At 66.4% G+C, this 57,671-nt stretch carries 47 protein-coding genes, 1 tRNA gene and 1 riboswitch (2 of these 49 cut by a window edge); of the genes, 20 read left to right on the top strand and 28 right to left on the bottom strand.

The genetic code is table 11. From position 1 onward, the window contains the following. Window positions 1-1,445, top strand: partial view of a YcaO-like family protein gene (locus tag GWI72_RS07370; protein ID WP_161708246.1) — the 3' portion only. The gene continues 1 nt to the left of window position 1, outside the view; only the last 1,445 of its 1,446 coding nucleotides appear in the window; its start codon straddles the left edge of the window (only 2 of its three bases are visible, at window positions 1-2); the stop codon is at window positions 1,443-1,445. Between the two features lie 402 nt (window positions 1,446-1,847). Continuing rightward, complete coding sequence (locus GWI72_RS07365; protein WP_161708245.1) at window positions 1,848-2,972, top strand: Tim44 domain-containing protein; 1,125 nt, start codon at window positions 1,848-1,850, stop codon at window positions 2,970-2,972. Between the two features lie 138 nt (window positions 2,973-3,110). Here the strand turns inward: GWI72_RS07365 and GWI72_RS07360 are convergent, their stop codons facing one another. Then, a complete protein-coding gene (locus tag GWI72_RS07360; protein ID WP_161708244.1) occupies window positions 3,111-3,662 on the bottom strand; it encodes a CAP domain-containing protein in 552 nt (183 codons plus the stop codon). A 627-nt stretch (window positions 3,663-4,289) separates the two neighbouring features. Between GWI72_RS07360 and GWI72_RS07355 the strand changes: the two genes are divergently transcribed. The 4 genes from GWI72_RS07355 to GWI72_RS07340 are packed head-to-tail and all read left to right on the top strand — an operon-like array spanning window position 4,290 to window position 8,011. Further along, entirely contained in the window at window positions 4,290-5,969 is a 1,680-nt protein-coding gene (locus GWI72_RS07355) for an ArnT family glycosyltransferase (RefSeq protein ID WP_161708243.1), read from the top strand. After that, window positions 5,966-6,880 (top strand): phosphatase PAP2 family protein, encoded by a 915-nt coding sequence (locus GWI72_RS07350; protein WP_161673367.1) that lies wholly within the window; start codon window positions 5,966-5,968, stop codon window positions 6,878-6,880. The genes GWI72_RS07355 and GWI72_RS07350 overlap by 4 nt, the downstream gene beginning before the upstream one ends. A gap of 8 nt (window positions 6,881-6,888) precedes the next feature. After that, window positions 6,889-7,653, top strand: coding sequence for a glycosyltransferase family 2 protein (locus tag GWI72_RS07345; protein ID WP_161673365.1), 765 nt, complete (start codon window positions 6,889-6,891; stop codon window positions 7,651-7,653). A 43-nt stretch (window positions 7,654-7,696) separates the two neighbouring features. Beyond that, entirely contained in the window at window positions 7,697-8,011 is a 315-nt protein-coding gene (locus tag GWI72_RS07340; protein WP_161673363.1) for a lipid-A-disaccharide synthase N-terminal domain-containing protein, read from the top strand. Window positions 8,012-8,104: 93 nt separating this feature from the next. Here GWI72_RS07340 and metC read toward each other — a convergent pair whose 3' ends face one another. Then, window positions 8,105-9,283, bottom strand: coding sequence for a cystathionine beta-lyase (gene metC, locus GWI72_RS07335; RefSeq protein WP_161673361.1), 1,179 nt, complete (start codon window positions 9,281-9,283; stop codon window positions 8,105-8,107). 282 nt (window positions 9,284-9,565) lie between these two features. Between metC and GWI72_RS07330 the strand changes: the two genes are divergently transcribed. The 5 genes from GWI72_RS07330 (at window position 9,566) to GWI72_RS07310 (ending at window position 14,977) form a co-directional block, all read left to right on the top strand. Continuing rightward, window positions 9,566-10,582, top strand: coding sequence for an amino acid ABC transporter substrate-binding protein (locus GWI72_RS07330; protein WP_161673359.1), 1,017 nt, complete (start codon window positions 9,566-9,568; stop codon window positions 10,580-10,582). A gap of 238 nt (window positions 10,583-10,820) precedes the next feature. Then, window positions 10,821-12,035 (top strand): amino acid ABC transporter permease, encoded by a 1,215-nt coding sequence (locus GWI72_RS07325; RefSeq protein WP_161673357.1) that lies wholly within the window; start codon window positions 10,821-10,823, stop codon window positions 12,033-12,035. Between the two features lie 2 nt (window positions 12,036-12,037). After that, the gene (locus tag GWI72_RS07320; protein ID WP_390806034.1) at window positions 12,038-13,204 is read left to right on the top strand and encodes an amino acid ABC transporter permease; all 1,167 of its coding nucleotides are present in this window, start codon (window positions 12,038-12,040) and stop codon (window positions 13,202-13,204) included. Between the two features lie 69 nt (window positions 13,205-13,273). Then, entirely contained in the window at window positions 13,274-14,077 is an 804-nt protein-coding gene (locus GWI72_RS07315) for an amino acid ABC transporter ATP-binding protein (protein ID WP_161673354.1), read from the top strand. A gap of 351 nt (window positions 14,078-14,428) precedes the next feature. Further along, window positions 14,429-14,977, top strand: coding sequence for an META domain-containing protein (locus GWI72_RS07310; protein ID WP_209000068.1), 549 nt, complete (start codon window positions 14,429-14,431; stop codon window positions 14,975-14,977). A gap of 20 nt (window positions 14,978-14,997) precedes the next feature. Here GWI72_RS07310 and sseA read toward each other — a convergent pair whose 3' ends face one another. From sseA to GWI72_RS20310, 6 genes are all read right to left on the bottom strand, one after another. Further along, a complete protein-coding gene (sseA, locus tag GWI72_RS07305; RefSeq protein WP_161708242.1) occupies window positions 14,998-15,837 on the bottom strand; it encodes a 3-mercaptopyruvate sulfurtransferase in 840 nt (279 codons plus the stop codon). A gap of 119 nt (window positions 15,838-15,956) precedes the next feature. Next, window positions 15,957-16,670 (bottom strand): alanyl-tRNA editing protein, encoded by a 714-nt coding sequence (locus tag GWI72_RS07300; RefSeq protein WP_161673350.1) that lies wholly within the window; start codon window positions 16,668-16,670, stop codon window positions 15,957-15,959. Window positions 16,671-16,780: 110 nt separating this feature from the next. Further along, on the bottom strand, window positions 16,781-17,425 hold the full coding sequence (locus GWI72_RS07295; protein WP_161673348.1) for a LysE family translocator: 645 nt from the start codon (window positions 17,423-17,425) through the stop codon (window positions 16,781-16,783). A 90-nt stretch (window positions 17,426-17,515) separates the two neighbouring features. Further along, window positions 17,516-19,018, bottom strand: a complete 1,503-nt coding sequence (gene cls / locus GWI72_RS07290) for a cardiolipin synthase (protein WP_161673346.1) — start codon at window positions 19,016-19,018, stop codon at window positions 17,516-17,518. Window positions 19,019-19,029: 11 nt separating this feature from the next. Next, window positions 19,030-20,064: a cysteine synthase A gene (locus GWI72_RS07285; protein WP_161673344.1), complete on the bottom strand. Its 1,035-nt coding sequence runs from the start codon at window positions 20,062-20,064 to the stop codon at window positions 19,030-19,032. A 47-nt stretch (window positions 20,065-20,111) separates the two neighbouring features. Next, window positions 20,112-20,237 (bottom strand): hypothetical protein, encoded by a 126-nt coding sequence (locus GWI72_RS20310; protein WP_280116580.1) that lies wholly within the window; start codon window positions 20,235-20,237, stop codon window positions 20,112-20,114. 114 nt (window positions 20,238-20,351) lie between these two features. On the opposite strand from GWI72_RS20310, the gene GWI72_RS07280 reads away from it, so the two are divergent. Both GWI72_RS07280 and GWI72_RS07275 read left to right on the top strand, forming a co-directional pair. Beyond that, the gene (locus tag GWI72_RS07280; RefSeq protein ID WP_161673341.1) at window positions 20,352-20,999 is read left to right on the top strand and encodes a ChrR family anti-sigma-E factor; all 648 of its coding nucleotides are present in this window, start codon (window positions 20,352-20,354) and stop codon (window positions 20,997-20,999) included. 55 nt (window positions 21,000-21,054) lie between these two features. Then, a complete protein-coding gene (locus GWI72_RS07275; protein WP_161708241.1) occupies window positions 21,055-21,852 on the top strand; it encodes an SDR family NAD(P)-dependent oxidoreductase in 798 nt (265 codons plus the stop codon). A gap of 10 nt (window positions 21,853-21,862) precedes the next feature. On the opposite strand, the gene GWI72_RS07270 is transcribed toward GWI72_RS07275, so the two are convergent. The 8 genes from GWI72_RS07270 to GWI72_RS07235 form a co-directional block, all read right to left on the bottom strand. Further along, the gene (locus GWI72_RS07270; RefSeq protein WP_161708240.1) at window positions 21,863-23,227 is read right to left on the bottom strand and encodes a helix-turn-helix transcriptional regulator; all 1,365 of its coding nucleotides are present in this window, start codon (window positions 23,225-23,227) and stop codon (window positions 21,863-21,865) included. Window positions 23,228-23,477: 250 nt separating this feature from the next. Beyond that, window positions 23,478-24,392, bottom strand: coding sequence for a MipA/OmpV family protein (locus GWI72_RS20305; RefSeq protein ID WP_161708239.1), 915 nt, complete (start codon window positions 24,390-24,392; stop codon window positions 23,478-23,480). Between the two features lie 377 nt (window positions 24,393-24,769). Further along, on the bottom strand, window positions 24,770-25,567 hold the full coding sequence (locus GWI72_RS07260) for an amino acid ABC transporter permease (protein WP_161673334.1): 798 nt from the start codon (window positions 25,565-25,567) through the stop codon (window positions 24,770-24,772). A gap of 280 nt (window positions 25,568-25,847) precedes the next feature. Then, window positions 25,848-26,657 (bottom strand): transporter substrate-binding domain-containing protein, encoded by an 810-nt coding sequence (locus GWI72_RS07255; protein WP_161673332.1) that lies wholly within the window; start codon window positions 26,655-26,657, stop codon window positions 25,848-25,850. Window positions 26,658-27,196: 539 nt separating this feature from the next. Next, window positions 27,197-28,465: an SAM-dependent methyltransferase gene (locus GWI72_RS07250; RefSeq protein WP_244314217.1), complete on the bottom strand. Its 1,269-nt coding sequence runs from the start codon at window positions 28,463-28,465 to the stop codon at window positions 27,197-27,199. An 11-nt stretch (window positions 28,466-28,476) separates the two neighbouring features. Beyond that, the gene (locus GWI72_RS07245; protein ID WP_161708238.1) at window positions 28,477-29,364 is read right to left on the bottom strand and encodes a DUF1365 domain-containing protein; all 888 of its coding nucleotides are present in this window, start codon (window positions 29,362-29,364) and stop codon (window positions 28,477-28,479) included. A gap of 15 nt (window positions 29,365-29,379) precedes the next feature. Next, window positions 29,380-30,693 carry an NAD(P)/FAD-dependent oxidoreductase gene (locus GWI72_RS07240; protein ID WP_161673326.1) on the bottom strand — a complete coding sequence of 438 codons (1,314 nt, stop codon included), beginning with the start codon at window positions 30,691-30,693 and terminating at the stop codon, window positions 29,380-29,382. 233 nt (window positions 30,694-30,926) lie between these two features. After that, on the bottom strand, window positions 30,927-31,520 hold the full coding sequence (locus GWI72_RS07235; RefSeq protein ID WP_209000067.1) for a hypothetical protein: 594 nt from the start codon (window positions 31,518-31,520) through the stop codon (window positions 30,927-30,929). A gap of 984 nt (window positions 31,521-32,504) precedes the next feature. Between GWI72_RS07235 and hemA the strand changes: the two genes are divergently transcribed. Continuing rightward, window positions 32,505-33,722: a 5-aminolevulinate synthase gene (gene hemA, locus GWI72_RS07230; protein WP_161708237.1), complete on the top strand. Its 1,218-nt coding sequence runs from the start codon at window positions 32,505-32,507 to the stop codon at window positions 33,720-33,722. A gap of 590 nt (window positions 33,723-34,312) precedes the next feature. Continuing rightward, window positions 34,313-35,326, top strand: a complete 1,014-nt coding sequence (locus GWI72_RS07225; RefSeq protein WP_161708236.1) for an NAD-dependent epimerase/dehydratase family protein — start codon at window positions 34,313-34,315, stop codon at window positions 35,324-35,326. A gap of 87 nt (window positions 35,327-35,413) precedes the next feature. Here GWI72_RS07225 and GWI72_RS07220 read toward each other — a convergent pair whose 3' ends face one another. The 12 genes from GWI72_RS07220 to GWI72_RS07165 all read right to left on the bottom strand — a co-directional run bounded on the left by GWI72_RS07220 (window position 35,414) and on the right by GWI72_RS07165 (window position 50,134). Further along, the gene (locus tag GWI72_RS07220) at window positions 35,414-36,844 is read right to left on the bottom strand and encodes a mannose-1-phosphate guanylyltransferase/mannose-6-phosphate isomerase (protein WP_161708235.1); all 1,431 of its coding nucleotides are present in this window, start codon (window positions 36,842-36,844) and stop codon (window positions 35,414-35,416) included. Between the two features lie 182 nt (window positions 36,845-37,026). Further along, on the bottom strand, window positions 37,027-38,106 hold the full coding sequence (locus GWI72_RS07215) for an acyltransferase family protein (protein WP_161708234.1): 1,080 nt from the start codon (window positions 38,104-38,106) through the stop codon (window positions 37,027-37,029). 158 nt (window positions 38,107-38,264) lie between these two features. Beyond that, window positions 38,265-39,587, bottom strand: coding sequence for an O-antigen ligase family protein (locus GWI72_RS07210; RefSeq protein ID WP_161708233.1), 1,323 nt, complete (start codon window positions 39,585-39,587; stop codon window positions 38,265-38,267). Window positions 39,588-39,652: 65 nt separating this feature from the next. Continuing rightward, window positions 39,653-40,732, bottom strand: coding sequence for a polysaccharide pyruvyl transferase family protein (locus GWI72_RS07205; protein ID WP_161708232.1), 1,080 nt, complete (start codon window positions 40,730-40,732; stop codon window positions 39,653-39,655). A 36-nt stretch (window positions 40,733-40,768) separates the two neighbouring features. Continuing rightward, window positions 40,769-42,052 carry an MATE family efflux transporter gene (locus GWI72_RS07200; protein WP_161708231.1) on the bottom strand — a complete coding sequence of 428 codons (1,284 nt, stop codon included), beginning with the start codon at window positions 42,050-42,052 and terminating at the stop codon, window positions 40,769-40,771. Between the two features lie 31 nt (window positions 42,053-42,083). Continuing rightward, window positions 42,084-43,436, bottom strand: a complete 1,353-nt coding sequence (locus tag GWI72_RS07195; protein WP_161708230.1) for a TolB-like translocation protein — start codon at window positions 43,434-43,436, stop codon at window positions 42,084-42,086. A gap of 31 nt (window positions 43,437-43,467) precedes the next feature. After that, window positions 43,468-44,409 (bottom strand): glycosyltransferase family 2 protein, encoded by a 942-nt coding sequence (locus GWI72_RS07190; RefSeq protein ID WP_161708229.1) that lies wholly within the window; start codon window positions 44,407-44,409, stop codon window positions 43,468-43,470. Window positions 44,410-44,544: 135 nt separating this feature from the next. Next, entirely contained in the window at window positions 44,545-45,018 is a 474-nt protein-coding gene (locus tag GWI72_RS07185) for a glycosyltransferase (protein ID WP_161708228.1), read from the bottom strand. Beyond that, complete coding sequence (locus tag GWI72_RS07180) at window positions 45,015-45,461, bottom strand: glycosyltransferase family protein (protein WP_161708227.1); 447 nt, start codon at window positions 45,459-45,461, stop codon at window positions 45,015-45,017. Before GWI72_RS07180 ends, GWI72_RS07185 begins: the two co-directional genes overlap by 4 nt. A 209-nt stretch (window positions 45,462-45,670) precedes the next feature. Continuing rightward, on the bottom strand, window positions 45,671-47,014 hold the full coding sequence (locus tag GWI72_RS07175) for a UDP-glucose dehydrogenase family protein (RefSeq protein WP_161708226.1): 1,344 nt from the start codon (window positions 47,012-47,014) through the stop codon (window positions 45,671-45,673). A gap of 657 nt (window positions 47,015-47,671) precedes the next feature. Then, window positions 47,672-49,462 carry a tetratricopeptide repeat protein gene (locus GWI72_RS07170; protein WP_161708225.1) on the bottom strand — a complete coding sequence of 597 codons (1,791 nt, stop codon included), beginning with the start codon at window positions 49,460-49,462 and terminating at the stop codon, window positions 47,672-47,674. 596 nt (window positions 49,463-50,058) lie between these two features. Then, a tRNA-Asn gene (locus GWI72_RS07165) sits at window positions 50,059-50,134 on the bottom strand. Window positions 50,135-50,647: 513 nt separating this feature from the next. Beyond that, a riboswitch (cobalamin riboswitch) is annotated at window positions 50,648-50,868 on the top strand. Window positions 50,869-50,900: 32 nt separating this feature from the next. Here GWI72_RS07165 and GWI72_RS07160 point away from each other — a divergent pair. From GWI72_RS07160 to cobO, 5 genes are all read left to right on the top strand, one after another. Next, window positions 50,901-51,542, top strand: a complete 642-nt coding sequence (locus tag GWI72_RS07160) for a HupE/UreJ family protein (RefSeq protein ID WP_161708224.1) — start codon at window positions 50,901-50,903, stop codon at window positions 51,540-51,542. Window positions 51,543-51,560: 18 nt separating this feature from the next. After that, window positions 51,561-52,118, top strand: a complete 558-nt coding sequence (cobU, locus tag GWI72_RS07155) for a bifunctional adenosylcobinamide kinase/adenosylcobinamide-phosphate guanylyltransferase (RefSeq protein ID WP_244314216.1) — start codon at window positions 51,561-51,563, stop codon at window positions 52,116-52,118. Beyond that, complete coding sequence (gene cobW, locus GWI72_RS07150) at window positions 52,115-53,230, top strand: cobalamin biosynthesis protein CobW (protein ID WP_161673278.1); 1,116 nt, start codon at window positions 52,115-52,117, stop codon at window positions 53,228-53,230. The genes cobU and cobW overlap by 4 nt, the downstream gene beginning before the upstream one ends. Window positions 53,231-53,587: 357 nt before the next feature. Beyond that, window positions 53,588-57,367: a cobaltochelatase subunit CobN gene (gene cobN / locus GWI72_RS07145; RefSeq protein WP_161708223.1), complete on the top strand. Its 3,780-nt coding sequence runs from the start codon at window positions 53,588-53,590 to the stop codon at window positions 57,365-57,367. Between the two features lie 41 nt (window positions 57,368-57,408). Continuing rightward, window positions 57,409-57,671: the beginning of a cob(I)yrinic acid a,c-diamide adenosyltransferase gene (gene cobO / locus GWI72_RS07140; protein WP_161709120.1), read on the top strand. 349 nt of this gene lie beyond the right edge of the window; only the first 263 of its 612 coding nucleotides appear in the window; its start codon is at window positions 57,409-57,411; its stop codon lies beyond the right edge, outside the window.

Here is a 57,671-nt window from a genome sequence, read left to right as displayed (position 1 = left end):
TGCGGACCCTTGCCCGCGACCTTGCGGGGCGCCTGCCATCCACCGATCCGGACGGGCTGGCGAGGGATCTGGAGGGGGCGCTTTCGCCCTTCTCGCGCCTGCTGGAGCACTGGTCCGTGCAGGTGCGTCCGGTCCCCGCTCAGGCCGCGGGCATCGTCCTGATGTCCGCGATGCTGACACCCGATACGGCCCCCGAAACTGTCCCTGAAACTGTGCGGCACCCGGCCCGCGATCCTGCCGGCGGGACGGCGTCCGGCTGGAGGTCCGCTGCCGCCGCGACGCTCGCCAGCGTGGTGGCCGGAGGGCAGGGGGCCTCGCCTGTCGCCGCCCTGCAATCCTGCCTCGGCGAACTGGCAGAACGGCTTAGCCTGGTCTCGCGCGGGCCCGGCGATCCACGCGTCCGGTCCGGCGCGGATCTCGATGCCCATCTCGAGGCGGGCGATCTGATGGGCTTCAGCGCGGCGCAGGAGCAGGATCTTGCCCGGCGGCACCCGCGCCTTCTGGAGGCGATGCGGGGCGGGCGCATCGACTGGCGCAGCCTGTCGGACCGCTGGCTGGTCGCACAGCCCTGGGAGGGCAGCGCGCCCGTCGCCGTGCCGGCGCTCGGCCAGTTGCTCGGCGAGGGCCGCTGGGCCGGGCTCGCCGGTCTGCCGCTCGCCTCTTCCGTCGGGACCGCGGTCTGGACCGACCCGCAGACTGCCGCCGATCGGGCCCTTGCAGAAGCGGCCGAGCGCGATGCCGTTGGCCTGTGGTGGTACAACCGCCTGGGGATAACTCCAGTTGCACAGGGGGTCTGGCAGGGGGTTCTGCCTGAAATTTGTGCAAGCTGGTTCCGTGAGCGGAGGCGGGCGACCGAGGTCGCGCTGCTGCCGTCGCGCCTGTCGCAGCATGTGGTCATGGCCGTGTCCTGGCTGGGGGAGGGGCACGCAGATGTGGCCAGGACCAGGATCGTACCCGGGACGGGTGCCAGGACGGATGCCTTGACCGGTGCCAATGCCGTGGCCGGCTTTGCCGCCGGTGCCGACGCGGCCGCCGCCATTCGCTCCGCCATCGGCGAACTGATCCAGGCCGAGGCGATGCTCGAGCTGCGGCTGGCCGCCGCAGCTCGGGCGGGTCGGCCGGCGGGGACGCCGGACCTTGCACCGGTCATCGACCTGCGCCGGCTGCTGCAGAGGGACGGAGGCAGCCCGTCCCCCTTGCCGCGGCTGCCGCACCCCTTTCAGCCGGGCGCGCTGGCAGACAGCCTGCGGCGGCAGGGCATCAGGCTCTATCGTCTCGATCTGGCGTGCGACGACATCGGTCTCAGCTGCATGAAGGTGGTCAGTCCGGATCTGGTGGACTGGGTGCCACGATTCGGCCGGGCGCGGCTGCAGGCCGAGGCGCTTGCAGCCGGGCGAAAGCCACGTGACGAGGCAGATCTCGCCCGTCATCCCTTTCCGTTCTAGCTGGGCCGTTCCGGTTGGCCCGTTCCGCTTGACCCGTTCCGGTTGATCTGGGGCGGGCTTGCGCGCGGGCGGGCTTGACACCCGCCGGAAGCGGGCCTAGAAAAAAGATGAGACTGAAACTCCACTTTTGGAGCGGCGTTCTCACCGGCTCTCGCCGGTTCCCCTCCTTGGGGTCTCTGGAAACCTGACTTCGCGGCGGATCCCTCCCGGATCCGCCGTTTTTTCTGTCCGCCGCGATGCCGGTGGTCCCGCCGTGCCGGTCCTTAAGCGAGGGGCCGCGCCGGCCTGTCAGGTGCGCTGACCAGAAAAGCTCAGAAAATTTCGCGACGGTCGGTCTCCCCCCCTTTTCATGGCATCCGGGAAAACCCATATGCGCAGACAAAGCGCGTCAAACGCGCCCGAATGCAACCAGAGAAGGAAATCCCGTCCGTGACACGCCGTCTTGCCCGCACCTCAGCCGCAGCAATCCTGGGCCTCGCCGCTCTCATCATTGCCGCCGACTATGCCGAGGCCCGGCGCGCGGGCAGTGGCGGCGGCTTCGGCAGCCGCGGGTCACGCACCCACGAGGCTGCTCCGGCGACGCAGACCGCGCCGGCTCCGGCCGCCCCGATCGAGCGGTCGATGACGCCCAACACCGGCCCGGCCGCGCCGGCCATGAACCAGACCAACCGTCCGGGCGCCCAGGCGCAGACCCCGGCCGCAGCACAGAAGCCGGGCCTGTTCGGCAGCTTCGGCCGCTCCATGCTCGGTGGCCTTCTGGTCGGCGGCCTGATCGGCATGCTGCTCGGTCAGGGCTTCGGCGGCCTGGCCGGCTTCTTCGGCCTGCTGCTGCAGGTCGGTCTCATCGCGCTCATCGTGTTCGTCGTCATGCGCCTGATCGCCAGCCGGCGTCAGCAGGCCCCGGCGCCGGCCCATGCCTATTCGATGCCGGGTGCCAGCCCGACCCCGATGGGCGGCGGCCTTGGTCAGGGAGCCCCCGGCGCCATGGGGGGCATGGGCGGCATGTCGGGCCACGGCCCGGCTGGCGCTGGCCAGTCCGGCCAGTCCGGCCTGGCGGGCCTTGCCGGCGGTCTCTTCAGCGGCGGCCGTCCGGCGCAGCCGCAGCCGGTCGGGCAGCCGATCCAGCTTGACGGGTCTGACTTTGACCGTTTCGAGCAGATGCTGACCGAGGTGCAGGAAGCCTATGGCCGCGAGGACTTCGGTGCGCTGCGCCGTCTCGCCACGCCGGAAGCCATGTCCTACCTCGCGGAAGAGCTGGGTGAGCTGGCGACCGAGGGCCGCCGCAATTCGGTGACGGCCGTCAAGCTGCTGCAGGGCGACCTGGCCGAAGCCTGGACCGAGGACGGCACCGACTACGCCACCGTCGCCATGCGCTACGAAGCCATCGACGTCATGCTCGACCGCGACAGCGGTGCGGTCATCGAGGGCAACCCCGAGGTGCCGGGCGAGAGCATCGAACTCTGGACCTTCGCCCGCAAGCAGGGTGGCGAGTGGAAACTCTCGGCGATCCAGGGCGTTCAGGCCTGACAGGCGACCCGCAGGGCAGGGAGGCCGCATCAAGGGCCTCCCGCCGAAATGCCCGACGACACATCTGACAGCTCACCTCAGCCCGGCCTCGCGCCGGGCTTTTTTCTTTTCGCGTGGCGCCGAAGCGGGCGGCAGACGTCAGCGGTTGACGAGGATCGGCCGGCCGTCGGCCTCGGGACGGGCCAGCGTCATCACCCAGAAGTGGCGCCAGGTTCCGTCCGAGCGCCGCATCCGCGCAAGACCCATCCGCGTGACATAGGGATTGAGCAGGTTGCGGTCATGGCCGGCCGAGCCCTGCCAGCCGGCGAAGGCTGCCTCCTGCGACGCATAGCCGGCGCCAAGGTTCTCCGCACCGGCATAGTTGCGGTAGCCGGCAGCGTCGAGACGGCCGGACAGGCCTTCGGCGCTGTGCTGCCGGGTCTTCATGCTGTCGCGCTCGGCAATGTAGCGGGCCATGTCGGCGGAGACCCTCGTCAGCACGGGATCGAGGGCGACGGGGGGCAATCCCTTGCCGGCGCGATAGGCGTTGAGCCGGGCGAGCATGGCCGGCTCGTCGACGGCCACCGGCTCGATCACCGTGGCGGGGCCGAGCCGCGTCGGCTCCAGCGCGCCGCACCCGGCGAGGGCGAGAACGAGGCCAAGGGCGAGACCGGAGCCGAGACCGGTCACAATCTGGCGGCGTGTCTGCATGGGATGATCCTGCGCCTTGCATGAGTGATGCCGTCCCATAAGCCAGTTCCGCCTGCAGGCCAAGGCCTCGGCGCGCACACGCGGCGCCGGACCGCAGGCTGTGGCGAACGGAGGCCCGGCGATGACGGCCCCGCCGAAGTGGGGCGATCCGGTCACGCGGCGGCGAAAAGCGCGCGCGGGCCGCATCTCCCCGGTTTCCCTTTGCGCGCCGCTCCTGTAGGAAGCGCGCTGGAGCGGATGTGCCCGGTTCGGCAGGGGGAGCCGGTCGCGCGCGGCCGCCCGGTCTGCGCCAGGCAGCGGCCTTGCTCCGCGCCGCGCGACCAAAGGTTTCAGGCAGGCAGAAGAGACGCGATGAGCGACCAGCAAAGCCAAGGCTCCGGCCAGTCCCCAGTCCAGCCGGTTCCGGCACAGGCTCCTGCGAGTGAGGCAACGCCCTCCGCCGCTCCGGCCGGCGAGACGGCAGCTTCCTCGCCCGGCCAGGCGGCCGGGCCTGTCCCGCACACGGCAGACCTTGCCACATCCGGTCCGGACACATCCGGTCCGGGCACTTCTGGTCCGGACACTTCGGGTCCGGACAGGGCCAGCCGCGACGCCGCAGCCGCTGCGCCCGCCGCGGCCGCCGGCAGCATGGGCCCGAAGCCGTGGTGGCTGCGCCTCTTTGCCCATGACGCCATCGCGCCCCTGCTGCTGCTTCTGGCCGCCCTCGTGCTCTTCGTGCCCGGCCAGTGGACCGTGCCGCCGCTCGACCGCGACGAGCCGCGCTTCACGCAGGCCTCCAAGCAGATGCTCGAGACGGGCAACTTCGTCGACATCCGCCTGCAGGACGAGCCGCGCTACAAGAAGCCCATCGGCATCTACTGGCTGCAGGTCCTCTCGGCCAAGGCCACCGGTTACGGAGCGGAAGCCCCGCTCTGGGTCTATCGTCTGCCCTCGCTCCTCGCCGGCCTCTCCGTGGTGCTGCTCACCTACTGGACCGCGCGGGCCTTTGCCGCCCCGCCCGTTGCCCTGGTCGCGGGCCTTCTGGTCGCTGCAGCCCTGATCGTCGGGGTGGAGGCGCGTCTCGGCAAGACCGACGCCACGCTCTTTGCAATGACCGTGCTGGCGCAAGGGGCGCTTGCCCGCCTGTTCCTCGCCGACAACCGCGAGCCGCGCTGGGGTCTGGCGCTGGTGTTCTGGACGGCACTGGCCGGCGGTGTGCTGATCAAGGGCCCGGTGATCCTGATGGTCGTCGGCCTGACGGTGGCCGCGCTGATGCTGCTGACCCGCCGGCTTGCCTGGTTCCGGGCGGCCGCCCCCCTGTTCGGCCTGCCCTGGATGCTGCTGCTCATCCTGCCGTGGTTCGTGGCGATCTGGATTGCCACCGACGGCAGCTTCTTCCAGGAAGCCGTCGGCCGTGATCTTCTCGGCAAGGTGGCCGAAGGACAGGAAAGCCATGGCGCGCCGCCGCTGACGCATCTGGCGGCGATGCTGGCCGTGTTCTGGCCGTTGCCTGCCTTCCTCCTGCTCGCGGCCCCCCGCATCTGGGCGAGCCGGCACAGCAAGCTCGTGCTCTTCGCCGCCGCCTGGTTCGTGCCCTCCTGGATCGTGTTCGAGCTGGTGGCAACCAAGCTGCCGCATTACACCATGCCGCTGCTGCCGGCGCTGGCCATCGCTGCCGCGGCCGCCCTGGTGGACGGCGCCGGCGAGACGGCAGGCCGCGGCCTGCGCTACGCCGCCGCCGGTCTCCTGCTGCTGCTGCCGGTCGCCATTCTCGGCGCCGTCATCGTCGCGCCGATCACGCTCGGCGTCTGGCCCTCGCCCCCGGGTGTCGTGCTCTGCGGCTTTGCGCTCGTCCTCGCCGGCTGGGCGGCCTCGTGCCTGCTGAAGGGCGCGGCGCTCCAGGCGCTGCCGCGGGCAATCGCGGCGATGATGGTGATGACAGGCGGTGTCTGGGGCTTCTCCGGCCCGGCGCTCGAGACGATCTGGGTCAGCCCGCGTCTGGCGGCGGCCATCGACCAGACGGCCACCTGCCCGACGCCGGAGGTGGCGTCGAGCGGCTTCAGCGAGCCCAGCTTCGTGTTCCTGCAGGGCACCGAGACCCGCCTGGTGCCGGGCGAGGCGGCCGCAACTTTCCTCAAGGAAAGCCCGAGCGTGCCCGACGCTTGCCGCATTGCCGTGGTCGAGAAGCGTCAGGAAGAAGCCTTCCTGGCTGCCGCTGCCTCGCTTGGACTTGTGCCGGACCTGCGGGGCAGGGTAGAGGGCGTCAACATCAACGGGGGTCGCAAGCTCGACCTCGGTCTTTACGTGGCAGGGTCTGCAGCGCAATGACGGACAGTTCCGAGACGGAAGGGACGGGCTGGAAGGCCCGCCTCGCAGGCATCAAGGCTCGCTTTCTGGCCAATGCGGCCCGTGTCAAGGTAATCATCGGCAATCGTCATCCGCGGGCCGAGCGCCTGCATGATCCCCTGCCGGCCGGCCAGAGGCCGCAGGACTTCCTCGCGATCCTGCTGCTGACCGTGGGCATCGCCGTGGTGCTCGCCGACATCCCGACCTATCCCTGGCTGCGCTCCCTGCCGCCCGGCTACCGCGAGGCCTTCGCCTCGATCACCAACCTCGGCAAGGCCAACTGGATCCTGTGGTCGACCGGTCTGTTCTGCCTCGGCTATCTGGCCTTCCTCGACCTGGAGCGCCTGACGGGCCGGGTGCGGATGGCCATGGCGATGGTCTGGACCTATGCCGCCTTCATCTTCTACACCGTCGCCCTGACCGGCATCCTGGCGCTGATCTTCAAGTGGATCCTCGGCCGTGCGCGCCCGAAGCTCTACGAGCAGGTCGGACCGATCGAGTTCGATCCCTTCGTCTTCAACGGCGCCTACACGAGCTTCCCCTCCGGTCACTCGACCACGGTGGCGGCGCTGGCCACGGCGCTCGCCCTGATCTTCCCGAGCTGGCGCTGGCTGATCATCGTGGCCGCCTTCTGGGCCGCCTTCAGCCGCATCATGGTCGGCGCGCATTATCCTTCCGACGTCATTGCCGGCACGCTGCTCGGCATGACCGTCACGCTCTTCTGCGCGCGCTGGATGGCGCGCCGCAGGTTGGGCTTTACCTTGTCGGCCAATGGAAGCATCGTGCCGATCATTTGCCAGCGCTCGGCCGCGCGCAGCTTCCGGGCGCTCTGGCGGACCGTGACCGGACGTCGCTCGGCGCTGCGTCCGGCCAGGGACGCCGAGCAGGAATGACGACTGACATGAGTGACCTTTCCCCGCGCCTCCTGCCCGAGGTGACCGTCGTCGTCCCGGCCAAGGACGAGCGTGACAACCTGCCGATCCTGCTCGACGAGATCGCCGAGGCGCTGACCGGGCGTGTCTTCGAGGTGATCGTGGTCGACGACGGGTCGGGCGATGGCACCGACCAGGTGCTGGCCGACTATGCCGCCCGCCATCCCTGGCTGCGTCCGCTGCGCCACGCCCGCTCCTGCGGCCAGAGCGCGGCGGTGAGGACCGGCGTGCTCAACGCCCGGGGCGCGGTCGTTGCCACAATCGACGGCGACGGCGAGAACGATCCCGCCTACATCCCGGATCTGCTCGGGGCGCTCGAGGCCGGTGGGCCGTCGGTGGCGCTGGCCGCCGGGCAGCGGGTCGGGCGCAAGGCGAGCCGCGCCAAGCGCATTGCCTCGCGGCTGGCCAACCGGCTGCGCGGCGCGCTGCTGAAGGACAACACCCGCGACAGCGGCTGCGGCCTGAAGGCCCTGCGCCGCGACGTGTTCCTGCGTCTGCCCTATTTCGACAGCTGGCACCGCTTCCTGCCCGCGCTGGTCATCCGCGAGGGCTTCGGCGTCGTGCATGTCGATGTGCTTGATCGCCAGCGGCGCCATGGAACGTCGAAATACGGGATCTTCGACCGCGCCTTCATCGGTGCGCTGGACCTGTTCGGTGTCTGGTGGCTGCGCCGGCGGCGCAAGGCCATTCCGGCCGTCTCCGACATCGCTCCGGCCATCGACGCCGGAACCTGATCATCGCTTACTTCTCTTCTCACGGCCGGCCGGGACGACTGTCATGACTGCCTTGTACGAATGGCTCCACGACGTCTACGTCAAGCAATTCGATTTCTGGATCGTGCTGGGCTTCTTTGCCCAGTTCCTGTTTTCCATGCGCTTCATCGTCCAGTGGCTGGCCTCGGAGCGGGTCGGTCGCTCGATCGTGCCGGTGGCCTTCTGGTTCTTCTCCATCGGCGGCGGCGCGCTGCTGCTGGTCTATGCGATCCAGCGCGAGGACCCGGTGTTCATCGCCGGCCAGGCCCTCGGCCTCATCATCTATTTCCGCAACCTCTGGCTGATCTTCAAGGAAAAGCGGAACGACCCGACGATCTGAGCCCGGCCCCACAGGGTCGGGTCCGGGAGCCGGGCGGGGGCATCAAGCCCTGCGGGACACGGGTGGACCGGTGGCCCACCCGTCCGGGCGACGTCAGTTGCCGATGGCGGCAAAGCCGCGCGACAGGTCCTCGATGAGGTCGGCCGGATCCTCGAGACCGATGTTCAGCCGCACGCTTTCCCCCTCCGGCAGCGGGGTGCCGGCGCTGCGGACGCCGGCAAGCTTTACCGGGATCGCCAGGCTCTCGAAGCCACCCCACGAGTATCCGAGACCGAACAGCCGCAGCGCGTCGAGGAAGGCGCTGGCCTCGGCCTTGCTGACGTTCGGGGTAAAATCGAATCCGAACAGCCCGCTCGCGCCGGAAAAATCCCGCGCCCAGATCGCGTGACCGGGATCATCCTTCCACGCCGGATAGCGGATCCGGGCGATCTTCGGATGCTGGGCCAGCCAGTCCGCGATCGCCAGCGTCGTCTGCTGGTGCCGCTCCAGACGGATCCCCATGGTCCTGAGGCCGCGCAGGGCGAGATAGACATCGTCGGGCGCGATGTGCACGCCCATGGCGCCGTGCAGCTCCAGCAGGCCGGGCAGGGCGCGGGCACTGGCGGCGATCGTGCCGATGGTCACGTCGGAGTGGCCGACGATGTACTTCGTGCCGGCCTGGATCGACAGGTCGACGCCATGGGCGATCGGCTTGAAATAGAGCGGCGTCGCCCAGGTGTTGTCCATCAGGACAAAGGCACCGGTTTCTTTCGCTGCCGCTGCGATGGCCGGAATATCCTGCATCTCGAAGGTGAGCGAGCCGGGGGCCTCGGTGAAGACGGCGGCCGTGTTCGGGCGGAACAGGCTGCGGATTGCGCCGCCCAGATCCGGTCGGTAGTATTCCACCGTGATGCCATAGCGCGGCAGGACCGTGTCGCAGAAGTGCCGGGTCGGGCCATAGACCGTGTCCGCCACGAGGAAATGGTCCCCGGTCTTGAGACAGGACAGGCAGGCGAGGGAGACCGCATTGAGGCCGGAGGTTGCCAGCTTCACGCCGGCCGCGCCCTCGAGCGCCATGAGAGCTTCCTCAAGGGCATCCGTCGTCGGATTGCCCCGACGTGCGTAGTTGTACTTCTGTGCCCCCGGCGCCATGTGCGCGGTGTCCGGGAAAAGCACCGTCGAGGCATGCACGACCGGCGGGTTGACGAAGCCGTGAAAGTCCTCCGGGTGACGCCCGGCGTGGACGAGAATTGTGTCTGGCTTCTGCGCGGTTGGTGGCGTTTTCTTGCTCATGTTCACCGTCAAGGTTGCGATTCTGTCCGCTGGGGTGGAATCGGCAATGGAAATTTTCCTCAGACCAACCTGCAACCCCTTGACCCGTCCCGTCAAATGCCATCGAATGGCCACCATTGGATTGACGCGCAGTCATGTCCCCCGTCCGGCAGCCGGAAGTGCTGCCGTGCGGAACGGGGTCCGGTTACGATCGGACAGGGGGTTCCCCGGCGGGTGTGACGTGGATGCCGCGGCAAGACCGATGAAAAAGTACAGATGGGTAACAATAAAGGCTGCAAATCCATGAAAGCTAATCTCGTTCCGATTCTGCTCGGCGCCGCGATGGGCGTTGCCGCGACCGCCGCGTCCGCTGGCACCCTCGACGACGTGAAGGCCAAGGGCTTCATCCAGTGCGGCGTGAGCCAGGGTCTGCCGGGCTTCTCCAACCCGGACGCGCAGGGCAACTGGACCGGCCTTGATGTCGATGTCTGCCGCGCCGTGGCTGCCGCCGTGTTCGGGGATGCGAGCAAGGTCAAGTACTCCCCGCTGAACGCGAAGGAGCGGTTCACCGCCCTTCAGTCCGGCGAAATCGACATGCTGTCGCGCAACACCACCTGGACCGTGTCGCGTGACACCTCGCTCGGCCTGAACTTTGCCGGCGTGACCTACTACGACGGTCAGGGCTTCATGGTCCGCAAGTCGCTCGGCGTTGCCAGCGCGCTGGAACTGTCGGGCGCGTCCGTCTGCACCCAGACCGGCACCACCACCGAGCTGAACGTCGCCGACTACTTCCGCACCAACAACATGCCGTATGAAATCGTCGCCTTCGAGAAGGCCGACGAAGTGGTCAAGGCCTACGACGCCGGCCGCTGCGACGTGTTCACCACCGACGCCTCCGGCCTCTACGCCGAGCGTCTGAAGCTGACGAACCCGGGCGACCACATCGTCCTGCCGGAAGTGATCTCCAAGGAGCCGCTCGGCCCGGTGGTGCGTCATGGCGACGACCAGTGGTTCGACATCGTGAAGTGGTCGCTCTACGCGATGATCAACGCGGAAGAGCTCGGCATCACCTCGAAGAACGTCGACGAGATGCTGAAGTCCGAAAACCCGGAAGTTAAGCGTCTGCTCGGCGTCGAAGGCGCCTTCGGCGAAGGCCTCGGCGTGCCGAACGACTGGGTCGTCCAGATCGTCAAGAGCGTCGGCAACTACGGCGAAGCCTTTGACCGCAACATCGGCCCGGACACCCCGCTCGGCATCGCCCGCGGCCTGAACGCCCTGTGGTCGAAGGGTGGCCTGCAGTACGCGCCGCCGGTCCGCTAAGGACTGCTGACAGGTGAACCGGATCCCAGGATCCGGGTTCCGTCTCGCCGTCCCGGCCGGTTGCACCAACCGGTCGGGACGAGCGTCATAAGGGCACCGCACAAAGCAAGACAACATCGCGGCTGCCTCAAGGGGACACATGGCCGTTTCCGCGTCGACGGGGAAATGAAACGGTCGACTGCATGACGGGCGCGGACTTGAATCACGCGCCGGTGCGGCACTTGTTTGGCGAGGGAATATGACAATTCGGGATAACGACGGAGCGGCGTCCGAAGGACGGGTGTCGCTGGTCAACGACCCGCGTGTCCGTGGCATCTTCTTCCAGGTGCTGCTGGTGGCGATCCTTGCGGTCGTCGGCTGGACCATCGTGAGCAACACGATCCACAACCTGCAGCGCCAGAACATCGCCTCCGGATTCGGGTTTCTTGACAGAACCGCTGGCTTTGGCACGTCCCAGAGCCTGATCGACTACACGGAAGCCTCGACCTACGGCGATGCCCTCGTGGTCGGCTTCCTCAACACGCTGCTGGTGGCCGTGATCGGCATCATCCTGGCGACGCTGCTCGGCTTCGTCATGGGCGTGGCCCGCCTGTCGAAGAACTGGGTGATCGGCAAGCTGGCCTACTGGTACGTGGAGATCCTCCGCAACGTCCCGTTGCTGCTCCAGATCTTCTTCTGGTATTTCGCGGTGCTGCGCGCCGTACCGGACAAGCGCAGCAAGTGGTCCTTGTTTGACACCTTCCACCTCAACGTGGCCGGCCTGTGGCTGCCCAAGCCGGTCTATGCGCCGGGGGCCTCTGCGGTGGGCATCGCGATCATCGTGGCCATCGTCGCCTCGATCGTCATCCGCCGCTGGGCGCGCAAGCGCCAGGAAGCGACCGGCCAGCAGTTCCCGGTGTTCTTCACCGCGCTCGGCCTGATCGTCGGCCTCCCGGTGATCAGCTTCTTCGCCGCCGGCATGCCGATCTCGCTTGACCATCCGGTCTTCGTCGACAGCGGCCCGATCCTGCGCCAGGGCTTCACCCTCGGCACCGGCATGACGCTGATCCCCGAGTTCCTGGCCCTGACGCTCGCGCTGACGATCTACACCTCCGCCTTCATCGCGGAAATCGTCCGTGCCGGCATCCAGGCGGTCAACCACGGCCAGACCGAGGCCTCCTATGCGCTCGGGCTCCGGCCCGGTCCGGCGCTGCGTCTCGTCATCGTGCCGCAGGCGATGCGCGTGATCATTCCGCCGCTGACCAGCCAGTATCTCAACCTGACCAAGAACTCGTCGCTGGCCGTGGCCATCGGCTTCCCCGACCTTGTCTCGATGGGCGGCACGGTGCTCAACCAGACCGGCCAGGCCGTCGAGATCATCGCCGTCTGGATGACGATCTACCTGTCGCTCAGCCTGATCACGTCGGCCTTCATGAACTGGTACAACCAGAAAATGGCGCTGGTGGAGCGGTGAGGATGAACAAGATGGCTCAAACTTCTGTCTTCCAGGTCCGAACGGACGAAGCGCCCCGCCTGCCGGCTCCCGTCTCCACGTCGGGTGTCGTCGGCTGGATGCGCCAGAACCTGTTCTCCTCGATCGGCAACACGATCCTGACCTTCATCGGTCTCTACCTCGCCTGGCTCCTGATTGCCCCGCTCGTCCAGTTCGCGCTCATCGACGCGGTCTGGACCGGGGAGAACCGGGAAGCCTGCCTCGTGCCGGAGGGCTCCGGCCAGACGGTCGGCGCCTGCTGGGCCTTCGTGAAGGCCTATTTCCCGCAGTTCATCTACGGCCGCTATCCGGCCGACGAGACCTGGCGCGTGAACATCGTCTACGCGCTCTTTGCCCTGCTGCTGGTGCCGCTGGCCATCCCGAAGGTTCCCTTCAAGCGGATCAATGCGGTGCTGCTGCTGGTCGTCTTCCCGGTGGTTGCCTATTACCTGCTGACCGGTCTGGTGATCGGCGACACGGTCGTGCTGCCGATCGTCGAGACCCGCGTCTGGGGCGGCCTGCTCGTGACGCTGGTGATCGCCGTGACCGGCATCACGGCGTCGCTGCCGCTCGGCATCCTGCTGGCGCTTGGCCGGCGCTCGAAGATGCCGATCGTCAAGATGGTGTCGGTGATCTTCATCGAGTTCTGGCGCGGCGTGCCGCTCATCACCGTGCTGTTCATGTCGTCGGTGATGCTGCCGCTGTTCCTGCCCGACGGCATCACCTTCGACCGGCTCCTGCGCGTGCTGATCGGCGTGACCCTGTTCTCGGCCGCCTACATGGCGGAGGTCGTGCGCGGGGGACTGCAGGCAATTCCGAAGGGGCAGTATGAAGGGGCGATGGCGCTCGGCCTCGGCTTCTGGCAGATGATGCGTCTCATCATCCTGCCGCAGGCGCTGAAGCTGGTGATCCCCGGCATCGTCAACACCTTCATCGGCCTGTTCAAGGACACGACGCTGGTGCTGATCGTCGGCATGTTCGACCTGCTCGGCCAGATCCAGTCGGCCTTCTCGGACCCGACCTGGGCCACGCCGGTGACCGGTCACACGGGATACCTGTTTGCCGCGATCATCTTCTTCACCTTCTGCTTCGGCATGTCGCGCTACTCCATCTACATGGAGAACCGCCTGCATACCGGACACAAACGCTAGCTTCAGCCGACCGGCAGGCGCGGTCCGCCCGCGCCGCCCCTCGCACAAGTTGTATTCTGGAGTGAACCCATGACTGAGAACGCAGTCTCCGACACGGAAATCGCGGTTGACCGCAGCAAGATGACGGTGTCCGACACCGATGTGGCGGTCGAGATCGTCGGCATGAACAAGTGGTACGGCGACTTCCACGTGCTGCGCGACATCAACCTCAAGGTGATGCGCGGCGAGCGCATCGTCATCTGCGGGCCGTCCGGCTCGGGCAAGTCGACCATGATCCGCTGCATCAACCGCCTGGAAGAGCACCAGAAGGGCAAGATCGTCGTCGACGGCATCGAGCTGACCAACGACCTGAAGAAGATCGACGAGATCCGGCGCGAGGTTGGCATGTGCTTCCAGCACTTCAACCTGTTCCCGCACCTGACGATCCTCGAGAACTGCACCCTGGCGCCGATCTGGGTCCGCAAGATGCCGAAGAAGCAGGCGGAAGAGATCGCCATGCACTACCTGAAGCGGGTCAAGATCCCCGAGCAGGCGCACAAGTACCCGGGACAGCTGTCGGGCGGCCAGCAGCAGCGCGTGGCCATTGCCCGCGCGCTCTGCATGAACCCGAAGATCATGCTGTTCGATGAGCCGACCTCGGCGCTCGACCCGGAAATGATCAAGGAAGTGCTGGACGTCATGGTCAACCTCGCCGAGGAAGGCATGACGATGCTCTGCGTGACGCACGAGATGGGCTTTGCCCGCAAGGTCGCCAACCGCGTGATCTTCATGGACGCCGGTCAGATCGTCGAGCAGAACGAGCCGGAACCCTTCTTCCTCAACCCGCAGCACGAGCGGACCAAGCTGTTCCTGAGCCAGATCCTGCATCACTGACGGACCCTGCCGGCAGGGCGCGCCTGCGCGCCCCCGGTGCGCGATTTCGGTGAGCCTGGTTGGTGAGCCTTGTTGGTGAGCCATCGGGTCTGCCTTCTGCCAGATATCTGGCCGGGAGGCCCCGGTCAGGACAGTCCGGGAGACAAGGGGCGGGGAGGGAGACCTCCGCGCCCCTTTTTTGTCGGCGCGGCCAACGGGACCATCTTTATGGGTCCGGATTCACGCTACGTTATGGGCTTGTCTGCTACTGCGGGTTTCGATCTGGCGGACACAAGACCAGGAGGCCCCATCGTGCGTGTATTTGGCTTGCGTGTATTTGGCTCGCGTGAAACTGGCTTGCGTGAAGCTGGCTTGCGTGAATTTGGCATTCCCGGCGTGCAGCCGGCGGTCGCTCGGCAGTCCGGTCCCGTCTCCACCGCGCGCGGCAAGGCACTGGCACTCAGCCGGTGCGATGCGCGCTCCGACCGGCTCTCGCCGCTGGCGCGGCTCGTGGGCATGAGCCTGCCCATCGCGCTCGCCATCGTGATGAGCCTCTCCTTCAGCGCCAAGGCCGACGAACCGGCGCTGCCGTTCGACCTGGTCGGCAAGTGGCTGGCCGAAGACATCGGCGGCAAGGGCGTGATCGACACCGCCCAGACCATCCTGGAAATCGAGGAAGCCGGCACCGTGTCCGGCTCGACCGGCTGCAACACCGTGTTCGGTCAGGTGACCCAGGGCGCGGGCCTGCTGAAGATCGGTCCGCTCGCCCTGACCCGCAAGGCCTGCGCCCCGGCCGTGATGGACCAGGAGCGCAAGTTCGTCGACGCCATCAACGCCACGGTCGATTACCGAAGCGAGCGCGGCAAGCTGATCCTGCTCAATGCCAAGGCCGAAACCGTCGCCGTCCTGACCCTCATGTGAGCCGGGCGCCGCGTGCCCGGTCAGCCGGTCACGACCGGTGCATCGGGCAGTCCGCCCCATTCCGACCAGGAGCCGTCGTAAAGGCTGAGGTCCCTGTGACCAAGCAGCGTCAGCGCCAGCGTGACGACGGCAGCGGTGACTCCGGACCCGCAGGACGTCGTCACCGGACGCGCCAGATCAACGCCGGCCTCGGCGAAGACGGCTCTGAGCCCCGCCTCGTCCTTGACCGTGCCATCCGCATTGAGGAACCGCGCGATCGGCGTGTTGAGCGCGCCCGGCATGTGCCCGGAGCGAAGGCCCGGGCGCGGCTCCGGCGCCGTTCCGGCGAAGCGTTCGGCCGACCGCGCATCGACAACCTGGCGGACGCCGCTCTCGACGATCCGGCGCATGTCGGCAAGATCCGTGACCGCACCGTGGTTCAGCCGCGCGGTAAAGTGACGCTCGGGCCGCCGTACGGCCCCGTCCTCCACCGGACGCCCTTCCGCCTTCCACTTCGGCAGCCCGCCGTCGAGCACGAAGACGCGCGCCGCGCCCATGGTCTTCAGCATCCACCAGCCACGCGCGGCCGAAAACAGGCCAAGGCTGTCGTAGACCACCAGCGTCATGCCGTCGCCGATGCCGAGCTTGCGCATCATGGAGGAAAACACGTGCGGTGCCGGCAGCATGTGCGGCAGCGGATTGGTCTTGTCGCTGATGGCGTCGATGTCGAAGCGGACGGCGCCGGGAATGTGTTCCTGCAGGTATTCCGCATTGGCGTCGCGGCCCGATCCCGGCAGATGCAGGCTGGCGTCAAGGACGAGCACGTCCGGGGCCGTGAGATGGGCGGCAAGCCAGTCGGTGGAAACGAGCGGCGAGGTCATGTGGGTCTACTCCGGCAGCGGTAAGGGGGCGACCCCGGCAGGTTTAGAAACCTTGTCAGCCTGTCGGGTCGGGGTGGATCGGTTCTGCGGGCGGGCCGTGCGGTCCGCCATCGGGACGGTCAGTCGGCGAGCTGGATGCGGATACGGCGGTTCAGCTTGCCCTTCTTTTCGATCCGGGTGATGTCGACGCGGCCGACCTCCGTGGTGCGGCTGACATGGGTGCCGCCGCAGGGCTGCAGGTCGAAGTCCTCGCCGATCCGCACGAGGCGCACGCGACCGCTGCCGCGCGGGGGCGAGACGCTCATCGACTTGATCAGGCCGGGATTTGCGTCGAGTTCCGCATCGGTGATCCAGTCCGTGGACAGGGCCATGTCGCGGGCGACGGCCGCACGGATCTCCGCCTCGATGGCCTCGCGCTCCGGCGGCTCCGGCATGTCGAGGTCGATGCGGCTTTCGTCCGCACCGATCTGGCAGCCGGTGATCTTGGTCTTGAGCACGGCGCAGATGATGTGCAGGGCCGTGTGCATGCGCATGAGCCGGTAGCGACGGGCCCAGTCGAGATGGGCGACCACGAGGTCTCCGACGGCCGGCATCGGCGCACCGGCTGCGACCAGATGGCGGTGTCCGTCCTTGCCGTCGGCATAGATCGCGGCGGCGATCGGGATCTGGCTGCCGTCGGACCGCTCGAGGTATCCCGTGTCGCCCGGCTGCCCGCCGCTGGTGGCATAGAAGACCGTGCGGTCGAGCACGATGGCGCCGTCTGCCGTCACATCAACCACGCGGGCTTCGCAGCTGCGCAGATAGGCATCGTCTCGGAACAGGGGTTCCGTCATGAAATCCTCCCGGAGGTGAAAGGGGCGAGGCGGCGGGCCCGGCATGATTGGCAGGACGAGCCTAGCACGACCGGGCCGGGGTGCAACGTCGCCCGAAGGGCGGGGACAGATCAGAGCGCGGCGCGCGCGGTGAGAAGCTTGGCCGCGAACGCCCCCATGACGCCGGCAAACAGCCAGTCGAAGGCCCGGACCGCGCGCGGCGACGTCCGCAGGGCGCGGGAGATCGCGCCGGCGCCGGCCACCATGCCAATGCCGAAGGGCAGGGTGAGCAGCACGAAATACATGCCGAGGAAGAAGAGCTTGCCGGTGGCGGCCGGATCCCCCGCGCTGACGAACTGCGGCAGGAAGGTCACGAAGAACAGCACCACCTTGGGATTGAGCAGGTTGGTCAGCACGGCCTGGCCGAACAGCTTGCCGAGCGGCACGGGCGGTGCCTTGCCTTCCTCGATCGACAGTGCCGATCCGTGGCGCACAGCCTCGACGGCCAGCCAGACGAGATAGGCCGCGCCCACCACCTTCAGCACGAGGAATGCCGTCGGCGAGGTGGCCAGCAGTACGGAAATGCCCACGGCGGCGAGGACGGTGTGGACCACATTTCCCGCCACCGCTCCGGCAAAGCAGACCCAGCCTGCCAGCCGGCCGTGCATCAGCGTCTTGGACAACTGCAGCGTCATGTCCGGCCCCGGCGTGAAGATCAGCACGATGGCAGCGACGGTAAAACTCAGAAGGACGCCAGTCTCCGGCACGAAGGACATGGGCAACTCCGGCAAATCGGTTCGGACAAGGACTATACAGCCTGTCCGGCCGCCCCGCCACCGCCGGCCGCAAGGCCGCGCGCCCCGGGATCAGAGGATCGGCGACAGGAGCCGCGCGCTTTGCGCCAGGACGCGGAACAGGTAGGGCCGGTGATCGAGATCATCGGGCGCGGTTCGCCGGGCGCGGCGGAAGTCCGTCTCCAGCATGTCCGCGATCTGCCGGATGAAGGACGGGTGGGTGAACCACAAGGTGATCTCGAAGTTGATCCGGAACGAGCGGTTGTCGAAGTTCACGGTGCCGACCGACGCCAGATCGTCGTCGACCAGAACGACCTTCTGGTGCAGGAAGCCGTCGAGATAGCGGTAGACCCGGATGCCGTGGTTGACGAGATCGTCCGCATGGGCGTGGCTGGCCAGCCAGACGAGACGGTGGTCGGCCTTTTCCGGCAGCAGGACGCGCACATCCACGCCGCGCAGCGCCGCCGCATAGAGTGCGGTCTGGATCTCCGATCCCGGCACGAAATAGGGGCTGACGATCCAGAGGCGCTTGCGGGCCCGGGAAATCGCCTCGGTGAAGGCGATCGAACAATCCTCGAGCGGATCGGCCGGCCCGGTCGGCATCACCAGGACGGCCTCGTCGCCGACCCGGTCATAGGGGCCGGGGGCGACGATGTCGAGCGTGGTGCCGCTCGCCCAGTGCCAGTCCTCGGCAAAGGACAGCGTGCAGGCAAGGGCGGCCGGTCCGGAGACCTTCACATGGGTGTCGCGCCAGTGACCGAAGTCCGGGTCACGGCCAAGATACTCGTCACCCACGTTGTGTCCGCCGACCCAGGCGTGCCGGTTGTCCACCACGACGACCTTGCGGTGGTTGCGGTAGTTGATGCGCATCGGTCCGAGCAGGCGCAGGTAATGATGCGTCTCGTTGAAACCGGACACCTCGATGCCGCCGGCCCGGAGACGCCGCAGATAGGACTTGGGCAGGCTCTTGGAGCCGATCTCGTCATACAGGAAGTAGACGCGCACCCCGGCGCGCGCCTTCTCGATCAGGAGGTCGGCCAGCGTGCGCCCGAGCACGTCGTCGCGCACGATGAAGAACTGCACCAGCACCACGTGCTGCGCCTCCGCGATGCCCTGCAGGATCGAGGAAAACGTGGCCTCGCCGTCGATCAGGAGGGTGCAGGTGTTGCCCGACAGGAAGGGCAGGCTGGCGATCTTGGACAGGACCGGCCATTCGGTCGAGGCATCGGCATCCCCGATGCCAAGCTCGGCCGCGCGCAGGGTGCGCTCGAACCGGCCCATCTTCCGCTGCACGTCGGCATAGTCGTCGAACTGCTTCCAGCCGAAGACGAGATAAAGGAAGGCCGTCGGAAAGGGGAGGAAGAAGAGCGACAGCAGCCAGGCAATGGAGCCCTGCGCGGTGCGGCTGTTCATGATCTCGCGCACGGCGCAGATCGCCGCGATCCCGTAGAGGACAACGGTGATCGCGGCGATGAGCCCGAGATTGTTGAGCAGCACGTCAACGAGCGTCGCATCGCGGACGATGGTCCCGGTCAAGGTGCTGCCCGTCAGCGAAGCCTGGGTGACGCCCTGCATGGGCGACCCGGTCAGGCGAAGGGCGCTTCGATCGGCGCCCTGGGTTGGAGCCAGGAGGGAACCGGCAGGTTCCTGGACTGCAGGAATGCCGGATTGTAGAGCTTGGACTGGTAGCGCGAGCCGTGGTCGCACAGGATGGTGACAATCGTGTGCCCGCGGCCGAGGTCGCGCGCGAGACGCCGGGCCCCGGCAATGTTGATGGCGCTCGATCCGCCGAGCAGCAGGCCTTCGTGTTCGGCGAGATCGAAGACGAGCGGCAGCGCCTCCTCGTCGGGGATCATGTAGGCGCGATCCACCCGGGCGGTCTCGATGATCGGCGTCACGCGGCCAAGGCCGATGCCCTCGGACACCGAGCCCCCCGGCGACATCTCCGCCTTGCCGGTGGTGAACAGGGAATACATGCCCGCCCCGTGCGGGTCGGCGCAGCCGATGACGATGTCGGCCTTCTGTTCGCGCAGGAAGGCCGAGGTTCCGGCCAGCGTGCCGCCTGTGCCGACCGCGCAGATGAAGGCGTCGACCGTGCCGGCGGTGTCGCGCCAGATTTCCGGTCCGGTGCCAATGTAATGGGCCTTGCGGTTGTCGAGGTTGTTCCACTGGTCGGCAAACAGCACGCCGTTGGGCTCGCTCTCCGCCAGCCGCTCGGCGAGCCTGCGGGCGACATGCTGGTAGTTGTTCGGGTCGGAGAAGGGCTTCACCGGCACCTCGACGAGCTGGGCCCCGGCCAGCCGCAGCATGTCCTTCTTTTCCTGGCTCTGGCTGTCGGGCATGACGATGACGGTCCGGTAGCCGCGGGCGCTGGCGACAAGCGCAAGGCCGATGCCGGTGTTGCCGGCCGTGCCCTCGACGATCAGGCCACCGGGCTTCAGCGCGCCACGGGCCTCGGCCTCCAGAATCATCTGCTTGCCGGCGCGGTCCTTGACCGACTGGCCCGGGTTCATGAATTCGGCCTTGCCCAGGATCTCGCAGCCGGTTTCGTCCGACAGACGGTTGAGACGGATCAACGGCGTGTTGCCAATGGCATCGACGACGGAAGCGTAACGGGTCATGAAAGGGTCCGATCAAGCAGTGGGCGGTTGGCGTCCTGTTGCGGACGCTAATCGTCCTTGTCCGGCGGATCAAGTCGCGGGCCGGGGTGGCGGGAAAACCGGCTGAGGATCTTCGCCGTATTGGAAACGGCTTGTCCCAGTTTCTGCCGCGCGTCGGTCTTGTCGGGCGGCATCACCTTCTCTACCTTTCCACAAAACACACAAGAACGTGATCCGGTTTCCTGTGGCCTCCGTACCATCAGACAAAAAGCCGTACGCGATCAATAAAATGACTTTTGGGCACCCTGATGGAACAAACAACTGGTCTCGACGAACTGCTTGCGGGCTATGTGGCCGGAACCCTGGCCGAGCCGGCACGCGTCCTCGTCAGCGCACACCTGGAACTCTCTGACCGGAACCGGAGCTACGTTCGCCAGCTCGAGGCCCTTGGTGGTCTGGAGCTGGAGCACACCGCCCCGGTCACGATTTCCGGCCGCGACGAGAAGCTGGCTGCGATCTTCGGTCTGGGCGCTGTCGCCCCGGTCCGTCGTCAGCCGGAAGAATCCTTCGACCCGCGCCTGCCGACGAGCATTCGCCGGCTGCTCGGCCGTCCGACGCTGGACGGCATCGCGTGGCGCAGCCTGATGCCGGGCGTGAAGGAATACCGCATGGGCGAGATCGACGGCTGCGCGGCGAGCCTGCTGTGGATCCGGGCCGGCCGCGCGGTTCCCTCCCACACCCATGACGGCACCGAGCTGACCCTCGTTCTCCAGGGCGGCTTCTCCGATGCGGACGGGCATTATGTCCGCGGTGACATCGCGCTGGCCGATGATCACGTCGACCACAAGCCCGTGGCCGACGACGACGAGGACTGCATCTGCTTCGCCGTCACCGAGGGCCACCTCCGCCTGACCGGTCCGGTCGGGCGTCTGCTGCAGCCCTTCATCCGCGGCTGAGCAATCCGCCGTCCGGTCTCCTGCGTAAGCTCAAGGCTCAAGCAGGAGACCGAACTTGGCCACTTTCACCGCTTCCCCCTCCGACGGCCCCGCCTGGATCACCGGCGCCAGCTCCGGCATCGGCCGCGCGCTTGCCCTTGAACTGGCGCGGCAGGGATGGACCGTCGCCGTCACGGCCCGTTCGGCCGATGCGCTGGTCGGGCTGGCGGCCGAGGCGCGGGAAAGTGCCGGCCGCATTGTTCCGATGGCCGGTGACGTGACCGACGCGGCCGCCATGGCGGCGCTGGCCGGCCGCATCGAGACCGATCTCGGCCCGCTGGCGCTTCTGGTCGCCAATGCCGGCATCTACCTGCCGCAGGACGGGCTGGACGGCAGCGTCGAGGCCTATGCCCAGACCTTCGATGTCAACCTCAAGGGCACCGTCAACGTGCTTCTGCCGGCGATCGCCGCCATGAAGACCCGTCGCAAGGGGCAGATCGCCGTGGTCGCGTCCGTGGCCGGCTATTCCGGCCTGCCCACCTCGGCAGCCTATGGCGCCACCAAGGCGGGGCTGATCAACATGGTCGAAAGCCTGAAGTTTGATCTCGACCTTGCCGGCATCCGCATCCAGCTGGTCTCGCCCGGCTTCGTCGACACGCCAGCCACCGCCAGCAATCCCTTCCCGATGCCGCATCTCATGAAGGTCGAGGAGGCGGCGCTGGCCATTGCCGAGGGGCTGCGCAGCGACCGGTTCGAGATTGCCTTCCCGAAGGCCTTCGTGCGCCAGCTCAAGCTGCTGCGCCTGCTGCCCTACCGGCTCTATTTCCCGCTGGTGGCCCGGGCCACCGGCTGGGCACGCAAGCAGATGTCCTAGCCGAGGGCCATTACAGCGGCACCGGGCGGTCGGGGAAGGGGATGGCCGGGGGGATTGCCGGGTCGAGTACAGGAGCGGGGGCCCCGTCATCCCCGCGCGCGACGGCAGCCCGGTAGTCGGACGGCGTCTGCCCGGTCTCCTTCCGGAAGGCCGCATTGAAGGTGGATCGCGAGTTGAACCCGACATCCTCACCGATGTCGATGATGCGCGCACTGGTCCGGCTGAGCAGCTCGCAGGCCTCGCGGATGCGCCAGCGGTTCACGTATTCATAGAAGTTGCTGCCGATGTAGTCGTTGAGGACCTGCGACAGGTAGTTTTCCGAGACCTTGAGATGGTCCGACAGGTTGCGCAGGTTGAGGGCGTGATTCCGGTACAGCCGGTCCTGCGCCATGGTCCGCTCGATCTTGGCCGCGATTCGCTTCATCCGTTCACCGTCAAGCGCGGAGCGCTGGTAGCGCGGCTCGGCGCCGCCCCCGGCTGGAGCCGCGACGGCGAGGACGGCCGGCAGCACCGGGGTCTCGGTGGCGATGGCGGCTTCGAGCGCGGGGCTGCGTCGGGTCGGCACATAGATCGGCTGCTGCCACAGCGCCATGAAGCTCAGCGGATAGACCCAGGCGGCAAAGATCAGCAGGCTGACGAGCGGCGACGGGTGGAGGGCGTCGAACAGGAGATCATCCGCCAGAAGCACCAGATTGACGCCCCATGACAGACCCATGAGCGGGATGTTCCAGTGCAGCCAGCGCAGGCTGCTGCCTTCCAGATTGGAAAAGTAGTCGAGCTTCTGCCGCTCGTGCCGCGACAGCTCCCGGATCGCCAGGACCACATAGGCCGTCATGACCGGCAGGTAGGCCAGCAGCGTGAGGAGACGCTCCGCCGGCAGCGAGCCCTGGGTGACGAGGGTCGCGCCGAAGTCCTGCAGCGCCGGGTCGCCGCTCTGCCCCGGCAGCGCCAGGCCATAGAGCAGGAGCGTGACCGCCTGCAAGAGCGCATAGGGCGCCAGATGCAACAGATCGCCCCGGCCAAGCCGCAGCGGCTCCTTGCTGGCCAGAGCCCGGGCATAGAAGTAAAGGGCCGGCCCCTCGAGCAGGAGCAGCGGGGTCATGACCGCCACCAGATGGTTCGGCCCGGGCAGCGTCCAGACGCCGATGGCATACATGACATCGGTCATATCGGCGAGCGCGGTTGCAAGCACGATCCCGAGAAAGGCGGCGATGGCGAGCGAGTGATCCTTGCGCGGCTCGCGGCGTGTCAGCAGCAGAAGGATGACGAAGGCGAGATGCGCGGCCATGGCGAGCGCAAGGACGAACAGGTCGTTGGTGAACAGGATCGGATCTCCGCGAGGGCGCCCGGTCGCCGGACGGGCAAGGGCGCGCATGCGCAGGGGGATCTGCGCATGCGCGGGCCGGTCCCGTCAAGACGACATGGGGCGATCGTCCTGACCCTTGCCCGGGCGTGATGACCCGGGCAGGGGCAGGGACCGGAGAGACAGTGCCCGGCTGGGAGCGTCACCGCGTCCGGATGGGCAGGCCCGGACGAACCGGGCAGCGGCGGCGGCTCCGCCAGCGCGAGGCCAGGGGCAGGGGCTGGGGCTGGGGCAGGGGCCGGAGCGGGGTCCGGCCGTCGTCTCAGCCGCCGAAGCGGTAGGTGACGAAGGCGCCGACAGAAATCTGGTCCTTCGAGCCCCGGCCGCGCGCGACCATCGGCGACTTCGCCGCATCGCCGATCAGCCGGTCGTAGGATCCGGTCAGGGTGACGGCGGCCTGTTCGGTGAGGAGGACGGTCGCGTCGGCGGCAAGTCCGATGCTGGCGATGCCGCCGGAGGGGCGAAAGGCCTTGAGGCCGCTGCGACCGGCCTGGGCCGAACTGACGCCGAACACCGCGCGCATGTAGCTCTCGTCGAACCAGGTGGCCTTTGCCTCGGCCCCGAGCATCAGGCGGTGACCAAGCAGGGGCGGGGCCTTCACGCCGACCGTAAAGTCGCCGCTCCAGCCTTCGGCGGCCCGGATCTTCTCGTTGAGGCCGAAGCGGTTCAGGCTCTTGTCCCGGCTCTCCGACAGCTTCACGACCGAGCGCCGCAACTCCACCGCCGCTTCAAGCCAGGGCAGGGGCTCCCAGGCGATGAAACCGCCCGCATCGAGGGTCGGGGCGAGATCGCCAAGACCGGTCAGGGCCTTGCGATCATCCTTGGTGTCGCGTCCGGGCGTGAGGCGCAACACGGCGCCCGCGCGCAGGCCGGAGGCCGCGAAGGCATTGATCGTCAGGCCGGTCGGATCGAGCAGCAGCGTGTCGCGCCAGGTGACGGCGACATAGGGAAGGGGCGTGGCCTTCATCCTGCCGGAGCCGAGGAAGGCCGGAGCATAGAGGCCGCCGCCGCCGACCGTGACGGTCCAGTCCGGCGGGGGAGTGTCGGCGTCGGGGCCCGGGCCGTGGGCTTGCACCGTCACCGCTTCAGCCGGATCGGCCGCGAGCGAGGGCAGGGCGAGGACGCTTGATCCGAGGCCGAGGGCAAGGCCTGTCAGGACGGGGCGATGATGAAACACGTCGGGGTCTCCGCTTGGCGTCGGCGCCGGACGCGCCGATCGGGCCGCCGTGCCGGGCACAGCGGGTGCCGGAGGGAGTGCCGCAACCGGAGGAATTTCGCGACCGGCCGGACGGGACCGGACAGGATGGGCAGCAACCGCATGCGGGCCACACGGGCAGCCGGTGGCGGCAATGTCCGGGCGGGTGGAGCCGGACACGGTCTGCCGGCGCAGCCTCAGGCCGGATGCCGCCCTGATGTGCGGCATCCCGGCATCGGCACCCCGGCGTGGCCACCCCTGCGACGTTTTCGCAATGCTGACGCCGCACGCCTCAAAGTGACTCGCCCGCCGTTCAGGCTCGACCGGGTCCCGGCAAGTGAGGCCGCCGCGCGGTGGTCTCAGCCGTCACGCTGGCGCAGCCGCTGCTCGAGCCGCGACAGGGCCAGCGACAGCGTGACCGTCAGGGTCAGGTAGATGAGCGCTACCAGATTGTAGGTCTCGAAATAGCGGAAGTTGCCGGCCGCCGTCACCTTGCCGAGCTGGGTGATGTCGGTCACGCCGAGCACCGAGACCAGCGAGGAATCCTTGACCATGGCGATGAAGTCATTGCCGTAGGGCGGCAGGATGGTGCGGAAGGCCTGCGGCGCCACGATGAGGCGGAAGCGCAGCCAGCCGTTGAGCCCGAGCGCCTTGGCGGCCTCGATCTGGCCGGGCTCGACGGCCAGGATGCCGGCGCGGAACACCTCGGCCAGGAAGGCCGAATAGGCGAGGACCAGCGCCGCCACCGCACGCCACAGCAGCGAGATGTCACGGGTGCGGATCGGATCAAGCCCCAGCGGCGTCATCACCGCGTTCCATGCCTCGACCATCAGCGGCACGCCGGCAAAGGCCACGTAGAGCAGCAGCACGATGATCGGCACGCCGCGGATGACCTCAATGTAGAGCTTGACCGCCTGGCGCACCACGAGAAGGCGCGACAGCCCGCCGAGCGCCAGCAGCAACCCGAGGGCAGACGCACCCGCGAAGGCCGTGACAGTGACCAGCAGGGTGATGCCGATGCCCTGCGACAGCACGCCCAGCACCTGCGCATGGATGTCGCTGGTGAGGGTCTGGGCAAAGGCATAGGCCCCGGCGAGCGCCAGGATCACCAGCCACCACGGGAAATCGCTCTGGGGTGTCTTGCGGGAAGGGCCCATCGACGGAATGCTCCGCTCGGCCGGGCGGCAAGGCCGCCTCTGGGCCGTCAGGTCAGGGAGGACGGCAGGGCTGTCCGGGGTTTGGTCCTTGCAGGTCGGGCAGGGGAGGCCCCGCAGCAGTCACCGCGCAAGGGGCGGCCGGACCGCCCTCCTTGCCCCGGCCGCAGCGCGGAGCGGCAAGGCTGTCTTGCCGCCCCCCAAGGCCAGAACCGAGACTGCAACCGTAACCGGGGCCGGAACCGGGCCCGGAACCGAGGCCGGAACCGAGGCCGGAACCGGCTTACTGGCCCATCTTGTAGTCGATGAACCACTTCTTATCGAGCGCGGCGATGGTGCCGTCGGCCTTCATCGCGGCGATGGCGGCATTGATCGGGGCAACGAGATCCGAGCCCTTCTTGAAGATGAAGCCGAAATCCTCGGTGCCGAGCTTCTCGCCGATGATCTTCAGCGTGCCGTTCGAGGTGGAGACATAGCCCGGGCCGGCGGTGCCATCCGTCAGCACCAGGTCCACATCGCCGGCGCGCAGCGCCGCGACGCCGGCCCCGAAGGTCTCGAACTTCTTGATGCGCGGATTGGCCTCGTTGCCGTCGAGCACCTCGTAGACACCGACATAGAACGGGGTCGTGCCGGGCTGTGCGGCCATCAGCAGGTCCGGATTGGCGGCAAAGCTCTTGGCATCGGTGAAGCGGGTCTCGTCGGCACGCACCAGCATGATCATTTCCGAGCGCATGTAGGGGTCGGAAAAGTCCACCTTGTCCTTGCGGTCGTCACGGATGGTGATGCCGGTCATGCCGAGGTCATACTCGCCCGCAGACACCGCCGGGATCATCGCGTCCCAGCTGGTGTTCTGGTAGGTGACCTTGATGTTGAGGCGCTTGGCGATCTCGGCCATGGCGTCATATTCCCAGCCGACAGCCTGCCCCGACTTGTCGATGAACTGCAGCGGCGGATAGGCGTTTTCGGTCACCACGACGACCTCGCGCCCCTTGAGGTCCGGCAGGCCGGCGGCCTCTGCCTGCGGGGCGAGGGCCGGAAGGACGACGGCCGCGAGGCCGCAGGCGAGACTGGCAAGGGTGGGGACAAAACGCATGGATCATCTACTCCCGTGAGGTGCGGAATATCTGCAACTGTTAGCGGGCAAAGCGGCCATCAGCAAGCGCGCTGCAGCCGGAATCAGCGCCGTTTCCAGCGGTCTCGGACCGGGCCACGGCAGGGGCGGCCCACGCCTGCGGGTCACTCCGGCATGCCAGCGGCCAGAAAAGGAAAAGGGGCGCCCCGCGCCCTTCAGACTGCTGACAAACCTGCTCACAGTCATCCCGGCCCAGCTGAGCGTTAGCGAAGCGCCGAGCCGGGATCCAGATATCAGCCGCGCGAAGCGCGACACACCTGTCGGTCGCAAGTCGTATCGAGTTGACTTGGTTTTGGGCTCGCCTGCGCTCGCACAGACATGCTGGATTCCGGATCTGCGGTTCGCTGAACGCTCACCTTGTCCGGAATGACGGCAAACTGACGAAACTCCGAAGTTTGTCAGCAGTCTGAGGGGCGCGCCGCGCCCCCCCGCCCGATGGGTTCACCGGCCTGCCCGCAGGTCTGTTGACCAGCCTTGAGACAAGCCTGCCCCCCGTCCGCTCAGCCGGCCTTCACATAGACCATCTGGCGCACGTCGATGTTGCCGGCCCGGAAGCCCGCCTCGCAATAGTGGAAGTAGAACTCCCAGAGCCGCTTGAAGCGCTCGTCGAACCCGAGCGGCGAGATGCGCGGCCAGGCTTCGCGGAAGCGGTCGCGCCATTCCGCAAGGGTGCGGGCATAGTCCTGACCGAAGATCTTCTGCGCCTTCAGGTCGAGCCCGAGCTTGCGCCCGATGTCGGTGATGCGGCCCGGCGGCGGCAGCATGCCGCCGGGGAAGATGTAGCGCTGGATGAAGTCCGGCCGCCGCGCGTAGTCGGCGAACATGTGGTCCTGGATCGTGATGATCTGCAGGCCCGCCATGCCGCCCGGCTTGAGGCAGGCCGACAGCTTCTCGAAATAGGTCGGCCAGTACTCCTGCCCGACCGCCTCGAACATCTCAATCGACGCGATCCGGTCGTAGACGCCGCGCTCGTCGCGGTAGTCCTGGAACACCACCTCGACCCGGTCGTTCAGTCCGGCCTTGAACATCCGCTCGCGCGCATAGTCGAACTGCTCGCGCGAGATGGTGAGCGCCCGCACATGGGCTCCCACCTCACGGGCGGCGAATTCGGCAAAGCCGCCCCAGCCGCAACCGATCTCCAGAACCTTGTGGCCGGCGCGGATGTCGGCGGCCTCCGCCAGCGCGCGGTACTTCTGCGCCTGGGCCTCCTCGAGCGTTGCCGCCCGGCCCTCGTAGAGACCGGAGGAATAGGTCATCGAGGGGTCGAGCCACTCGCGGTAGAAGGCATTGCCGAGATCGTAATGGGCGGAAATGTTGCGCTGCGAGCCCTTGCGGGTGTTGCGGTTGAACCAGTGGCGCAGGGTCACGGCGAGGCGGAACAGCGGGCTGCCCTGCAGCCGCTCCATGGTCGCATCGCGGTTGACGCAGAACAGCTCGAGGAAGGTGGTCACGTCGGGGCTCGACCAGTAGCCCAGCATGAAGGCCTCGCCGACGCCGACATCGCCGCCTTCGACCGCCATGCGCACGAAGCGCCAGTCATGCACATGCAGCACGCCTTCCGGTCCCGGATGCTTGCCCTCGATCAGGAAGCAGCGGCCGTCGGGCGTGGTGATGGTCAGCCGGCCATACTCGAGCGCAAGCACGATGCGCATGCCCATGCGCACGAAGCGGGGCAGGCCGGCCAGGACGGTGCGGGCGTTGTCGGGCGTGACGCGGATCGGCTGGGCGAGCGGCATGGCGGTGGCGGGGAGCTTGGACACATAGGACATTGGAACCTCCATCAGGCATGCCCGAAGGGTTCGGGGCGGGACAGCTGCGCCGGGGCAGCCGGTTGGGAAAGGGGAGTGCCGGCGGGGCCGCCGGCGCTGGTCGCACCTGCGGGTGTCGGACGGGAATGGAAGCGGATGCCCTTGAGCCACAGCTTGAGGGCCTCGTAATGGATGCCCGCCATGACCTTCAGCGTCATCAGGGGAAAGCGCAGGCAGGCAGCGAGGATCGCCCGGCTCGTCGCCGGTTCGCCCTCGCCGTTGAACGTGGCCGAGAGCATCGGGCCGGCCGGGTCGGTCTCGAGGATGCGGATGCGCACCGAACGCCCCGGGGGCAGCAGGCGAAAGTGGTAATGCTGCTGCATGTCGAGGAAGGGCGAGACGTAGAAGGTCTTGACCTGATCCTGCCGGAGACCGGCGGCGCTGACCTGGCCATCCCGGACCGGCGCGACATAGGTGTGCAGATCGCCGAAGGTGTTGCGCACCTCGTAGACCACGGCTGCCAGCCGACCGTCCGCCTCATAGGCGTAGTAGACGGCAAGCGGGTTGAAGACATAGCCAAGGAGCCGCGGATAGGCGAGGAGCAGGACCCGCGCGGGCCGCGCCAGCCCGGCCTCGGCCAAAAGGCGGTCGACATGCGCGCGCAGGTCCGAGCCGTCGCGCGGACCGTGATCGCGCGCATGGAAGGAGAGCAGGTTGAAGCGCCCGACCGACAGCAGGGGCGACAGCCGGTCGGCGTCCGCCAGCCGGTCGAGGTCGAAGAGCAGCGAAAACACGGAATAGGTGAAGCGGTGCGGCACGGGCTTCATGCGCGCGTGCATCACCTTGCCGGTGTAAAGTGTCACCGGGCCGGCCGGAGGCGGACCGTTTTCCGCCATCGTGGTTTCAGCCTTGCGTGCCATGGCGATGCGACCGCCTTATTCTGCGGCCTCGGCCACACCGAGCGGCGGCGTGCCCCCGGCCTGTCCAAGCGTATCCCACGGCAAGACTGCCCCAAAGGCACGCGCCACCGCAAGGCCGGAGACAAGCCCGTCTTCATGGAAGCCGTGACCGTTCCAGGCACCGCAATACCAGGTGCCGTTGACGCCCTGGATGTCCTTGACCTGCCGCTGGGCCGCGAGCGCGGCGCCGTCGAACTGCGGATGGTCATAGGTGAAGCGGGCGAAGGTCAGGTCCTCGCGCGGGGGCACCGGCGGATTGAGGCTGACGAACAGCGGCCGCGTCGGATCGAGGTTCTGAAGCCGGTTCATCCAGTAGCTGACGCTGACCTCGGTGCCCGACTGCGCATCGCTGCGGGCCATGTAGTTCCAGGACGACCACACCCGCTTGCGCTTCGGCATCAGGGCGAGGTCGCGGTGCAGGTAGACGGCATTCGGCCGGTAGCGGATGGCGCCGAGGATCCGGCGCTCGTCGTCGCTCGGGTCCTCCAGCATGGCGAGCGTCTGGTCGGTGTGGCTCGCCAGGATGACCTGGTCGAACACGTCCTCGTGGCCGGAACTGTCGCGCACATGCACCTTGCCGCCGGCACGGCGCACGCCCACCACCGGCGAGCCGAGACGGACGTTGCCCTTCAGCGGGGCCAGCAGGCGCTGCACGTAGGTCCGGCTGCCGCCGGACACGGTGCGCCAGATGGGGCGGTCGAAGTTGATCAGCCGGTGGTTCTCGAAGAAGGCGATGAACGAATCTGCCGGGAAGGCCAGCATCTCGCTTGGCGGCGTCGACCAGATGGCAGCGCCCATCGGCACCAGGTAGTCGTCGATGAAGGCACGCGAGAAGCGGCGGAAGGCGAGATAGTCGCCGAGCGACTTGCCGGCCACAAGCCCGTCCGCCCGGTCGCGGGTGCAGATGCGGTTGAAGCGCAGGATCTCGCGCAGCATCCAGAGGAAGCGCGGCGAGACGAGGTTGGAGCGTTGCGCGAAGATGCTGTTGAGGTCCGAACCCGCCCACTCGCGGCGGCCGCCGTCTACCGACAGGGCGAAGCTCATGTCGCTGGCCTCGGTCTTCACGTCGAGGTGGGCGAACAGCGCCGTCAGGTTGGGATAGTTCAACTCATTGTAGACAATGAAACCGGTGTCGACCGTCATCGGCAGGCCGTCATAGTCGATGTCGACCGTGGCACTGTGGCCTCCGGGGCGCAGCCGCTTCTCGTACAGGATGACCTCATGCTGGTCGCACAGGGCGTAAGCGGCGCTGTTGCCGGAAATGCCGGAGCCGATGACTGCAATGCGCATGTAAGGTCCTTCTGAGCGGGCCGAACGTGCCCGGCCTGGGGGAGGCAGCGGGGAATGTCCTTGCGTTTTCGGATCTTACGCGGCGTGTTTCAGGCCGGATCAGGCAGATTGGCAAGTTTTGTCCACCATGCCCGAAGCCGGCGCGCGTGTCACGAAAAAGGCCGCAGCCGGGGAAGGCTGCGGCCGCGGACGGCACCATGCGGGAGGCTCGGGAGGGCAGGGCGTGCCGGCGCTCAGGCCTGCAGCGTCTCCACCAGCCAGGACCAGGCAACCCGGACCGTTTCCGCTGCTCCGGTGAACAAAGACACGATCGTCGCCCAGATCGCCTCGCCCACGCGGGCCACCTCGATCAGCTTCGGCTGCGTGTCGCGCGGGGTTTCCTCGATGAATTCGACCGCCGTCCGGTCACCCTTGTCGTCGACCACGCGCCGGGTCACGAGGCTGGATGCCTCGCTCGGCACACGGGACTGGTCGGCCTTGGCGACGGGCGTGTCCGCATCCAGCGCGGTGACCATGATGGCCCGCCCGTCCGGCAGAAGATGGGTCTCGTTGCGCCCGATCTCGGCGTTGTAGATGACTTCCCCCTCGGCATCGATCAGCTCGACCCACAGGGCGGAGCGACCGCCGAGGTCGACCTCGCCGACCCAGATGGACAGGTCCTCGCCGCCGGTCTCGACCGGAGCGGCGCTCGCCACCGTCACGGCAAGGTTGTCGTCCGGCAGCGTGTGGCGGATCTCGCGCAGCTCGGCCCGGGCCGCCGCAGCGCTCAGCAGAAGGGAAAGCGAGAGTGTTGCCGCCGCAGCGGCGATGTTGAGACGACCCGTCATTGTTGCCTCCCACGGCATGACATTCACGTCTGTGTGAGCCGGAAGGACTGGCGTCCGGAGCTTGTGCTGTCTGGGGCGTCCCGGTTCGTCTTCGCGAGCCTGCGCCCGGAGCGGTCGCAGATCCTCAGGATCCCGGACCACCCCCTTGCTCTCTGGGTCAGATCGGCTGCCGGTCGCCGCCCTGTTCCGGACGGCCCCTCAGCCGATCTCGCCATCACCCGACCTGGAACCATGATTACACCACAGTTCCTAACAAACATGTAGTCTACGTCACATTTTCGCCGTTGATTCTCTAAAGTTTTAACCATTTTTTCTTGTGGCCGCGCATCTCCGCGGCAGGATGCGCAAGAAAATCATCATCTTCCGCAAGGGCCTGTCGAAAATGACAGGCCGCATCCGGTCCGGTCATACTTTCGTGAGGATGCTTGTCGCCTTTGCTGCGGCACGCATCTCCTGCAGCAGAACGCGTGAGGGGCCGGGAGGTTCCCGCAGATGGCGCGGCCGCGTCCGCCGGTCGGTCGGCGGTGCGCAGGGCGAACGCGGGCCGGGCAGGGTCGGGGCGCCGCGTCTTCGGCCAGGATCCGGGCAAAGCCGCGCAAAGGGCGAGGCAGGCGGGCGGGAAAACGGTCGAGGAATGGGGCAGGGAGCGCCGGACCGCGTGCGGGCCGGCCCTGAAAACAATTCGGAAACCCGAAGTTAGAATAATGACAAGCTGCGGCGTTTTACACTATGTCTAGGTCACGACACATGAGATATCGATCCTGCCATGGCCTGCATCCGCCGGGTGCCGGCCGGCCTTCCCGGATGCGACCGGTCCTCCCTCCAGGGACCGTCAAAGGGTGCGGAAGGCCCGGTTTGATCGAAGTCATGGCCACCCGCCGCCGAGCTCCGTAAACCGGATGACGGACGGAAGGCTCGACAGGCAGGACTGCCTGTCTCCGCAAGGCATGACCGGGCGGGCCATGAATGAGAGGGAATGAGGGCATGGAATTCGACAGCTTCTTCGCCGAGGCGCTGGACGGTCTGCGCGAGGCCGGGAACTACCGCGTGTTTGCCGACCTCGAGCGGCATGCCGGCCAGTTTCCCCGCGCCACCCGCTTCCGCGAGGATGGCACGTCCCACGACGTGACCGTGTGGTGCTCCAACGACTATCTCGGCATGGGCCAGCATCCGGACGTGGTGCGCGCCATGAAGGAGGCGATCGACCGCTGCGGCGCGGGCGCCGGCGGCACCCGCAACATTTCCGGCACCAACCATTCGCATGTCGCGCTGGAGCAGGAGCTCGCCGACCTGCATGGCAAGGAAAGCGCCCTGATCTTCACCTCCGGCTACGTGTCCAACTGGGCCGCCCTCGGCACGCTGGCGGCCAAGATCCCGGGCTGCATCGTCTATTCCGACGCGCTGAACCATGCCTCGATGATCGAGGGCATCCGCCACAGCCGCGCCGAGCGCCGGGTCTGGAAGCACAACAGCCCCGAGGATCTCGACCGGCTGATGTCGGCCGATGACCCGTCCCGGCCGAAGCTGGTGGCCTTCGAGAGCGTCTATTCGATGGATGGCGACATCGCCCCGATCGCCGAGATCTGCGACGTTGCGGCCAAGCATGGCGCGCTGACCTATCTCGACGAGGTGCATGCCGTCGGTCTTTACGGTCCGCGCGGCGGCGGCATTGCCGAGCGCGAGGGGCTGATGCATCGGCTCGACGTGATCGAGGGCACGCTGGGCAAGGCCTTCGGCGTGATGGGCGGCTACATCACCGGCTCGCGCCAGCTCTGCGACTTCGTGCGCTCCTTCGCCTCCGGCTTCATCTTCACCACCGCGCTGCCGCCGGCCCTTGCCGCCGGTGCCACCGCCGCGATTCGCCACCTCAAGGCGAGCCCGGTCGAACGCCAGCAGCATCAGGAGCGCGTGGCCCGGGTCCGCCGGCTGCTCGACCGTCGCGGCATCCCGCACATGGACAACCCCAGCCACATCGTGCCGGTGATGGTCGGCAACGCCGCCAAGTGCAAGTGGATCTCCGACATCCTGCTGGAGACCTATGGCATCTATGTGCAGCCGATCAACTATCCGACCGTGCCGAAGGGGACGGAGCGGCTGCGCATCACGCCGACGCCGTTCCACAGCGACGCCGACATCGACCATCTGGTCGGCGCGCTGAACGATCTCTGGTCGCATTGCGCGCTCGCCCGCGCGGTTGCCTGACAACGGCAGCTGTCCGGCCGGACGCATTGCCCCCGCATGAGGGAGGGCTTGCAGCCGCCCGCCTGACGCCGTATGGCTGCCCTTGCGTCACGCGGGCTGGTCCGGATCTCGCCAGATCAGCTCCTGCCAGATCAACACCCCCCAGACCAACACCTAACGGGTGTCGGTCTGGCGGGACATCACCGTCTGTCTTCGTCCGGTCGTCTTTCAGGGCCTGATCTCGCCTCGCCGCAGCGCGGCCCTGCGGCTGCCTGTGCGGTTCGCGGCCCCTTGCCATTCCTCTGGCAGGCGCCGATGGAGACCACACGCCGGTTTCGGGACAGGAGGATGCGGGCCCATGCCCTGACGTGCCTGTCCCGGGCGTTCCGCCCGGCCGAACGGCAGGAGACACGGCTTGGATGTGGCCGGCGAGGGTGCTAAGCACGGTCTGCGGCGCAGTCCGGTCCCGAACGGGTTACGCCTGTCCGGGCCTTGAGGACCCGGGCCATGACGGCCGGGGCAGGGCGCGGATTGCACGGCTCCCGCACCAGCTGACACGCTCCCGACGACCCGCCTGACACGCGCCGGGGGCACGACGACGAGGCATTCTCTTGCGCAAGGCACTGGTCACCGGTTCGGCCGGCTTCATCGGCTATTTTCTCTGCAAGCGCCTGCTGGCAGACGGCTTCGAGGTCATCGGCCTTGATGCCATGACCGATTACTATGACGTGCGCCTGAAGGAGCGGCGGCACCAGATGCTGCTGCAGAGCGCGAACTTCCGCGCGGTGATCGACCGGGTGGAAACGCCGGGCTGTCTCCGGGATCTTCTTGCCCGCGAGACGCCGGATGTGGTCATCCACCTCGCGGCGCAGGCGGGGGTGCGCTATTCCATCGAGGCGCCGCGCTCCTATCTCGACAGCAACATCACCGGCACCTTCGAGCTTCTGGAGGCAGCGCGCGCCACGCCGCCGCAGCACCTCTTGATTGCCTCGACCTCGTCGGCCTATGGCGCCAACACCGACATGCCCTTCCGGGAGACCGCGAAGGCCGACCACCAGATGTCCTTCTACGCGGCGACGAAGAAGGCCTGCGAGGTGATGAGCCATTCCTATGCGCATCTTTACGGTGTGCCGACGACGCTGTTCCGCTTCTTCACCGTCTATGGCCCCTGGGGCCGTCCCGACATGGCCCTGTTCAAGTTCACCAAGGCGATCCTCGCCGGCCAGCCGATCGACGTCTACAATCACGGCGACATGCGCCGCGACTTCACCTATGTGGAGGACCTGGTCGAGGGCATCCGCCTGCTGATCGACGCGGTGCCGCAGCGCCCCGCAGGCGGGGAGGGAGTGCCGGAGGGCGACAGCCTGTCGCCGGTTGCGCCCTGGCGTCTCGTCAACATCGGCAATTCGGCCCCCGTGGCGCTGGATGCCTATATCGCCGCCATCGAGGCCGCCACGGGCCGCACGGCGATCCGCAACCTGTTGCCGATGCAGCCCGGCGACGTGCAGGCCACCTGGGCCGACACCAGCCTCCTCGAACACCTCACCGGCTTCCGTCCGGCGACGAGCGTGGAGGAGGGCGTGGCGCGGTTCGTGGCGTGGTACCGGGACTATTACCAGCGCTAGGTCAGCCCTCACAGGGCCCGCGACGGGGCTGATGCGCCGCACGGGCTTGACCAACGCCCGGTGAGACAAGCTCACCGAGAGTTGGTCTTACCCCTTCGCACCCTGGCCACGGGAATAGATGTCCTCGTAGCGGATGATGTCGTCTTCGCCGAGATAGGCGCCTGTCTGCACCTCGATCAGCACCATCGGCACCTTGCCCGGGTTTTCCATCCGGTGGATGGCGCCGAGCGGGATGTAGACCGACTGGTTTTCCGTCACCAGACGCACGTCGTCGTTCACGGTCACGCGCGCGGTGCCCGACACCACGATCCAGTGCTCGGAGCGGTGCACGTGGCTCTGCAGCGACAGCGCCGCGCCCGGATGCACGACGATCCGCTTGACCTGGAACCGGTCGGCGAGCGCCAGCGTCTCGAACCAGCCCCACGGCCGGTGATCGCGCGGGAAGGTCTCGGCCTGGCGCGCGCCCTTCTTCTTCAGCGCCTCGACGGCGAGCTTCACGTCCTGGGCGCGGGACTTGTCGGCCACCAGCACCGCGTCATTCATCGCCACCGCGATGACCTCCTTGAGGCCGATGCCGACGAGCTGCAGCCCATCGCTGTCGGAGCGCAGGAGCGTGCCGTCGCAGTCGATGGCTGTCGCCTCGCCGCCAAGGCTGTTGCCGCGCGCGTCCGGGCCCATTTCCTTGGCCACCATGTCCCAGCCGCCCAGATCCGACCAGCCGGCGCCGAAGGGCACAGCGGTGAGGTTGGAGGCGCGCTCCATCACCGCATAGTCGATGGAGATCGACGGCGCGCGGGCAAAGGCCGCCGGATCGAGCCGCAGGAAGCCGAGGTCGGACTTCGCGTCCGCGACCGCGCGGGTGACGGGCTCCATCAGGTCCGGCGCCAGCGCCTGGAAGGCGTCCAGGATGGTGGAGACCTTGAACAGGAAGATGCCGGCGTTCCACAAGTAAGAGCCGGCAGCGAGCATCGCCTCGGCCTTCTCGCGGTTCGGCTTCTCGACGAAGCGCTTCAGCGCAACAGGCTCGCCTTCGGCGGCTGCGGCCGACAGCTCCAGCCAGCCATAACCGGTCTCTGCATGGGTCGGGCGGATGCCGAAGGTGACGATCTGGCCTGCCTCGGCCGCCGGCACGCCGGCCGCCACGGCGGCGCGGAAGGCAGCCGGGTTCGGGACCACGTGGTCGGACGGGGCAACGAGCATCAACCCGTCCGGATCGGTCCTGGCAATATGGAGTGCAGCGGACAGCACGGCGGGCGCGGTGTTGCGCGCTTCCGGCTCGATCAGGATCGCGCCCGGGTCAATGCCCACGGCGGCCAGCTGTTCGGTGACGATGAAACGGTAATCTGAGCCGGTGATGACGACCGGCGGGGCAAAGCCGTCCGCCGACAGCCGCTTCGCCGAGCCCTGGAACAGGCTTTCCTCACCGATCAGCGGCGCAAACTGCTTCGGATAGCTCTTGCGCGACAAGGGCCAAAGCCGCGTGCCCGAGCCGCCAACCAGGAGAAGGGGAGTGATCATGAAACCTCAATACCCGATATCCGCGCCTGACCGCAGCCGACCTGCCCCAGACACCCGTGACAGGTCTTAGCCGCTTTGGCGGGTGCGGTCGAGGGGGATGCGTCCCTTCTCGACCGGCCGAAATCTGGATCGAGCGGTTGCTGCCGGGGCAAACCTGAGCCCGCCTGATCGCAGGCGGTGCGTCAGGCCCTGCCTGGTGTCACCGCAGCTGCAGCGCGTCGGCGCCTGAAGAACAGCATGATCGGCTTCTCGACCAGAAGATAGGCGAGGGATCCACCCACGACCGACCCGACGAAGCACACCACGAAAAAGGCTTCATACCCCAGCATCCCGAACAGCCCGAGCTTCTTTCCAATGATCGCCATCACGGAGATCACTGCCGAATGCACCAGATAGATCGAATAGGATGCGTCGCCGAGGAAGCGGAACAGAAGGGGCACCGACAGACGGCTGTGCTGTTCGTGCAGGGCCGTGCCTGCGACGATCAGCAAGAACGCGGGAATGAGCAGCAGATGCAGGTTGTGGTTCTGGGCTGCTGACAGGTCCCGGATGCGGCCGACATTGCTCGACAGCAAGACATAGGCGGCCAGCAACGCGATGCCGGCGAGCAGGACGGCGAGGCCATATCGCGCAGGCAGGCGCCGGTAGATCAGAAAAGCCGCAATACCGCCGATGAAGTAGAGGTTCCATTCCGACAGGAAGTAGCTGTCAGGACTGAACTTCAGAAAGAAGTTCAGTCCCAGTGCCACGAACCAAGCCGCGAACACGATGTAGCCAAGCCGCACGTTGATAAAGAATACGGCAAACAGCAGATAGAACATGACTTCATGCACGAGCGTCCAGGCCACTTTGATTGGCAGTGTGAGATCGCTGTTCAAGGGCAAAAGGACATAGGAGGAGAACAGGTTCAATGGCGACCACGAGAAATCCGGATACCCGAGCCCGATCGCCGAGGCGAGGATGAAGCCTGTCAGATACACCCAGTACGCGGGATACACCCGCTCGAAACGCTTGCGAACATAAGGCAGCAGACTTGACGTCGACCCGATGTCCCTTGCATGTGCAAGCGAAATGATGAAGCCACTCAGGACAAAGAAATAGGCGACACCGAGGAAGCCGTGTCTTGAGATCTCCTTGAAGACAACCTGACTTCCGTACTGTGGTTCCATGAAAATGATGTAGACGTGATACAGGGCTACATAGATCGCAGCAAGGCCGCGCTGTGCCTGGATTGTCTCGATTGATTTAGACTTTTGCGACATATGGTTTTCCTGAAAAGGGTCAGGTGTTTCGTCAAGGCTGCCGAATGATTGCCGGCCGGCAGGTTCACGGAAAACTCTGGTGGCCCGCAGTTGCACGACGCAGGTAGAACTGTCTGGGTGGCGCAGGTGTCATGTCCCCTCCCGAAGCAGCGAGGTCCTCATGCAAATCGGCCCGCAACTGATGCCTCCGCGGAGCCTGCGTGGCCTGACTGTCCTGCCGCATTTCCGTTCGCCAGCACTGCCGCAGGATCAGGGCGCGTTTCGATCGCAAGGCAAATGATGAACAGTCCGAACATCACTGACAGGGCGCCCGCGTAGTTCAGACCGATCAGGCTTCCGAATAGATTGAAGAAAAACAGAAACATCGCATAGGAGTAACGGTTTCGCTTCTGGCGGCGCGCCGCAAGGACGGCCTTGAACTGAACTGTTACAAGGAGAAGCAGGAGCAGAAGGCCGATCATTCCTGTTTCGAAATGCGCCTGGATGAACGAGTTATGGGCGTGCGACGGTCTGTAGTTTCCCCGGAACAGATAATCGAAGTGCGAATTGATGAAGCTGTCGTAGCCAAAGCCGAGCCAGTAAACCTGGTCGGTAATGGCAGCCAGTGCTCTGGTCCAAATCAGCGTGCGTGCCGTCAGGGAGGTGTCGAACCCTATCTGCTCCAGATAGGTCAGGATGTCTTCGTAGGTCTGGGAGAGGATCAGGGCGCCATAGGCGATCACGGCAAAGGTCAGCCACCTCACGCCCCCCTTCTGCGAAAGGCCGACAGTCAGGACAAGCGACAGGATCGCGGCAGCGACATAAAGCCGGGTCCGTGACAGATAAAGTACCAGAAAGATCAATGCGATTCCAAGAATTCGCAGCGTCCATCGCTTGAAGAAGACGTCTTTCAATGCCCCGTTCAGAACGGCAAGGACGAGAAAACCTGCCGCCACGCACATGAACGCGCCAAGGCGTAGCTGGTGTTTGAACACGCCGCGAAGTTCTTCCTGTCCGGTCGATGACTTCGGCTGGAACGCAAGATCAGGAACCACCACCATCATCACCAGCGACAGGACTGCGGCGACAACGGCAAACATGAGAGTGCACCGGATCAGCCGGGACTGGTCAATCTTGCTGATCAGGATCGCCAGCAGAAAAAGTCCAAAGACGGGAACGACGCCGGTGATCGTGTCACCGAACGAGATACTCCAGAAGGCTGTCAGCGCCGTGTAGGCAATATAGATCAGGAATATGTAGTCATGCGTCCTGAAGCGATATGTCAGGTTGAACGGCAAGCCTCGGTTGATCGAGCCGAGCAGCCCGACAATACACACGGCGGACAGGATAATGAGGTTACCGATGTTGACGCCGCTGCTCAGGAAATGCAGTTCCAGCGCGAGCAGGCCAAACAGGATGTAAGCGAGAATGAGCATCTCATTCCGCTGCCGATGCGCGTGTCTGTGTGCATCGATGTTGCCATGCAGGGAGCGGTCTTCCATCGGCATTCGATCATGCACTCTCGGTTCAGGGTGGTGTCGGACTAGCCGCCAGAAACGTCGGCATCTTAGAGCGGAGCAGTGGCCTGTGTCGCGCTGATGCCGTAGAGGTCATCAAAAAAACGCTGCAACTGCTGCCGCTCTTCATCCCAGTGCTGCTCGAATGGCTCTTGAAGCGCAGTCACCATCGCATCCGTTGACATGTTGTTCGCATCCAGCACCAGGTCGTTTCGACCGATCTGGGCGAAGACGCCGACAATCTTCGGATCCAGGACAGGATCGATCACGGCGACCGGTTTTGCCCCTGAACAAAGGGCAAGCAGGAGCCCGTGGAGCCGGTTTGAAAACAGATGCGTGCAGGACGTGTAAAGACGCCGGCAGGCGTCGATGTCCGTATAGCACTCGACGTACCCGACCGGACGGCCGAGCGTTGCTTCGACCTGGCGTTTGAGGTCCGACATGAAGGGGGCGTCGCGTGCGACCTGGACGACGAACAGGAGATCGGCGTCCGGCGAAACATGGCGGCAGATATCAATCACGCGGGACGCCAGCAGGTCGCGGGTTGCGGCGGACTTGTCGGCACGAAACGAGAAGGCGACGCGGTTGCGTGCGGTACCAGCCTCCGTCATCGGGGCAAGACAGAATGCGAGATCCGGAACGATTCCGTCCGCTCGTATTCCGTGCTTGCCGGCATAGGCGAGAGAGATCGCATCCCGAACCATGGCGCGGTGAAAATGCTTCAGCCGGGCCCGCAGCAGCCTTTTGTGCCGATCCCCCAGTGCTTCGTAGGACACGCCGGTCTGGCACACGCGCGTGCCGATCAACGACAGCACGGACAAGGCAAGCGTGTTGGCCTGCCCGACCAGGTACTGCTTCAGCGTCTTCTCGCCATTGATGCCGCCAGGGATGAGAAAGTAATAGGGCGTATCTCCTCTGAGGCGATCCCTCAGCATCGACAGAGCGATCGAGACAAAGCCCGCCGACTGGACCGATGTGTTGGGCAGTTCGGCCACGCCGATCGACGTGCGGAAAACATCCGGGCAACGGGACACATCGACCGTCAGCTCCGATCTCGAAACGATCTGACGGAGCAATTCCCGAATGATCAGGGCATCCCCGACATTCTCGAACTGCGTCTTGATGTTCATGTACGTGCGATTTGTCACCGGAAGATCCCTTCAACGTCAGAGTTTCAGGCGGCGTCTGATTTTTGCCGAAAAACCGGCAAGCTCGGCGAAATCACTCCGCTTGAGCAGGAGAAAATCCCTGACGGACGCGCCATAGCGCAACTTGAACACCGCAAGGAAGGAAGCCGTGATCACCACATGCGACAGCAGCATCGCCCATGCTGCACCGTAAATTCCGTAACTCATGAACAGGACATAGGAGCAAATTCCGCCAAACAGGAGGTTTGGCAGGAAGATCCAGAAAGACACCATCGGGTTGTCGATTGCGGAAAGGCTTGGGAAGATGATTGTCCAGATCGTACTGGCGAGTGTCCCGATCAGGAGGATCCTGAAAAGGTCGGGAGAACTTGCATAGGGCTCGCCGAGCACGACGCCAAGCAGCGCTTCCGCGAAAACAAATGCGACAATGCTGAGCAGCACGAACAGCGCGAAGGAGACCCGCGTCGAATGGGCGGCAGACCTTATTGCCTCGCCTCGATCCGTCGTTCGGACATTCTTGGAAAACACGACGACGGAGACCGCAAGGCCAACCTCTGTCAGGAGCTCTGTAATCCGGCGGAGCGCAAAGAAGACGCCCGCGTCGTCAGCCGTCCCGAGTTGGGAGACTGCCAGGAAGGCCATCTGCTTGGCAGTCAGCATCGCAAGCACGCCAAGCATGAACTTTATGCCGCGTCCGACCAGTGTCTTTGCGGACGCCTCGCTGGCCGTGCCGCCAGTCGAGATCGACTTTCGCACGTACCACATGACCACCAGCGCGGCTGCCGTGTTCGACAAGGCCAGACTGCCGAAGGCCGTCAGGATATTGACCTGATCGGCAAGCAGGATCCCGGCCGTCGCGAGGAAGAGGACGACACGCGAAGCCAGCTCGGAGCGGTTGAAGTCGCCGATGCGCCCTTCGCCGATCAGGATGCCTTGCGCCATGCGAATGAACAGCAAGGCCGCGACGTTGACGGATACCGCGATCGAGATGGCAAGGTCTGTCTGCCCGTCGCCATGCATGAAAAGCACGGCGTACATGAACGCGATTGTCGGAAGAGCAAGAACCGCAAACAGCTGAAGTGTCAGTTTGGCATATGCGTTGGCGTTTTCTTTGGACTGGCCGATGAAAAAGGCCGATGAGTTGCGGATTCCAAAGTCAAAGCCGGTCGCAACTATAATCGAAGTCGCAAAGATGAAGCCATAAAGCCCCATGTCCTGGACCGATAGTTCTCGTGCGAGAATGATAAAGACAACAAAGTTGACCGTCTTGCCGATCAAACGCGACGCGACGGTCGAAACCATCTGTATAAGGTTGCCGCTATTCATTTTGAACCTAAGAAATATTTGACATGTCTGCGCAAAGTACCTGCCGCCGACCGTCAACAATACCGTTGAAGAAAACTTTCTTGCCGCGATCACTCCAAACGGGGTGAGGATCGATGCGGCGCCAGCCATCGAGGCGCTTTGTATCGACATGGCAGAGGGCCGTCTCGACATTTGTACGAAGGTCGATAAGCCGGATCGGCACTTCCCCCTTGTCGTTCGCCAACTTTTCGCTGACGTAGGCGTCGGTGAGCAAGTGGGTGCCGGATTGGTTCAGGCTGGGATGCCCCCCTCCAACGTGGCCCGGCGCAAGGACGTTGAGGTCCGTCCCGTCGGGTCTGAAGCGGACAAACTGCATCTTTTTTGAGTCATGCCGAAGGTTCATGACGATCTCGTCCCCCCACGGCAGCCAGCTTGGATGATGGCCACCGCGCCGCCAGATCCGGTCGGGAATGGCGAGTCTGACGTTGGTACCGTCAAGATCGAAGGTCACGAGTTGCGGCGGCCAGCCTGCGCGGCCGGGGATTCCGCGCGAGAACAGCACTGCAAATCCCTGTGTGCCAGTCGGACTGATCTTCACGTTGAAAACATAATAGGTCCCGCCCGCCAGGGACTCCTGCTCCGGAAGCTGACGCACGATGTCGTCAATGCTCAAAAACAGCTCGCTTGCGCCGGTCTCAAGGTCGGTTCGCCAGATGCCATCTGTCTTGCTCTGCCGCTCTGATGGGCGAGGTTTGCCGAAGACAGGGTCAGGAACCCCGTAGCCTGGAATCCCGGCGTTGATGTAGTCGATCCGCGCGCTGAAGCTGGTGCGCCGGTCGGGCGTGAGGCCGTACACGGGCCCGGAGAGAGGGATCGCCGTCAGCGTGCGCAGGTCGATCCTGACGCCCGTGCCGCGCCCGTCGATGACGTCGTTGCAGAGCAGCGTGGCGTCGTCTGCACCCCACTGCACGTTTGCCCCGAGTTGGGCGCCCCAGCCCACCGTCCGGTAAACCGTTCTGGCGTGGCCGGTATGCAGGTCAATCACCACCACCGACGCTGCCTCGCCAACAGTCGGAACCCGCCAGATGAACGGGACCCTGGTGACCGCAAGGTAGCGACCCGAGGGGCTGAGCGGGTCGATGTCGAAGAATGTCGTCATGTAATGACCGTCAGACGGCGTCACCACATGGATGGGCACGGGCGTGCTGTCGGGACGGTAGGCACGGGACGGGGCAGGGCACTCTGATCCGACGTCGGGCAAGTCGGCCGCCCCGCCAAAGGTTCGGGTTACTGCGCCGAGCATGAGGCGCAGGGTTTCGGGAACCTCCTTGAGAGACCGCTTGGCAGCCTTCAGATTGTACCAGAGATTGGTGTTGCGCATGCGTGTTCGGCCCCCGGTCGAAGTTGCGTGGTCACGACGGACGAGAAGACCCGCCTCTGGATCCGAAGGCCGAAACCACCTTGTCGATCATGCTCTGATAGACATGTCGCGGCAGGCAGACCTGCGCGGCAATCCGCAAGGCCTGAACGGGCGAGTATACCCCGCGCCAGACTGACCCGAGATAGAGCTTGATGCCGGTGATACGGTCCGAATAGGACGCCACCCGTGCGCACTGCCACCCGCGGTAGGCCCAATAGGCCTTTTCGGACACGTGCACTCCGCGCATCCTGTCGATCCAGGCCAGAAGCGGCCTGTAGTTTCCCTGCTTCGACACGCGGTTCGGATCGAAGACGTCATCCAGAATGATGAGCGGCTCCTCGATGAAGAGGAAGGTGGCGCCTGCACTGGCAAGCCGGACGGCATAGTCGGTGTCCTGCGAGGACGGGAGCGCCTCATCCCACCGGACACGTCGGGCCAGGTCGGTCGGCAGGGCGATCGTGGAGGACTGCACCCAGCCTTGGGTGCACATCACGTACTCGTCGATACGCTCGCCGGGTCTCGGACCCTTTGGTGGCTTGATCCAGCGCTTGGACTGGCTTCGTTCCACGATCAGCCGGCTGAACACCACCGTATCCGGTCCGCTCGCCTGCGTCAGCAGGGCATGCTGGGCCTGCAGCTTCCCGGGCAGGAACAGATCGTCGGAATCGAGAAAGGCGGTGAATTGCCCGCGGGCTGCGTCGACCCCCCTGTTGCGTGCACTGCAGGCACCGGCGTTGTCCTGGCGAATGTACACAAAGCGCGGGTCGTTCAACCCGGCAACGACACGGGCAAGATCTTCTCCGTCACGGGAGCCATCGTCAACGATGATGCACTCGAAGTCGGCGAATGTCTGGTCTCTCACGGACAGCAGCGTCCGAAGGATCTTCTGCGCCCTGTTGTAGGTCGGAATGACGACGGAAAAGGCAGGCGGCATGCAGATTTCCCTGTCAGATGCAGTAAATGCCGAACCCTGGCACTCACAGCATCGGGTTGGAGCCGTTGGCTCGGCCATTCTGGCCTGTCAATGCCTGCATCAGGCGATCAGCGCGGCCGTCCGCGTGTCGATACGTCAGGCATCGATGAAGTCGCGCAGAAAGCGGATCAGGCCGTCCCTGCGGTCCGGAGCCGAGGACGAGGTCAGCGGCTCGAGATCCCCGCGCTGGAGCGTCTCGAGCAGCATCGCTTCAGTCTCCGCGACATAGACGCCCTTGTAATGACGCAGCTGCCGGCACGTCGCGAGCTGGTGATCGTTGCGGTGCTCGCCGAACTGCGCCTGTCGCGGAAAGATCACGATCGGCTTCTTGTGCTTCTGGGCACCGAGGATCGTGCCGATTCCGGCATGGCTGACCAGAACCCGGGCCTGCTTCACGAGGTCTTCGTAGGCAATCGGGGCAAGCGTCTTGTGGAACGTCACGTTCGAGGGGCGATATGCGGTGACGCCGATCTGCGCGACGATCTCCTCGTCCAGTTTCGGAGCAATGTCGTCGATGGCCCGGATCAGGCGGTCAAAGGGAAGCTGGGTACCGACAGATACGAGGATCACAGCACCGCTCCTGCGAACCGGGGGCCACCGTTATGCGACAGATGTTCCCACTGGGTCAGCTGCAGGTGCGCAACGTAACCCGCAAGCTTTCCGCTCAGGGACAGCTTCTCGGAATTGGCCACGCTGTCGATCCAGATCGTGCGTGCACCGAAGAAACGACCAATGAAGATGGCAATGATCCCAGGCGCAGCACCGGTCGATATGATGACGTCAGGCCGATGCTTCAGGATGATCCGGAAAATCTTCCATGCACTCGACAGACTTTGCAGCGGCGTGTTCCGGTTACAGTCCGGGACGACGTACGCGTCGTCGATGCCGTTGCGCTCCGCCAGTCCTTGCAGGGTGTTCACATAGACGACCTCATGGGTCGAGAAACTGTCACGCAGGAGCATCAGTTGCTCCCAGTGCCCCCCCGACGATGAAATGGCGAGAATGCGCTTCATGTTGTCCCCCGGGGTACGACGCCCGAAAATCAGATAGCAGATGCAAAATAAAAAAAGATTTCAATCAAAACAGTCAAAATGGCCGGCTTGAGCCGGTTGCCGCGTGAGCGCGAGCCCCCCGCCTTGAGCAGCGCGCTGCCGGTCCAGGCAGACGGGTGCGGGGTCCGGACCGACGTCAGATCGACGCGCCCGAGCCCCGCTGTCGCAGATCATTCCGCCGCGTCGCGGATCTTGATGTCCCGGTCCAGCCCACCCCGTCCCACGCTCGCATAGGCAAACCCGTGCCGGGTCACATCGGCGGCCTTGTAGACGTTGCGCAGGTCGACCACGACCGGGGCGGTCATCACGGTCTTGAGGCGCGGGAAGTCGAGGGCGCGGAAGGCGTCCCATTCGGTGACGATGACGAGGGCGTCCGCGCCGGTGGCGCAGTCATAGGCATCCTTCGTGTAGGTCACGTTGTCGAGCAGGCCTTTCGCCGCCTCCATGCCCTCCGGGTCGTAGCCGCGGATGGTGGCGCCGGCATCCTGCAGCGCCTGGATGATCGACAGCGAGGGGGCCTCGCGCATGTCGTCGGTGTTCGGCTTGAAGGTGAGGCCAAGGATGGCGATCGTCTTGCCGCGCACGTCACCGCCGACGGCCGTCACCACCTTGCGCGCCATCGCGCGCTTGCGCTGGTCGTTGATGGCCACCGTCGTCTCGATCAGGCGCACCGGGCTGTCATGGTCCTGCGCCGTCTTGACAAGGGCCAGCGTGTCCTTCGGGAAACAGGAGCCGCCATAGCCGGGGCCGGCATGCAGGAACTTCGAGCCGATGCGGCCGTCAAGGCCGATGCCGCGCGCCACGTCCTGCACATCGGCGCCGACGCGCTCGCACAGGTCCGCCATCTCGTTGATGAAGGTGATCTTCATGGCGAGGAAGGCGTTGCCGGCATACTTGATCAGCTCTGACGTGCGCCTTGCGGTGAAGAGCAGGGGGGCCTGGTTGAGATAGAGCGGGCGGTAAACCTCGGTCATCGGCTCGCGGGCGCGCTCGTCCTCGATGCCGATGACGATGCGGTCCGGACGCTTGAAGTCGCCAATGGCGGCACCCTCGCGCAGGAATTCCGGGTTGGAGACGACGACCACATCGGCAGCCGGATTGGTGTCGCGGATGATGCGCTCGACCTCGTCGCCGGTGCCGACCGGAACGGTCGACTTGGTGACGACGACGGTGAAGCCTTTCACGGCCGCCGCGATCTCGCGGGCGCAGCCATAGACATAGGAAAGATCGGCGTGACCATCGCCGCGCCGCGACGGCGTGCCGACGGCGATGAACACCACATCGGCCTCGCCCACGGGGCCGGCAAGATCGGTGGTGAAGGAAAGGCGCCCGGCCTTGACGTTGGTGGCGACCAGCTGGTCGAGGCCCGGCTCGAAGATCGGGATCTCGCCGCGCTTCAGCGCCTCGATCTTGTCGACGGCCTTGTCGACGCAGGTCACCTCATGACCGAAATCGGCCAGGCACGCGCCGGAAACGAGGCCCACATAACCGGAGCCGATCATCGCAATCTTCATGTCAAAATCCTGACTGTTCGAACACTACCAATAATGTCAAAGCCCGTGCGGCGGCTCTGGCCTGGGCAAACGTCCCGCACGTGACGGGAGGGTCACGCAGGGGCGCTCGGGGGGCATGGCGCCAGGCCCTGGGAGACTTGCGCATGGAATGATCGTCGCCTCTCGCCCTCACGATGGTGTTACCCGAGTTTGATGTCGGATTCAATTCGCCGCTGCCGTCAAGGCAATGCTGTGTCAGCTTAATGCTTCATCAAGGTTAAATGAGTGGCAGGCGGGTGGACTGACTGGCTAGGGCAACGTCCCTTGCCTTCGCGTGGCGGGGGGCAATGCATCGTGGCCTCGCCAGGCTGCAGCCGGAGACATCGGGCAATTTCCCAGGGAGGGACTTGAAGTCGCGAGTGAAGCCTGAGGTTGCGCCTGGTGCCAGTATGGACGCAGCACGGGTGGCGCCTCCATCGTGAGGGCGGCGCATCCACTAGGGGCGCTCTGGAAGCACAAGGGGCCGGTCTTGTCGGATCGGACAAGACCGGCCCCAACGTTGGGTCCTTGTGCAGACGAGACGGGCGCGCCGGGTACCGCCCTGGCGTTCCGCAGGGCCCTGACCCGACAGGATCAGGGCGCCGTCAGATCCGGGATCAGGTCCCGATTTCGTCTCGGTCAGGCGCCAGCGGCAACCCGGACGGCGATGAGCCGGGCGGCGTCGCCGGTGAGGGGACCCTGGCGGCAGCGCTCGCCCGAGGGGCCGGCATCGCACAGCGTGCCGATCGCGCGGATCGTGTCCCGGGTCAGGAGGCCGTTGAGCGGCCCCTTGTACAGTCCGCGGGTCTGCAGCTCGTCCTGCACCAGATAGACGAAGGCATTGGCATTCGACCAGCGAAGGGTGGTCAGAAGGCTGACCCGGGTCTGCTGCGGCGCCGCCTTGAAAGCCTCGGCAAGGGCCGCGAACTCGGCCCGCGAGGCAGCAGCCACGGCGCTGATGAACAGCTCCTCTCGTGTCACGAACGTGGCACCGAGCAGCGGGGCATAGGCCGACAAGGCCGCCCGCGCCTTGACCGGATTGGGCTTCAGCATCTTGCCGGAACCGCTTCTGTACAGGGTGATCAGGCGTCTGGCCGCATCTGCGTTGCCAGCGGTCGCAGCCTTTTCAAGCTTGGCGAGGGCCCCGGCAACATCCATCCGCATTCCCTGTCCGCGCAGCATCCAGTCGGCTGCCAGAACGGTTGCGGCCGGAACGTTCATCTCTTCGGCCTGCTTGAGGTAGGCGGCTGCCTTCGCGCGGTTCGACAGGCGTCCGAACTCGCCATCCATGTGCCCGCGAGCCAGATCCAGCAAGGCAGCCGGATTGCCGGCGGCAGCGGCGCTTTCGGACAGCTGGAGAGCCTTCGCGGTATCCCGCTTGACGTACGCTCCCGTCCGATAGGCCTCGGCAAGGCGGAGTGTTGCCGTGACGTTGCCCTTTGCGGCGGCGTCCTCAAGCAGTTTCATGCCGTCGGCCACATTCGCCGCGACCAGTTCCCCGCGCAGCAGCACCTCCGACAGGAGAAGCATGGCGCCGATGTTGCCGGCGGAGGCCTGCTCGCGGAGCAGGCGCACGCCCTTTTCCACATCCTGCGTCTCGCCGACACCCCAAAGGGCGGCCTCCGCAAGGCGAAGGTCTGCGGTTGCTGCACCGGAGGCCTGGGCTGCCTGGAAGGCTGCAAGCGAGCGGGCCGGGTCGACCGGCACACCGATTCCGTCGCGATAGATTTCGCCTAGGCGGGTATGGGCCGCCGTATTGCCCGCCTCTGCGGCGCGCGTGAGGTAATCGACGGCCCTCGCGCCATCGAGAGGCACGGTCGTGCCACGAGAATAGAGATCACCAAGCGCCAGCAGGGCGTTGCGATCGCCTTCCTCCGCCAGCCCGGTCAGCAGCGCGAGGCCGCGCTCTACATCGGTCGCGACACCGTCGCCGGCAATCAGGGCGCGGGCGACAGCCAGCTGCGCGACCTTGTTTCCGCCGTCGGCTGCAGCCGAGTAATAGCCGAAGGCTCGGGCGGCGTCCCTCTCGACGCCTGCCCCCTGGCTGAAGACGTCGCCGAGACGAACATAGCTCCAGCTGTTGCCAGCCTGACCGGCCTTGGTCAGGAGGTCGATGGCCTTCTCCCGGTCCTCGCCAGAAGAGGCGTTTCGGGAAAGGTAATCACCAAGGACATGCAGCGCGTTCCTGTCCCCCTGGTCGGCCCGGGCCTGGAGCTGCTGCAGGGCGGAGGTGATGGCCTCCTGCGAGCCACCATCCTGCAGCACCTTGCGCAGCTCGCTGACGCTGGCCGGCTTCTGGGGGGCGGGGGAGGTCTGCGAGCCCTGGGGCGGTTCGGCGGTCTGCGTGGTCTGGGCGAGGGTCGGCAGGGCCGTCCCCATCAGCAGAGGTGCAGAGATGGCAAAGGAAATGGCCAGTCGTTGCAAGGACATGAGGAAACTCCGTGAGGGAAGGGAAGCGGATTGCGAAAAAAACGCAGCTCATCAAAGGATGACTGGCAGGATAAGTCCCTGACCCGGGGGGTCAACCCTTAATCGGGCAAGTGCCCGAAATTTGATCGGTTGACGATGTCGGACAGTGAAACGCCTGAATTACGGAAAAACTTGGGATGTCGATCTGGCCATTTTGCGGCAAGTCTGTGGCAAGGACTTGCAGGCCCGCTGCCGGCGACAGGTGTTTCAGTCGACCGCTCGCTCGTGGCCGGGGCCGTGAGCTGCCCTCTGTCTGCGGGGGGACGGGGAGACCGTATGGCCGGCGCAGCCTGCTGCCCCAAGGGCAGGCCTTGGGGGATGCCTGCTGCCCTGAGGCTGGCCCGAGTATGGTCTTGCGATGGGGGGGGCGCGACCGGCAGGCCCTTGACCGGACACGACCGAGTGGGGATCCTGATCCGGACAGATGGCCACGTGCCAGCGAGGCCTGGCCAAGTGTCGCAAGAAGGTTGGCCAGTTGCGTGAGCCGGCCGAAAGACAAGCATCGGCTTCGACCGTGCGGGAGGCACAGCCGGATAACGATATTTCTGGGAAGAGGTTGGCTCCGCGAGCAGGACTCGAACCTGCGACCATTCGATTAACAGTCGAACGCTCTACCAACTGAGCTATCGCGGATCACCAGAAGGGGGCGCCGGAACGGGCCCCGTGGCGAGCGACCGGGTGGGTCGCTGTCGGTGGCGAGCGTATAACAAAGGCTCTGGCCCTTTGCCAAGCCCTTTCTTGAAGAAACTTTTCCACAGGTGGAAAAGCCCGGGATTTCTGCGAAAAAACAGATGGTTGCGCCTCGCACTGCGGCGCGCCCGGCGTCCCCGCCCACCCGGCACGGCCAGAAACCGGCGCAAGACTCGGGCATCGGTCCCCGATGGCGTGCTCTTGAAGACGGGGCAAGGACGGTGCCAGCGGCGGCCCCGACGCAGGCCCAGATGCTGGCCCAGGCAGAGGCCCAGACAAAGGCCCAGACACAGGCCAAGACACAGGCCAAGACACAGGCCGAGATGAAGGCCTGCCGACGCCCGCAATCGTCCAGCGAAGGCCAAGAGCGCCAACGGCGGCACAAGCGGTCCTGTAACGCAGCCCGCCCGCCGGCCTCCGGCCAAAGGGCGTCCTTGCAGGGCAGGGGCATTGGGGTCTAGAACAGACGGGTCAGGTTCCCCGACGGGCAAAGCCCAGGGGGATGAAACGGGAATCATGGTGCGGAGCGACTCATCCCGAGGCTCCAAGTCCTGAGCTGCCCCCGCAACTGTCAGCGGCGAGCCCTGCCGCACACGGCCACTGGACGCAAGTCCGGGAAGGCGTGGCAAGGGCGACGACCCGCAAGCCAGGAGACCGGCCTGATGCATTGCAACCCCCTGCCGTCGGGTGGACGGACTGGAGCACAGACATGATCATGATTTCCCGCGCCCTGCGTTCGGGCGCCACTCCGCTTTTGCTGGTCGTCCCGGCGCTGCTTGCCGGCACCGGCACCGCCGCTGCCCATCACATGATGGACGGCCAGATGCCTCAGACCTTCGTGCAGGGCCTGCTGTCCGGCCTCGGCCACCCGGTGATCGGGTTCGACCATCTTGCCTTCATCATCGCTGTCGGTCTGGCCGCGGGCCTTGTTGGCCGCAGCCTCGTCCTGCCGGCGGCCTTTGTCCTTGCCACCATCGCGGGCGTTCTGGTGCACATGGCGGCCATTGACCTGCCGCTGGCCGAAGTCGTCATCGCCCTGTCGGTGATCATTGCCGGTGGTCTCATCGTCAGCGAGACCGAGCTGCCGGCCGGGGCATGGGCGGTGCTGTTCGCCATCGCCGGGCTGTTCCACGGCTATGCCTACGGCGAATCGATCATTGGCGCCGAACCGGCACCGCTTTATGCCTATTTCATCGGCTTTGCCGTCATCCAGTTTGCCGTCGCCAGCCTTGCGATGATGCTGACCAATCCGAAGGCTGCGGCCGTTCCGGCCTCGCTGACGGCCCGGATGGTCGGTGCCGGCATCGTCGGCGTCGGCTTCAGCGCCATCGGCGCCCAGCTCTTCGGCTGACGCCCGGTGGCAAGCCCCTTGGCAAGGCCCGAGCACCTGGTTGCCCGCGCCGTGCTGGTCACGGGCGGGGCCCGGTCCGGCAAGAGCAGCTTTGCAGAACGGCTGGCGCTTGGCGCCGGCCGTGAGCCTGTCTATGTCGCCACTTCCGCCGCCTGGGACCAGGAGATGGCCGAGCGCATCGGTCAGCACAAGGCCCGGCGCGACGGACGCTGGACGACGGTCGAGGAACAGCTCGATCTGGTCGGCACGCTCGCGCGGCACTGCGGCCCCGACAGGGTCGTGCTCGTCGACTGCCTGACGCTGTGGCTCACCAACCTGATGCTGGCCGACCGGGACCTTGCCGGTGAAACCGCAAACCTTGCCGCTGTCGTTCCCGGTCTCGCCGGTCCGGTGATCTTCGTGACCAACGAGGTGGGGCTCGGCATCGTGCCTGACAATGCCATGGCGCGCGCCTTCCGCGACGCGCAGGGCCGTCTCAATCAGGAGCTTGCCCGGGTCTGCGACCGCGTCGTGCTGGTCGCCAGCGGGCTGCCGCTCCTTCTCAAACCCAGTTCCTGTCCGGATATCCAGTTATGACCACCGTGCTTTCTCAGGGCGGCAAGATCCCCGCCACCATCGTCACCGGCTTCCTCGGCGCCGGCAAGACGACGCTGATCCGCAACCTGCTGCTCAATGCCGGCGGCCGCCGCATCGCGCTCATCGTCAACGAGTTCGGCGACATGGGCTTCGACGGCTCGCTGCTGGACGGCTGCGTCGACCCGTCCTGCAGCGCCGACGATGTGGTCGAGCTGACCAATGGCTGCATCTGCTGCACCGTGGCTGACGATTTCCTGCCGACCATGGAAATGCTGCTGGCGCGCGAGACGCCGCCCGATCACATCGTCATCGAGACCTCGGGCCTTGCGCTGCCGCAGCCGCTGGTGCGCGCCTTCTCCTGGCCGAGCGTCAAGACCCGCGTGACGGTGGACGGGGTCATCACCGTGCTGGACGCCGCCGCTCTGGCGGAAGGCCGCATCGCGCTCGACGAGGAGGCGCTGGAGGCGCAGCGGGCCGCCGATGCCTCGCTCGACCACGACAATCCGGTCGAGGAGCTGTTCCACGACCAGCTCGCCTGCGCCGATCTCGTCGTGCTCAACAAGGCCGATCTGGTGGATGCTGACCAGCTTGCCCATATCCGCGAGCACATCACCGAGGATGTCCGGTCCGGCGTCGAGATCATCCATGCCGAGAAGGGCAACCTGCCGGTCGACGTGCTGCTCGGCCGTTCGGCCGCAGCCGAGGACGATCTGGCCGCGCGCCGGGCGCATCATCACCACCATCACGACCATGATGATGACCATGACCATGACCACGATGATGATCACGATCACGATCACGATGACGACGATCACGACCATCATCACGATGACTTCGAGAGCCATGTCCTGCCGGTCGCGGCCTTCGCCAGCCTGAAGGATCTGGAGCAGGCTGTCGCCCGGGCCATGGCGCTGCCCGGCGTGCTGCGCATCAAGGGGGCGGCGTCGGTGACGGGCAAGGCGGCGCCGGCGCTGGTGCAGGCCGTCGGCCCGCGCGTCGAGACCTGGTTCGCCGCCGGGGCCAGGATGCCCGGCCATGTCGTCGTCATCGGCCTGAAGGGGCTGGACCTGTCGTCGATCACCGAAGCCCTCGGCAAGGCGAAGGCGGCCTGAGGGCCAGGACCGAGGGCAGGGCGCTGCTTGCCGCTCCCCCCTTGAGGGGGAGAGGCCCCCGACAGGGGGCAGAGGGGGGCAGCCGTGTTTCAGCGGGTTCCGAGTTTGCGGTCGGGTTGTTTACCCCCCTCTGTCTGCTCGCGCAGACATCTCTCCCGCAAGGGGGGAGAGGAGGGGCTGCGGCAAGTGCGGGGTCCGCAAATGACTCGTCTCGTGGGACGCGGCCTCTCAGCATCCCTCCCCACGAGGGGGAGGGGCGGAGAGGCGGTGCAGACGGGCCCCGAGACCGGCCCCGAGGCTGAACCCTGACCCGACCAACCGAACCGGACACGGGGTGTCCGTGCAGATGGACCAGTGATGCATATTCTCGCAAGCCAGACCCGACGGGTGGAAGACGGCAACGACGCGGTGGATCTCGCCCAGGATCCGGCCGATCTCGTCGTGCTGTCGGCGGCCGACACGGAACTGGCGGCCCTCTGTGCGGCGCGGGGCAAGCTGGGCGAGGCCTTTGCCAGCTTGCGGCTCGCCAGCCTGATGGCGCTGGGGCACCCCTATTCGGTTGACCTCTACGCCGAGAAGACCCTGTCGCGCTCCAGGCTGGTGATCGTGCGCCTGCTCGGCGGCGAGAGCTACTGGCCCTATGGCGTGGAGAGGCTCTGCGAGGAGGCCAACCGGGGCGGGGCGAAGCTTGCGATCATGTCCGGCTGTGACAAGTGGGACGAGGCGCTGGCCGCCCGCTCCTCGGTCCCGGTCGAGGCGGTGCGCCGGCTCTACCGCTATTTCCTCGAGGGCGGCCCGGAGAACCACGCCAACGTGCTGCGCTACGGCGCCCATCTGGCGGGCCTCGCCGCGGAGCCGGCCCCGCCCGCGCCGCTGCCGCGTGCCGGCCTGTTCCTGCCCGGCCATGCCGCACCGGCCCTGTCCGACCTGACAGCGAGCTGGCCGGAGCCGGACCGGCCCGTTGCGGCGGTCGTCTTCTACCGGGCGCTGGTGCAGGCGGGCGAGACCGCGCCGGTGGAGGCGCTGTGCAAGGAGCTGACGGCAAACGGGCTCAATCCGCTCCCCATCTTCGTCTCCTCGCTGAAAGAGGCCGAGTCGGCCGCCATCCTCGGCGGGCTGATGGAGGCCTGTCCGCCGGCCGTGGTCCTCAATGCCACCGCCTTTGCGGTCTCGAGCACGGGCGGGCCGCACCAGCCGACGCCGCTCGACCGGCCGGGGCGTCCGGTGCTGCAGATGGTGTTCTCCTCCTCCTCGCGTGAGGGCTGGCTTGAGAGCCCGCAAGGACTGTCGATCCGCGATCTGGCGATGCATGTGGTCCTGCCGGAGATCGACGGCCGGCTGATGACCCGTGCGGTCTCCTTCAAGGAGGAAGGGGTCTATGACCAGCGGACGCAGTTCCGCTCGGTGCGCTTCGTGCCGGATGCCAACCGCATGGGCCATGTCGCCCGGCTTGCGGCTGCCTGGGCGCGGCTCGGCCGCAAGGCGCCGGCCGAGCGCAAGGTGGCGCTGATCCTGGCGAACTACCCCAATGCCGATGACCGGCTGGCCAATGGCGTCGGCCTCGACACGCCGGCGTCCTGCGCGCATCTCCTTAAGGCGATGGCTGCGGCCGGCTATGGGGTCGAGGGCGCGCCGGAGGACGGCGCGGCCCTGATCGCCCGGCTGACGCGCGGCGTGACCAATGCCATTGCCGCCCTCGACCAGCGGACCTGCGAGAGTTTCCTGCCGCTCGACCGGTATCTCGCCTTTTTCAACGGGCTGCCCGAGCCGATGCGCCAGGCGGTGACCGACCGCTGGGGTGCGCCGGAGGATGATCCGTTTGTCGCCGGCAACGCCTTCCGCCTCGGGCTTGCCCGCTTCGGCGCGGTGCTGGTCGGCATCCAGCCCTCGCGCGGCTACAACATCGACCCGAAGGCCACCTATCACGATCCGGACCTGGTGCCGCCGCACAACTACTTCGCCTTCTACGCCTTCCTGCGCCATCAGGCCGGCGTCGATGCGGTGGTGCATCTGGGCAAGCATGGCAATCTGGAATGGCTGCCGGGCAAGGCGCTGGCGCTGAGCGAGGGCTGCTATCCCGATGCCATCCTGGGTCCGACGCCCAACATCTACCCCTTCATCGTCAATGACCCGGGCGAGGGTGCGCAGGCCAAGCGCCGGACGGCAGCGGTCATCATCGATCACCTGACGCCGCCGCTCACCCGGGCGGAAAGTCATGGCGTTGCCAATGAAATGGAAACGCTGCTGGACGAGTACTATCTCGCCAGCGGCGTTGATCCGCGCCGGCTGAAGCAGCTGACCCGCGACATCCTCGACCTCGCCGCTGCCCATGGCCTCGACCGCGACATCGGCCTGACGCCGGACATGGACGAGACGACGCGGCTGGCGCGGCTCGATGCGCATCTCTGCGATCTCAAGGAACTGCAGATCCGTGACGGGCTGCATGTGCTGGGCCTGTCGCCAGAGGGGCGTCTGCTGACGGATTTGCTGGTGGCGCTGGCGCGGGTGCCGCGCGGGTCCCGTCCCGCCGACGACAGCCTGCTGCGGGCGCTCGCGCGGGACCTTCTGGGGGAGGCGGCTTCGCGGGCGGAAGTCGCAGCCTTCGATCCCCTGGCCTGCGACTATGCGGCCCCCTGGCAGGGGCCGAGGCCGGCGCTGCTGGCCGGGCTGACGGACCAGCCGTGGCGGACCTGCGGCGATACGGTCGAGCGGCTGGAGCTTCTGGCGGCGCAGCTTGTTTCAGGTCAGACGAAAGGGCTTCATCTGCCTGAGACACAAGCGGTTCTCGATGAAGTTGAAACGCGCCTCAGGCCGGCGGTGGTCGGCTCGGGACCGGCCGAGCTCGCGGCGGTGCTGGCTGCGCTCGACGGGCGCTTCGTGCCGCCTGGTCCCTCCGGCGCGCCGACGCGGGGGCGGCCGGACGTGCTGCCGACTGGGCGCAACTTCTATTCCGTCGATGTGCGCACCGTGCCGACCGAGACCGCCTGGCGCATCGGCGAGGCCTCGGCGGCGCTGGTGGCCGAGCGCTACTTCCAGGAGGAGGGCGAGTGGCCCAAGGCGCTGGTGCTCACCTGCTGGGGCACGGCCAACATGCGCACCGGCGGCGATGATGTGGCGCAGGCGCTGGCGCTGATCGGAGCGCGGCCCGTCTGGGAACCGGGCTCGGGCCGGGTCAACGGCTTCGAGATCCTGCCCCTGTCGGCGCTGAAGCGGCCGCGCGTCGACGTGACGCTGCGCGTCTCCGGCTTCTTCCGCGATGCCTTCCCGCATCAGATCGACCTGTTCCAGAGCGCGGTGGCTGCTGTCGCAGAGCTTGAGGAGCCGGAGAGCGCAAACCCGATTGCGGCGCGGGTCCGCGCCGAGACTGCACGGCTTGCGGCCGGTGGTCTGGCGGCGGCCGAGGCCGCCCGGCAGGCAGCGTTCCGCGTCTTTGGCGCAAGGCCCGGAGCCTATGGCGCCGGCCTGCAGGGCCTGATGGACGACGGACAGTGGGACACGCGCGGCGATCTGGCCGAGGCGTTCCTGGCCTGGGGCGGCCATGCCTATGGCGGCGGGGCCAGCGGCGAGGAGGCGAGGGGGCAGTTCGAGAGCCGCTTGTCGGGCGTCGACATCGTGCTGCAGAACCAGGACAACCGCGAGCATGACCTTCTCGACAGCGACGACTATTTCCAGTTCGAGGGCGGGCTGGCGGCGGCGGTCGAGAGCCTGACCGGGGCGGCGCCGACGAGTTATCACGCCGACCACTCCCGGCCCGAGCGGCCCGTGGTGCGGGCGCTGTCGGAAGAAATCTCGCGCGTCGTGCGGGGCCGGGCGGCCAACCCGAAATGGATAACTGGTGCCATGCGTCATGGCTACAAGGGCGCGTCCGAAATGGCGGCGACGCTCGACTACCTGCACGCCTTCGCCGCCACCACGCGGGCGGTTAGTGACCATCACTTTGACCAGCTCTTCGATGCCTACATTGGCAATGAAACGGTGCGCGACTTCATCCGGGACGCCAATCCGGGCGCCCTTGCCTCCATGCTGGACCGCTTCAGCGAAGCGATCCGCCGCGGCTTCTGGATCCCGCGCCGCAATTCCGTCCACGCCGAGATTTCCGACCTGAAACAGGCCGCCACCAAGGAACTGATCCCGTGACCGATACGACTTCCGACACGCCTGACGAAGCCGAGCGCAGCATGACCGAGGAGGAGCTGAACGCCCGCCACGCCGACAAGATGCGCAAGAAGAAGGCGGCGCGCGACAAGATCATGGCCACCAAGACCATCGCCAAGGGCCTGATCATCGTCCACACCGGCAAAGGCAAGGGCAAGTCCACCGCCGGCTTCGGCATGGTGTTCCGCTCGCTCGGCCATGGCTACAAGGTGGGCGTGGTGCAGTTCGTCAAGGGCCGTCTCGACACCGGCGAGACCCACGCGCTGGAGCGCTTCGGCGACCTCGT

The sequence above is a fragment of the Pannonibacter sp. XCT-53 genome (assembly GCF_009915765.1).
GTDB classification, from domain to species: domain Bacteria; phylum Pseudomonadota; class Alphaproteobacteria; order Rhizobiales; family Stappiaceae; genus Pannonibacter; species Pannonibacter tanglangensis.
The sequence above is the reverse complement of the archived record's forward strand: the minus strand, read 5'-3'. Positions and strand labels throughout refer to the sequence as shown.

What these genes read in the sequence shown, in the direction of transcription:
- GWI72_RS07180 (WP_161708227.1), bottom strand. Translation starts at nt 45,461, where the DNA reads ATGAAGCGCATTCTCGCCATTTCATCGTCGGGGGGGCACTGGGAGCAA.
- GWI72_RS07200 (WP_161708231.1), bottom strand. Translation starts at nt 42,052, where the DNA reads ATGGTTTCGACCGTCGCGTCGCGTTTGATCGGCAAGACGGTCAACTTT.
- GWI72_RS07360 (WP_161708244.1), bottom strand. Translation starts at nt 3,662, where the DNA reads ATGCAGACACGCCGCCAGATTGTGACCGGTCTCGGCTCCGGTCTCGCC.
- GWI72_RS07340 (WP_161673363.1), top strand. Translation starts at nt 7,697, where the DNA reads ATGACTGCCTTGTACGAATGGCTCCACGACGTCTACGTCAAGCAATTC.
- GWI72_RS07175 (WP_161708226.1), bottom strand. Translation starts at nt 47,014, where the DNA reads ATGAAGATTGCGATGATCGGCTCCGGTTATGTGGGCCTCGTTTCCGGC.
- GWI72_RS07190 (WP_161708229.1), bottom strand. Translation starts at nt 44,409, where the DNA reads ATGCCGCCTGCCTTTTCCGTCGTCATTCCGACCTACAACAGGGCGCAG.
- GWI72_RS07350 (WP_161673367.1), top strand. Translation starts at nt 5,966, where the DNA reads ATGACGGACAGTTCCGAGACGGAAGGGACGGGCTGGAAGGCCCGCCTC.
- GWI72_RS07195 (WP_161708230.1), bottom strand. Translation starts at nt 43,436, where the DNA reads ATGCGCAACACCAATCTCTGGTACAATCTGAAGGCTGCCAAGCGGTCT.
- GWI72_RS07210 (WP_161708233.1), bottom strand. Translation starts at nt 39,587, where the DNA reads ATGGAAGACCGCTCCCTGCATGGCAACATCGATGCACACAGACACGCG.
- GWI72_RS07330 (WP_161673359.1), top strand. Translation starts at nt 9,566, where the DNA reads ATGAAAGCTAATCTCGTTCCGATTCTGCTCGGCGCCGCGATGGGCGTT.
- GWI72_RS07240 (WP_161673326.1), bottom strand. Translation starts at nt 30,693, where the DNA reads ATGCGCATTGCAGTCATCGGCTCCGGCATTTCCGGCAACAGCGCCGCT.
- sseA (WP_161708242.1), bottom strand. Translation starts at nt 15,837, where the DNA reads ATGACCTCGCCGCTCGTTTCCACCGACTGGCTTGCCGCCCATCTCACG.
- GWI72_RS07260 (WP_161673334.1), bottom strand. Translation starts at nt 25,567, where the DNA reads ATGGGCCCTTCCCGCAAGACACCCCAGAGCGATTTCCCGTGGTGGCTG.
- GWI72_RS07160 (WP_161708224.1), top strand. Translation starts at nt 50,901, where the DNA reads ATGATCATGATTTCCCGCGCCCTGCGTTCGGGCGCCACTCCGCTTTTG.
- GWI72_RS07250 (WP_244314217.1), bottom strand. Translation starts at nt 28,465, where the DNA reads ATGTCCTATGTGTCCAAGCTCCCCGCCACCGCCATGCCGCTCGCCCAG.
- GWI72_RS07220 (WP_161708235.1), bottom strand. Translation starts at nt 36,844, where the DNA reads ATGATCACTCCCCTTCTCCTGGTTGGCGGCTCGGGCACGCGGCTTTGG.
- GWI72_RS07270 (WP_161708240.1), bottom strand. Translation starts at nt 23,227, where the DNA reads ATGCGCGCCCTTGCCCGTCCGGCGACCGGGCGCCCTCGCGGAGATCCG.
- GWI72_RS07320 (WP_390806034.1), top strand. Translation starts at nt 12,038, where the DNA reads ATGAACAAGATGGCTCAAACTTCTGTCTTCCAGGTCCGAACGGACGAA.
- GWI72_RS20310 (WP_280116580.1), bottom strand. Translation starts at nt 20,237, where the DNA reads ATGCCGCCCGACAAGACCGACGCGCGGCAGAAACTGGGACAAGCCGTT.
- GWI72_RS07365 (WP_161708245.1), top strand. Translation starts at nt 1,848, where the DNA reads ATGCAACCAGAGAAGGAAATCCCGTCCGTGACACGCCGTCTTGCCCGC.
- GWI72_RS07295 (WP_161673348.1), bottom strand. Translation starts at nt 17,425, where the DNA reads ATGTCCTTCGTGCCGGAGACTGGCGTCCTTCTGAGTTTTACCGTCGCT.
- cls (WP_161673346.1), bottom strand. Translation starts at nt 19,018, where the DNA reads ATGCAGGGCGTCACCCAGGCTTCGCTGACGGGCAGCACCTTGACCGGG.
- GWI72_RS07325 (WP_161673357.1), top strand. Translation starts at nt 10,821, where the DNA reads ATGACAATTCGGGATAACGACGGAGCGGCGTCCGAAGGACGGGTGTCG.
- GWI72_RS07345 (WP_161673365.1), top strand. Translation starts at nt 6,889, where the DNA reads ATGAGTGACCTTTCCCCGCGCCTCCTGCCCGAGGTGACCGTCGTCGTC.
- GWI72_RS07280 (WP_161673341.1), top strand. Translation starts at nt 20,352, where the DNA reads ATGGAACAAACAACTGGTCTCGACGAACTGCTTGCGGGCTATGTGGCC.
- GWI72_RS07315 (WP_161673354.1), top strand. Translation starts at nt 13,274, where the DNA reads ATGACTGAGAACGCAGTCTCCGACACGGAAATCGCGGTTGACCGCAGC.
- GWI72_RS07255 (WP_161673332.1), bottom strand. Translation starts at nt 26,657, where the DNA reads ATGCGTTTTGTCCCCACCCTTGCCAGTCTCGCCTGCGGCCTCGCGGCC.
- GWI72_RS07245 (WP_161708238.1), bottom strand. Translation starts at nt 29,364, where the DNA reads ATGGCACGCAAGGCTGAAACCACGATGGCGGAAAACGGTCCGCCTCCG.
- GWI72_RS07355 (WP_161708243.1), top strand. Translation starts at nt 4,290, where the DNA reads ATGGGCCCGAAGCCGTGGTGGCTGCGCCTCTTTGCCCATGACGCCATC.
- GWI72_RS07235 (WP_209000067.1), bottom strand. Translation starts at nt 31,520, where the DNA reads ATGACGGGTCGTCTCAACATCGCCGCTGCGGCGGCAACACTCTCGCTT.
- GWI72_RS07285 (WP_161673344.1), bottom strand. Translation starts at nt 20,064, where the DNA reads ATGACCCGTTACGCTTCCGTCGTCGATGCCATTGGCAACACGCCGTTG.
- metC (WP_161673361.1), bottom strand. Translation starts at nt 9,283, where the DNA reads ATGAGCAAGAAAACGCCACCAACCGCGCAGAAGCCAGACACAATTCTC.
- GWI72_RS07205 (WP_161708232.1), bottom strand. Translation starts at nt 40,732, where the DNA reads ATGAACATCAAGACGCAGTTCGAGAATGTCGGGGATGCCCTGATCATT.
- cobN (WP_161708223.1), top strand. Translation starts at nt 53,588, where the DNA reads ATGCATATTCTCGCAAGCCAGACCCGACGGGTGGAAGACGGCAACGAC.
- GWI72_RS07300 (WP_161673350.1), bottom strand. Translation starts at nt 16,670, where the DNA reads ATGACGGAACCCCTGTTCCGAGACGATGCCTATCTGCGCAGCTGCGAA.
- GWI72_RS07170 (WP_161708225.1), bottom strand. Translation starts at nt 49,462, where the DNA reads ATGTCCTTGCAACGACTGGCCATTTCCTTTGCCATCTCTGCACCTCTG.
- hemA (WP_161708237.1), top strand. Translation starts at nt 32,505, where the DNA reads ATGGAATTCGACAGCTTCTTCGCCGAGGCGCTGGACGGTCTGCGCGAG.
- cobW (WP_161673278.1), top strand. Translation starts at nt 52,115, where the DNA reads ATGACCACCGTGCTTTCTCAGGGCGGCAAGATCCCCGCCACCATCGTC.
- GWI72_RS07215 (WP_161708234.1), bottom strand. Translation starts at nt 38,106, where the DNA reads ATGTCGCAAAAGTCTAAATCAATCGAGACAATCCAGGCACAGCGCGGC.